The following is a 41810-nucleotide window of genomic DNA, read 5'->3' as shown; positions in this document are numbered from 1 at the left end:
TGCGATCAGCACCGGAAATGAAGCGACCCATATGATCCCCCAAAACGTTGGATCACCATACCACATCTGACGCGTTTTCACACAGTCTGGGTCGCTTTCAGACCAGCCGATCGGCTGCGGCGGTTCAGGCTTGCCAACCTTTCGCCTTCGCCTCATCCTCGGCGCGGGCCTCGACCCATTGGGTCACACCGCTTTCGAAATGTTCCTTCTTCCAGAAGGGCGCGTGCGATTTCAGCCAGTCGATCAGGAAGGCGCAGCTTTCCAGCGCCGCCGTGCGATGACGCGAGGCGGTACCGACGAACACGATCCGAGCGCCCGGCTCCAGCCGTCCGAACCGGTGGATGACGCTGACGCCCAGTAGCGGCCAGCGCGCCGTCGCGTCCCCGACGATCCGTTCGACCTGCGCCTGCGTCATCGCCGGATAATGTTCCAGTTCCAGTGCGACGAGGCCGCCTTCGCCCCGCACTACGCCGGTGAAGCTCGCCACGCCGCCGCCGCCCAGCGCCTCCAGCGCGGCCAGTTCGTCCCCGACGTCGAAATCGTCCGACTGGATCGCGATCCGCTTCATCCGCCCGTCACCGGCGGGAACAGGGCCAGTTCGCGCGCGTCGCCGACCGGGCTGTCGATCGGCACGAAACGCTGGTCGATCGCGGCGCGCAGACGATCCGAATCGCCCAGCGCCTGCGCATAACCGCCGCCCCGCGCCGCGAGGGACGCCACCAGCTGGGCAATGGTGGTGCCGGGATCCGGGCGGTCGATCCGCTCCTCGTCGCGACCGATCGCCTCCCGCACCCAGGCAAAATAGACGATGCTGAGCTGCGCCATCGGTCAGTCCATGTGCCGGATGCCGACGCGCAGATAGTCCCAACCGGTGACGAGGGTCAGGATCGCAGCCGCCCAGAGGGTGAGGATGCCGACCATCTGCACGAAGGCGAATTGCGGCACGGCCCCGGCCAGGATCAGCGCGCCCAGGGCGATGATCTGGAAGGTCGTCTTCCACTTCGCCAGGCGCGACACCGGCACCGACACCTGCAACCCGGCCAGGAATTCCCGCAGTCCCGAGACGGCAATCTCGCGCAGCAGGATGATCATCGCGGCAACGATATGGATGCCGGCGATGTCGCGCGTCGCGGCCAGCATCAGGATGACCGCGCCGACCATGATCTTGTCGGCGATCGGATCAAGGAAGACGCCGAGTTTCGACACCGTTCCCTGCGCCCGCGCCAGATAGCCGTCGAAATAATCGGTCACGCCCATGAGGCAATAAAGGCCGAAGGCCAGCGCATAGCCGGTGGTCCAGCGCGCGCCCTGCCCCACGCCCGCCAATTCTTCGGGCCAGAGCAGGGCGACGAGCAACGGCACGGTCAGGATGCGCGAAAGCGTCAGCAAATTGGGCAGCGTCAGCATGGCCGCGAACTGCCACAGTCCGGCACGCTGCACAAGCGAGGCGATGCAAGCATTGGACAGGAACGCCGCCAGCCGCTAGACCCCGGCCCGGTCGCTAACGGGAAAGAAGACGCCCCATAACATGCAAGCCTCTCTCAGGCTCCTGAACAAGCGCCGTTTTTTGCCGCTGTTCATCACCCAGCTGCTGGGCGCGTTCAACGACAACCTGTTCAAGAACGCGATGGTTCTGTTCGTCGTATACCAAGTCTATAATGACGAACGGTCCGAAACCTGGTTCAGTGCGCTGGCGACCGGCCTGTTCATCCTACCCTTCTTCCTGCTGTCCGCCCTGTCGGGCCAACTCGCCGATCAGCGGGACAAGGCGACCATCATTCGATGGGTGAAGGCGGCGGAAATCCTGATCATGGCGGTCGGCGCGGTCGGCCTGGCCCTGATCTGGAGCGGCATCGGCGTGCATAGCCTGGCGATCCCGCTGCTGCTCGCCGCGCTGTTCGCCATGGGCATCCATTCGACCTTCTTCGGCCCGATCAAATATGCGATCCTGCCCCAGCATCTGCATGACGAGGAAGTGCTGGGCGGCACCGGCCTGGTCGAGGCGGGCACCTATATCGCGATTCTGGCCGGCACCATCCTGGCCGGGATCATCCCGGTGGAGGTGGCCGCCATGGGCATCATCATCACCGCGCTGATCGGCTATGTCGCGGGCCGCGAGGTGCCGTCGGCTCCGTCCCTGCTCGAAAAGCAACCCATCGATTTCCATATCGTCCGTTCGTCGATCGCGCTGGTGCGCGGGACGATGCACATTCGCCGCCTGTTCCTGGCGATCATGTCGATCAGCCTGTTCTGGGCGGTCGGCTCCATCCTTTTCATCCAGTTTCCGCCGCTGGTGAAAAACGTGCTGACAGCCGACAAGCCGGTAGCCAGCCTGTTCCTCGCCATCTTCTCGATCGGCATCGCAATCGGGTCGATCGCGATCAACCGGCTGCTCCAGGGGCATGTGTCGGCCAAATATGCGCCCGCATCGGTGATCGGCATGGGCCTGTGCATCGTCGCCTTCCACATCGTGTGCGACCTGTGGACGCCGGCGCCGGGCGGGCAGATGCTCTCGCTGGCGGGGTTCATGGCGCATCCGCTCGCCATCCCGCTCTCGCTCTGCCTGCTGGGCGTGGCGACCTTCGGCGGCATGTTCGTGGTGCCGCTCTACGCCTTCCTGACCACCACGGTGGAAAAATGCGAGGCGGCGCGGACGGTCGCGGCCAACAATATCGTCAATTCCGGCGCAATGGTGGTGGGATCGCTCTGCGCCATCGGCCTCAGCATCGCAGGCGTGTCGGTCGTGATGCAATTGCTGCTGGTCGCGATCCTGTCACTGCCCTGCGCCTGGATGGCATGGCGGCTGCACAAGGCGTGTGACGACGGGGCTTGCGACGGCCCGCCGTGCCACTGACCGACGGATCAGAAAATGAAGCCGTAAAAGGCCCAGAAGAAGGCGCAGAAGCTCAGTGCAAACAGCTTCCAGTCGCTGTCGTCGTCGACCGGGCGCTTCCTGCGGCCGGCGCCCTCCGGCATCACGCGCAGGACATGGGCTGGGAGCCGCTGGCGGAAGGGATGGCGGGCCGATTCGGTCGTGAGGACAAGAGGACGGTTTCGCATGTGCATTGGTTAACGCGGAATTTACCATTTCTGCCACTACCAAAGATGGTTAATTTTGGGCTGTCCCGGCGCGGGACATACTTGACTGTATGATGTGAACAATACAGCATGACCGAACCGATGAACGAGTCCGTCCCACCCGTCCCTTCCGACGCGTCGCAGCCGCGCGCATTCGGTGCCGGACCGCCCAGCGCCTTCGCCCCGCCCACGCCCTGGCGCCGGCGGATGCAGATTTTCGGCTGGGTGGTCGCGGCGGGCCTGGCGCTGCTGATGGTCCTGATCGCCTGGCTGGCCGTCACCGCACCCTTGTCCCGATCCCTGAAGCCGATCGCGCCGCCCGCCATCAGCCTGATGTCGGCCGACGGCCATCTGATCGCCCGTCGGGGCGCGGTGATCGACAAGCCGGTGACGATGACGGAACTGCCCGCCCATGTGCCCCAGGCCTTCATGGCGATCGAGGATCGCCGGTTCCAGAGCCATTGGGGCGTCGATCCGCGCGGCGTCGCGCGCGCGATGTGGCATAATCTCTGGTCGGACGGATCGTCGCAGGGCGGCAGCACCATCACCCAGCAGCTGGCCAAGGGCATGTTCCTGTCCAGCGACCGGACGTTCGGGCGCAAGGCGCGCGAGGCGCTGATCGCGGTCTGGCTGGAAGCCTGGCTGACCAAGGACCAGATCATGGAGAGATATCTCTCCAACGTCTATTTCGGCGACAATGTCTATGGCCTGCGCGCCGCAGCGCGCCATTATTTCAACCGCTCGCCCGAACGGCTGACCATCCCGCAGGCGGCGATGCTGGCCGGATTGCTCAAGGCGCCGTCGCGGCTGGCCCCGACGTCCAACCTAAAGGGTGCGCGCGCCCGCGCCGCTCTGGTCACGCAGGCGATGGTGGACGCCGGCTATATCAGCCAGGCCGAGCGCAACGCCCTGCCCCCCGCGCGGCTCAACCTGCATGACGATCCCGATCCGACCAGCGGCACCTATTTCGCCGACTGGGTTCTGCCCCATGCCCGTGACCGGGCCGGCGCCGTCTATGGCGAACAGGAAGTGCCGACCACGCTCGACTGGCGCATCCAGCGCCTTGCGGAAGCCGCGATCCGGCGCGCGCCGCTGGGCCAGGCGCAGGCGGCGCTGGTGGCGATGAAGCCGGATGGCAGCGTCGTCGCCATGGTGGGCGGCAAAAATTATGCGAAGAGCAGCTTCAACCGCGCGGTGCAGGCGAAGCGCCAGCCCGGATCGACCTTCAAGCTGTTCGTCTATCTGGCCGCTTTCCGTTCGGGCATGACGCCCGACGACATGGTGGACGATACGCCGATCACCACCGGCACCTATCGCCCGGCCAACCATGGCGGCAAATATCGCGGGCGCATCACCCTGCGCCAGGCCTTTGCCGCGTCGAGCAATGTCGCCGCCGTGCGCCTGACCCAGAAGGTCGGCGTCGATACGGTCATCAAGGTCGCCCGCGACCTGGGCGTCACCGCGCCGCTGACCGAGGATCTCAGCCTCGCGCTCGGCACATCCGAAATCCCGCTCATCGAACTGGCCGAAGCCTATGCCTCGGTCGCCGCCGGCGCCTATCCTGTGGTCGCGCACGGCCTGCCGCCCGAGCAACAGGGGTGGTTCGAGAAACTGATGCAGCGCCAGCGCCGGTTCAGCGACGACCAACTGGAAATGATCCGCGACCTGCTGTCCTCCGCCGCCAATCGCGGCACCGGCAGCGCTGCCGCACTGCGCACCAGCACCTTCGGCAAGACCGGCACGACGCAGGACAGCCGCGACGCCATTTTCGTGGGCTATGCGGGCGGCCTGGTGACGGCGGTCTGGATCGGCAATGACGACAATGCCCCGCTGCCCGGCGGCGCGGCAGGCGGCGGCGTGCCGGCGCGCATCTGGCGCAATTTCATGAGCGGCGCGATCAACGAGCCGGTCGAGCAGGTGTCGGAGGAGGAACAGGATAGCGACCTGGTGAACGCCATCGCCAATGTCACGGTGGAAACGGGAATCGGCAATGTCGGAGTGGGCGTCGACGCGGAGGGCATGACGGTGAACATCGGCGGCAACCAGTTGCGAATCCCGTCCGACCAGCCGCTTCCGCTGCCGCCGCAGGGCACGCCCCCGCCCCGTATCGCCCCTACGCAACCGGAGGGCGAGGACGGCGGACCCTAGAGATTTCCGGGGGTGGAATAGTTAATCGGACGGAAGCCACATTCGGCCTGTCGCATCGTCATAAGTGTTTGACGACGGCCCATTTCCCTCCGGATCATGTTCGATGCTATAAGCCGCCGATGGCCGATTCAGAGGTTGCTCGATGAAGGCGAGAATAGACAGCGAATTCGCGTCCGAACAGAAAGCGCTGGCCGCACGCTGGTCGATGGCGGCCGAGGCCATGGAGGCATTGGCGGGCGCGCGGTCGCTCGACGCGATCACCTCCGTCCTTCGCGCTTTCGCCCGCCGGGCCGTGGGCGCCGACGGCATCGCTATCGTCCTGCGGGACGAGGAAGAATGCCATTATATCGCCGAGGATTCGATGGAGCCGCTGTGGGCGGGACAGCGTTTCCCGATCGAGCGCTGCGTGTCCGGCTGGGCCATGCTCAACCGTCAGACCGCCGTCATTCCGGACGTGCTGGATGATGCGCGCGTCCCCAAGGAGGCCTATCGCCGCACTTTCGTCCGCTCCATGGTCATGGTGCCGATCGGCCGGGTCGAGCCGATCGCAGCCGTTGGCGCCTATTGGTCGGAGGCCGGGGCGCCAACGGACAATCAGGTCGCCCTGCTGGAAGCGTTGGCCCGCGCCGCATCGACCGCATTGGAGAATGGCCGCCTCTTCGCATCGCTGGAAGCGCTGAACCTCCATCTGGACCAGCGCGTTCGCGAAAAGAGCAGCGCGCTGGAACAGTCGCAGGACAAGGTGCGCCATCTGCAGAAGATGGAGATGCTGGGCCAGTTGACCGGCCATGTGGCCCATGATTTCAACAATCTGCTGACGCCCATCATCGGCGGCCTTGACCTCATATTGTCCGGCAGCGGATCATCCGGCGCCGTGGAACGGACCGCCGGCATCGCCATGCAGGCGGCAGAATCGGCGCAGATACTGGTACAACGACTGCTGGCCTTCGCCCGGCGCCAGCCTCTCCAGCCCGTGGCGGTCGACCTGCCCGATCTTCTCGCCGGGATGCAGGCGCTGCTGGCCAGCACGCTCGGCCCGCGCATCACCCTGACCATCGACCTGCCGCAGACGCTGCCGGCGGTCCATGCCGACGCCCATCAGCTGGAACTGGCGATCCTGAACCTGGCGGTGAACAGCTGCGACGCCATGCCCGGCGGCGGCGCGCTCACGATCACGGCGGAGGCGCGGGAAAGAGGACTCCCCGCCGCTCTGGCGCCCGGCCACTATGTCTGCCTGACCATCTCCGACACGGGCGCGGGCATGACGCCGGCGGTCAAGGTGTCGGCCATGGAACCCTTTTTCACGACCAAGCCCGTCGGCCATGGCACCGGACTGGGCCTGTCCATGGCGCATGGGCTGGCGGGCCAGCTGGGCGGCACGCTGGAAATCGACAGCGAGGTCGGCAAGGGAACGGACGTCCAGCTGTGGTTGCCGGTCGAGAAGGCGAAGAAGGCGACCGGCCTGGCCGGGAGCGACCAAACGGTGTCCGGGAAAAACCAGGGCAAGGCGCTGCTGATCGACGATAATGCGATGGTCAGGACCGGTACGCGCGAGATGCTGACCGAGCTCGGCTATGAGGTGGTCGACATCGACAGCGCCGAACTGGCGATCGGCATGATCGACGCCGGCTACAGCCCCGACATCGTGATTACCGATCATGTGATGCCGGGCATGACCGGCGCGGAACTGGCGCTGCGGCTGCGGGTCGATCGGCCGGAGATCGCGGTCCTCATCATCTCGGGCTATGAGGGGATCGACCTGATCGCGCCCGATATCGTCCGCCTGTCCAAACCGTTCCGCCAGAAGCATCTTCAGGCGAGCGTGGCCGCGGCGCGCGCGCAGACGGCCTGAGCGGCCCGTAGCCGCGCGGCGCTACAGCGCCTGTCCGGCGGCCCAGCCGCTCGCCCAGGCCCACTGGAAATTATAGCCGCCCAGCCAGCCGGTGACGTCCACAGCCTCGCCGATGGCGTAGAGGCCGGGCGCCTTGGCGGCTTCCATCGTCCGCGACGACAGCCCGGCGGTGGCGATGCCGCCCACGGTCACTTCCGCCTTGGCATAACCTTCGGTGCCTGAGGGGACGAACGGCCAATCGGACAGGCGTGCGCCCGCCTGGCGCAGCATCTTGTCGGACAGGTTGCCGACCTCGCCCTGCACCCCGATGCGCTCCAGCAGGGCGTCGGCCAGCCGTTCCGACAATGCCTGCGCCAGAATCTTGCGCAGGGTCGCGCGCGGCCGTTCGCGCTTTTCGGCGAGCAGCCAGTCGGCACCGCGATCGGGCAGGAAATTGACGTTGATCGGAGTGCGATGCTGCCAGTAGCTGCTGATCTGGAGCATCGCGGGACCGGACAGGCCGCGATGGGTGAAGAGCGCCGCCTCGCGGAAGCGGGTCTTGCCCCAGCGCACCTCGACATCGGCCGATACGCCCGAGAGCGACTGGAACAGCGCCTCCTCCGGCCCCAGGGTGAAGGGCACCAACGCCGGGCGCGGCTGCACCACCGACAGGCCGAAACGGCGCGCGACGTCATAGCCGAAACCGGTCGCGCCAAGCTTGGGAATGGACGGCCCGCCGGTAGCCAGCACCAGCGCGGGCGCGCGATGCTCCCGGTCGCCCAGCCGCACCCGATACAGGCCGTCGCCATGATCGACGTCCGCGACCGGCTGGCCGAGCGCCATCGTCACCCCGCCCCTGGCGCATTCCGCTTCCAGCATCGCGACGACCTGCTTCGCCGACCCGTCGCAGAAAAGCTGCCCCAGCGTCTTTTCATGCCAGGCGATGCCATGGCGATCGACCAGCGCGATGAAATCCTGCGCGCTGTAGCGGCCCAGCGCGGATTTCGCGAAATGGGGATTGGTCGACAGATAGCGGTCGGGCGCGGTGTGGATATTGGTGAAGTTGCACCGCCCGCCGCCGGAAATCAGGATCTTCTTGCCCGGCGCGTCGGCATGGTCGGCAAGCAGCACCCGCCGGCCCCGTTGCCCCGCGACGCTGGCGCACATCATGCCGGCCGCGCCCGCACCCAGGATGATCGCATCGAAATCGGCCATCAGCGTCCTCGCTTGAGGCGCACCAGCGCCTCGTCCAGCGCGGAGAGGAAGCGCGAGCGATCGACCTTCGAGAAGGGAGCGGGTCCGCCGATGGGGTCGCCCACGGCGCCCGCGCGCAGATCCGCCATGATCGCCCGCGTGGCGATGGCCGCGCCGATCGAACTGAGCGTGAACGGCTTGCCGGTGGGCGCGATCACGACAGCCCCCGCCTTCAGGCAGCGATCGGCGAGCAGGATGTCGGCTGTGATGCAGATGACGTCCGCCCCGGCGCGCTCCGCGATCCAGTCGTCGGCTGCGTCGAAGCCGTCGCTCACCACCACCCGTTCGATCAACGGGTGCGCCGGCACGCGGATCGGGCTGTTGCTGACGATGATGACGGACACGTCATGCCGCCAGGCGACCTTATAGACCTCCTCCTTGACGGGACAGGCGTCTGCATCGACCAATATCTTCATGAAGCGGGGCGATAGGCCGCCGATCCACCCCAAGGCAACTAATTCCTCCCCTTGATGGAGACCCATATTTCCATCGAACACCTCACCGGGGGAGGATTTTGTGACGGCCCGTTCATTCTATTTTTCCGCTGACCCAATCGCCGCCTTCACCCCGCGCCCTTCCTGCCCTACATGGTCGGGCATGAGTGCCCCCCTGTATAACAAGGACATATTGCGGCTCGCCGCCAGCATTCCGCATCATCAGCGTCTGGCCGATCCGCAGGCGACCGTGGAGAAACGATCGCCTACCTGCGGATCGCGGGTGACGGCGGACGTCCGGATGGCGGATGGCCGCCTTGCCGACATGGGGCTGGACGTGAAAGCCTGCGCGCTCGGCCAGGCTTCGGCGGCGCTGATGGCGGCGCAGGCCATCGGCCTGAGCGCGGCGGAACTGGCGGAGGCGCGCGACAAGCTGGCCGCCTATCTGGCGGGGGACAGCGACGATCTCGACTTCTGGCCGGGCCTGGCGGTGCTGGCCCCCGCGCGCGGCTATCCGGCCCGCCATGCCTCCATCCGTCTCGGTTTCGAAGCCATCGCCGAAGCGGCGCGGATGGCGGACGCCTGATGCAGGGTGACGCCCCCATTCCCGCCAACGCAACAGAGATACTGCTGTCGGAAGGCGTCATCCTGCTGGGCGCGGCGGTGTTCTTCGTCCTGCTGTTCCGCCGATTCGGGCTGGGCGCGGTGCTGGGCTATCTCGTCGCGGGCGCGCTGGTCGGTCCGCAGGGGCTGGGCCTGGTCGGCGGCGGCGAATCGAAGCTGGCCATCGCCGAAATCGGCATCGTCCTGCTGCTGTTTCTGGTGGGCCTCGAACTGCATCCGGCCAGGCTGTGGCGGCTGAAGCGCGACATTTTCGCGCTGGGCCTGGCGCAGGTGGTGCTGTGCGGATGCGCGCTGACGGCGATCATCTTCTATTCCACCGGCTTCACATGGGGCGCGGCGATCGCGCTCGGCCTGCCGCTCGCCCTCTCCTCGACCGCTCAGGTGCTTCCCGGCCTCAAGTCCAGCGGCCGGATCAACTCCCCCTTCGGCGAAAAGGTCTTCTCGATCCTGCTGTTCCAGGATCTCTCGATCGTCCCGCTGATCACCATCGTCGCCGCGCTGTCGCGCAACCCCGCCGATGCGGGCGGCCCGCCGGGATGGATGATGGCAGGCTATACCGTCGCCGCCATCGCGGGACTGGTGCTCGCCGGCCGCTTCATCCTGCGGCCGCTGCTGGCGCTGGTTGGACGGATGGGCGAGCGCGAGCTGTTCGTCGCCGTCGGCCTGTTCACCGTGCTCGCCGCCGCCGCGTTGATGCACGCGCTGCACCTGTCGACCGCACTGGGCGCGTTCATCGCCGGCGTGATGCTGGCCGATTCGCCCTATCGCCACGAGATCGAAGCCGACGTCGAACCCTTCCGCTCGATCCTGCTCGGTCTGTTCTTCCTGGCCGTCGGCATGGTGCTCGACCTGCGCGCGGTCGCGGCCAATCCGCTGTTCGTCATCGCCATGGCGGCGATCCTCGTCGCGACCAAGGCCGCGATCGTCACCGGGCTGGCGCGGCTGTTCGGGATGAGCTGGCAGGCGGCGTTCGGCGCCGGCCTGCTGCTCAGCCAGGGTGGCGAATTCGGCTTCGTCCTCTTCGCCCAGGCCCAGAATGCCCTGCTGATCGCGCCGGAGGCGGCCAGCCTGTTCAGCGCCATCGTCACCTTCTCCATGGCGACGACGCCCTTCCTGATGCTGTTCGCGCGCCGATTCGAATTTGCCAAGCCCAAGGATGATGGGAGCCTGTCCGGCCCGGAAGAGGCGCCGCGCGGGTCCGCCATCATCGTGGGCTATGGGCGTTTCGGACAGACCGTCGCGCAGATGCTGATGGGCCATGGCTTCGCCGTCACGCTGATCGACAAGAAGCCGGCGCAGATCGAGACGTCGAGCCGGTTCGACATGAAGGTCTATTATGGCGATGGCACCCGCATCGACCTGCTGCGCCGGTCGGGTGCCGACGAAGCGCGGCTGATCGCCTTCTGCATCGACGATCCCTCGCTCGACGCCCGTGCGCTCCAGCCGATCGCCGAAGCCTTCCCCCAGGCGGCGCTGATGGTCCGCGCCTTCGACCGGCGGCAGGTGCTGGCGTTGCAGGACATGGACCTGGCGGCTGTCGTGCGCGAAGTCTATGAATCGGCGATCTGCATGGGCGTGCAGGCGATGCAGTCGCTGGGGGTGCCGCAGGAGGAAGTGGAGGAGGTCGAACGTCAGTATCGCGCCAATGACGAACAGCGCTTCGCCGCCCAGATCGAGCATGGCAGCCTGCTTGCCGCTAAAGATCTGATGTACCGGCCCGGCAAGGCGATGCACCTGCTCAGCCGGGGGGAAAAGGAGGATATATGATCGCGATACTCGCCTGCCTGTCGGCTGCGCTGGCGATCGGCGCCGGCGCTTTCGGCGCGCATGGCGCCGCCGATCCCAAGGCGGCCGAATGGCTGCGCACCGGCGGCCTCTACCAGTTGATCCACGCCGTCGCTGCAGTGGCGATCATGGGCGCCGCGCGCGGCGCGGCCACGCTGCTGCTGGTCGGCGGGGCGATCTTCGCCGCTTCCCTCTATATCATGGCGCTGGGCGGGCCGCGATGGCTGGGCGCGATCACGCCGGTCGGAGGCACACTGATGATCGCGGGCTGGCTCTGGGCTGCCTGGAGCTTCTCGCGCCCCTGATCCGCGCCACCTTGCCGCAAACCACCGTCCCGCCTAGATAGGGACCATGGCCGACCATGCTCACCATCATCACCAGGAACCGACCGGCGCGAAGCTGGCCGATGCCGCGCGCGCCACGCTGGAGGCGCAGAACGAGCAATGGACGCCCATGCGCGCGGCCATTTTCGACGCGCTGGCAGCCGAGGAAAAGCCCGCGTCGGCCTATGACATCGCCGACAACGTATCGAAGGCGCGCGGCAAGCGGGTCGCGCCCAACAGCGTTTACCGCATCCTCGACCTGTTCGTGGCGAACAACATCGCCATGCGGGTGGAAAGCGCCAATGCCTATATCGCCAACGCCCATCCGGGCTGCCATCATGACTGCATCTTCCTGGTATGCGACACATGCGGCCAGGTGACCCATATCGACAATGATCCGATCACCTCTTCGCTGCGCACGGCTGCGGAAAAGGCCGGCTTCGCGCCCCGGCGCGCCGTGATCGAGATGCGCGGCACCTGCGGCGCGCATTGAGCGCACGCCGCTGTGGACAAGGTCGAATGGCTCGCGGCCGCGCTCGGCCTCGTCAATGTCGTGCTGGTGGCGCGCCGGTCGCTGTGGAACTATCCCTTCGGCATCGCGATGGTGGCGCTCTATTTCTTCGTCTTCGTCGAGGCCAGGCTCTACAGTGACGCGCTGCTCCAGATCTTCTTCCTCGCCATCAATCTCTATGGCTGGTGGAACTGGGCGCGCAGCGAGAAAGTGGGCGATGGCGGCATTGCGGTCGGACGGCTGGGCAATCCGGCCCGGCTCCTGTGGCTGGGCGGCACGGCGATCGCGATCCTCGGCTGGGGCAGCTTGATGGCGCGCTTCACCGACGCCGCCGCGCCTTTCGCCGATGCGATGGTCGCCGGCATGAGCGTCGCGGCGCAAATTCTCCAGTCCCAGCGCAAATATGAAAGCTGGGTCCTGTGGGTCGCGGTCGATGCGCTGGCGGTCGGCCTGTTCTGGAGCCGCGGCCTGATCGCGACGTCGATCCTTTACGCCCTCTTCTTCGTCATCGCGCTCGCAGGCCTCATCGCCTGGCGGCGGACGATGGAGCGCAAGCCGGCATGACCCTCAGCATCGTCCTGCATGGCGTGGAGAGCACGGGGAAATCGGTGCTGGCCGAGCGGCTCGCGCGGCATTTCGGGACACTCTGGGTGCCCGAATATGGCCGCGCCCACGCCGAAACGCATGGCGTCGACATGACGGAAGAGGATCTGCTGCTGATCGGCCGGACACAGGCGGCCATGATCGCGGCCGCCATGCCGGGAGCCACCCGCTTCCTCTTTGCCGACACCGATTCGCTGATGACCGCGGCCTGGGCTGAAATGATGATCGGACATGCCCCAAAGGCCCTGCTGACTTATCCCAAGGCCGACCTCTATCTTCAGCTCGAACCCGATGTCGCCTGGATTGCCGATCCGGTCCGCATCTATGGCGACGCTCAGGTGCGCGCGCGCTTCGCGCAGATCTGCCGGAACATGCTGGAACAGTCCGGCGTTCGCTGGGCGGCGATCGGTGGGGACTGGGACGCGCGCTTTGCCCGGGCGGTGGCGATCGTGGAGGCTCTGGAGCCGCCAAACGCATCGCAAGGGTTCGACTTGGCGCAGGAAAACGAGTAGGCACATCATTATGTCCAGTCCATCCACGCCGTTGCTCGATACCGTTCAGACCCCCGATGACCTGCGCAAGCTGGAACCCGATCAGCTCCGGCAGCTGGCCGACGAGCTGCGCGCCGAAACCATCGCGGCGGTTGGCGTCACCGGCGGCCATCTCGGTTCGGGCCTCGGTGTCGTCGAACTCACGACCGCGATCCACTATGTGTTCGACACCCCCAACGACAAGCTGGTCTGGGATGTCGGCCATCAATGCTATCCGCACAAGATCCTGACGGGGCGGCGCGACCGCATCCGCACCCTGCGTCAGGGCGGCGGCCTCAGCGGCTTCACCAAGCGCGCTGAATCCGAATATGACCCGTTCGGCGCGGCGCACAGCTCGACCTCGATCAGCGCGGCGCTGGGCTTCGCCATCGCCAACAGGATGCAGGATCGGCCCGGCAAGGGGATCGCCGTGATCGGCGACGGCGCCATGTCGGCAGGCATGGCCTATGAGGCGATGAACAATGCGCGGGAAGCCGGCAACCGGCTGATCGTGATCCTGAACGACAATGACATGTCGATCGCGCCGCCGGTGGGTGGCCTGTCGGCCTATCTCGCCCGCCTTGTGTCGAGCCGCGAGTTTCTCGGCCTGCGCGATCTCGCCAAGCGGCTGGTGCGCCGGCTGCCCCGCCCGCTCCACAATGCGGCGCGCAAGACCGACGAGTTCGCGCGCGGCATGGCGATGGGCGGCACCCTGTTCGAGGAACTGGGCTTCTATTATGTCGGCCCGGTCGACGGCCATAATCTGGACCAGCTGATCCCGGTGCTGGAAAATGTCCGCGACGCGGCCGAGGGGCCGTGCCTGATCCATGTCGTGACGCAGAAGGGCAAGGGATATGCCCCGGCCGAAGCGGCGGCGGACAAATATCATGGCGTGCAGAAATTCGACGTCATCACCGGCGCCCAGGCCAAGGCGCCTCCGGGGCCGCCCAGCTACACCAATGTCTTTGCGCAGGCGCTGATCGCCGAGGCGCGGCGCGACGCCAAGGTGTGCGCCATCACCGCCGCCATGCCGTCCGGCACGGGCCTCGACAAATTCCAGTCGGCCTTCCCCGACCGGACGTTCGACGTGGGCATTGCCGAACAACATGCCGTGACCTTCGCGGCGGGCCTGGCGGCGGAGGGGATGCGCCCCTTCTGCGCCATTTATTCCACCTTCCTGCAACGCGCCTATGACCAGGTGGTGCATGACGTCGCGATCCAGAATCTGCCGGTCCGCTTCGCCATCGACCGCGCGGGGCTCGTCGGCGCGGATGGCTCCACCCATGCCGGCAGCTTCGACGTCACCTATCTCGCCAGCCTGCCCAATTTCGTGGTGATGGCCGCCGCCGACGAGGCGGAACTGGTGAACATGGTCCATACCTGCGCCGTCCATGACAGCGGGCCGATCGCGGTGCGCTATCCGCGCGGCAACGGCACCGGCGTCGCCATGCCGGAAATTCCCGAACGGCTGGAAATCGGCAAGGGCCGGATCGTGCGCGAAGGGCGGCAGGTCGCCATCCTTTCGCTCGGCACGCGGCTGGAGGAAGCGATGAAGGCGGCTGAAGCGCTGGAGGCCAAGGGGCTGAGCACCACCGTCGCCGACCTGCGCTTCGCCAAGCCGCTGGACGAGGCGATGATCCGCCGGCTGCTGACCACCCACGAGGTTGCGGTGACGATCGAGGAAGGCGCGATCGGCGGACTTGGCGCGCATGTGTTGACGCTGGCGAGCGACCTTGGCCTGATCGACAATGGCCTGAAACTGCGCACCATGCGCCTGCCCGACATCTTCCAGGACCAGGACAAGCCCGAGAAGCAATATGCCGATGCGCGGCTGGATGCGGACGCCATCGTCGACACGGTGCTGACCGCGCTGCGCCACAACAGCGTCGGCACGGAGGCGCGGGCTTGAAATGCGCCACAAGCGGCCGCTGAAAATTACCAGCCGCACATCGTCTGTCACCAACGGGTTTGTTCAAGCCATATTACCCGATATCCCACCAACCGAACAGGATCGAGCCGCGGCCTTGGCCGCGCTTGGCCTGCCGCCGCATCAATGCGTCTATTGTGGCGATCAGGCGACCGACTGGGACCATTTACGTCCGATCGTCATAAATAAGCGCCCGAGCGGCTATCTGACGGATTATCGCAATCTGGTGCCGGCCTGCGGTCCCTGCAATCAATCCAAGAGCGGCCAAAATTGGAAGAGCTGGATGACAGGAAAGGCAACCCGCTCTCCTGCGTCCAGGAATATTATCGACCTGCAGGCCCGTATAGCTCGGCTGGAAGCCTATGAACGATGGGGCGATGTGGACGAAGTCGATTTTGCCACTCTAGTCGGCAAGGATCGCTGGGAGGCATATTGGGCCAAGCTGGTGATTATCGAGGGACTGATGCGTCAGGCGCAGGCCGAAGCCGACGCCATCCGGGCACTGATCAGCACAAAGCTCCACCGCGAATCTTAGGCGTCCATACGCCACAATATAGTTGCTCATACTTTTGCTGTCGGACATATAAGCAACCAGGAGGTTGCCCATATGTCCGACAGCATCATCAAGAGCATCGAGATCGCCGCCCCGGTCGCCAGGGTCTGGGACGCGCTGATCGATCATGAGAAGTTCGGCGCGTGGTTTCTGGTCGCGCTCGACCAGCCCTTTGTCGTCGGCCGGATCTCGACCGGCCGGATGACCTATCCGGGCTACGAGCATTTCCCGTGGGAATCGCGCACCGTCGCGATCGAGCCGATGGCGCGCTTCGCCTTTGAATGGCCGGCCACGGGCGGCGATGAGGAGGCGATCCGGACGGGCGTGCCCGAATGGATGTTGGTCGAGTTCCGGCTGGAGCCGACCGCCGGCGGCACCAAGCTGACCGTGACCGAAAGCGGGTTCGACAAGGTGCCCGAACCGCGCCGGTCCAATATACTGCGCGACAATGACGGCGGCTGGGCCGAGCAGGTAGAGAATATCAAACGCTATGTCGAGGGCTGAACCGGCGCAGCTTTTTGCCGCTCTGGGGGATGCGACCCGCCTCGGGCTGGTCGGGCGGCTGGCCGATGGCGGCGAAAGGTCGATCGTGCAATTGGGCGAAGGGCTGCCGATGAGCCGGCAGGCGGTGGCCAAGCATCTGGAGGTGCTGCATGGCGCCGGGCTGGTTCATCGCCGCCGGAGCGGGCGCGAGGTGCATTATGCGCTGCGACGCGACGCTATCGAAGCGGCGCGCGGCTGGCTCGCCGAGGTGAGCGCACAGTGGGACGGCACACTCGCCCGGCTCAAGCTGTTTGTCGAGGAAGGGGACGGTTAGCCCCCATTCCTCATGGCATTATTGCTGCGGCACGGCGGCGCGGGCGTCCTGCCCGTCGCCTTCCGGGGCAGCGATGATGTCGCGGGTGGTCGCGCCCTTGTCGACCACCTGCGTGTCCGGATCGCCAGCCGAGGAGCGGATGCCCGCGGCGGCATTGGCGCGACCGGCGGCGCCCAGCGTGGCGCTTTCGCCCGCGCTGCGCGGCGCGGGGCCGCCGAACATGGCCTGCATCGCTTCGCTGCGCGAATCGACCGCGGCGGCGGCCGGCGTGCCTGGCGCGGGCGGGACCAGCGCGAAGTCGGGCGGAATCACCAGCGGCGCCTGACGCGAGACGGCGAATTCATCGGGGCGCTCGCGGTTGAACAGGCCGCCGCCGCCACCGCAGGCCGACAGGGTCGTGATAAGGCCAGCGGCGAGGATCAGTTTACGCTTCACTTCAAAGTCTCCGTCTTTGCGCCCTTGTCGCGCAGCAGCAGCGCCCGCGCAAGCAGGATCAGCACGCCGATCGTGATGGCCGCGTCAGCCAGGTTGAAAATCAGGAAGGGTCGCCATTCGCCGAAGTGCAGGTCCGCATAATCAACGACATAGCCCAGCCGCACCCGATCCACGATGTTGCCGATCGCCCCGCCCAGGACCAGGCCCAGCGCGGCGACATCCTGCCGCGCGCGCTCGCGCCACATCCACACGCCGACAAAGCCGGCGATCAGCATCGTCATGCCGACCAGCGCCCAGCGCATCGCTTCGGTATCGGCATGGAAGAAGCCCATGGAGACGCCGCGATTTTCCAGCCAGCGCAAGCGGAAGATCGGGAGAATGTCGATCCCCACCTCCGCCCGGCTCTTGAGCGCGAGCGGATAGGTGACGGTATATTTGATGAGCTGGTCGAGCGCGAGCGTCACGATCGCGACGGTCAGGCCCAGCGGGCGGTGATTGACGGGCGCGGTCATGCGTCGGCCTTCAGCACATCGTCGCAACGGTTGCAGAGCGATCCGTCCTCCGTCACTTCGGGCAGGAGCCGCCAGCAGCGGCCGCATTTGTGCCAGTCGCTGGGCTTGACGATGATGCCGTCGCCGACGCCCATGTCGATCCGGGCGACGATGGCGATTTCGGCGAAGTTCACACCGTCGCTGGGCAGCAATTCACCCATGGTCACGTCGGCCTCCAGGCTGGAGCGAATGATCTTTTCGCGGCGGAAGGGTTCGATCGCTTCATTGACCTGTTCGCGCTGGTCGCGCAGCAGCGTCCACTTGTCGTCCAGATGCTGGTTGATCCAGTGATGGTCGATCTCCGGCCATTCCAGGAAATGGACGCTATCCTCGTCACTTGGGAATCGGCTTTGCCACACTTCCTCAGCGGTGAAGGGGATGATCGGCGCGACATAGCGGACCAGCGCATGGAACAGCGTATCGAGCAGCGTGCGATAGGCGCGGCGCTTGGGGTCCGACTTCGCATCGCAATAGAGGCAGTCCTTGCGGATGTCGAAGAAGAAGGCGCTGAGGTCGCTGTTCGCGAAGTCGAAGATGGCGCGGGTGTAGCGGCTGAACTCCAGCCACGTCTCGCTGCCCTTGCTCTTGTCCACCACGGCGCGCAGTTCGGCATCGAGCTGGGCCAGGCGGTGGAGCATATAGCGCTCCAGCTCCGGCATCTCGGCATAGGACACCGCTTCCGTCTCTTCATCATAATCGGAAAGAGCGCCAAGCATGTAACGGAAAGTATTGCGCAATTTGCGATAGGCGTCGGACGAACCGGCCAGCACTTCCTTGCCGATGCGGACGTCGTCGAAATAGTCGGTGCTGGCGACCCAGACGCGGAGAATATCCGCGCCGCTTTCGCTCATGATCTTGAGCGGATCGACGACATTGCCGAGGCTCTTGGACATTTTCTTGCCCGACCCGTCGAGCGCGAAGCCATGGGTCAGCACCGCCTTGTAGGGTGCCTGGCCGCGGGTGCCGCAGCTTTCCAGCAGCGACGACTGGAACCAGCCGCGATGCTGGTCCGATCCTTCGATATACAGGTCCGCGCGTGTTCCTTCGCCATAGCGGCCTTCGACCACGAAGCTGTGGGTCGAGCCGCTGTCGAACCAGACGTCGAGAATGTCGTTCACGACCTCATAGTCGGCAAGGTCGTAGTCGGGACCGAGCAGCGCCTGATGATCGGCCCCGAACCAGGCGTCGGCACCCGCGCCCTTGAAGGCTTCGATGATGCGGGCATTGACCGCCGGATCAACCAGATAGTCGCCACTCTTGCGATGGACATAGAGGGCGATCGGCACGCCCCAGGCGCGCTGGCGGCTGATGACCCAGTCGGGGCGCCCCTCGACCATGGAGCGGATGCGGTTGGTCGAACGCTCGGGCACCCAGCGGGTATGCGCGATCGCGTCCAGCGCCACTTCGCGCAGGGTCGGGCCGTTGCCGGTGACGATCGGGGTCGGCAGCACGCCGCCCTCGACATCGACCACGGCGCCTTCCTGTGGCTGATCCATCGGGATGAACCATTGCGGGGTGCAGCGGAAGATGATCTTCGCCTTGGACCGCCAGCTGTGCGGATAGCTGTGGCGGAAGTCGTCCGACGCGGCGAGCAGCCCGCCTGCCTGCGCCAAGTCGGTGCAGATCGGACCGTCCCTGGAGACGAATTTGGGGTTGATGACGCTCCCCTGCCCACCCAGCCAGAGCCAGTCGGCGCGATACTTGCCGTCACCCTCGACCGCGAAGACGGGGTTCAGGCCGTGCGCCTTGCACAGCGCAAAGTCGTCCTCGCCATGATCGGGCGCCATGTGGACGAGGCCCGTGCCCGCATCGGTCGTGACGAAATCGCCCGCGAGGAACGGACGGGGCTTGGCGAAGAAGCCGCCGAGCGCGTGCATCGGGTGGCGGGCAACAGCACCGGCGAGGTCGGAGCCTTTGCCGCGCCACGTCGCCTTGAGGCCAAAATTCTCATCGGCGGCCGATACACGCTGGAAGAAAGCATCCTCCAGTTGTTCCGCAATCAGGTAACGCCGTCCGCGACCGTCTTCGAAAGCAACGTATTCAACCTCCGACCCATAGGCCAAAGCCTGGTTCACAGGGATCGTCCAGGGCGTCGTGGTCCAGATCACCGCATGGGCGCCGACGAGTTCAGGCGCGTTCGGCGCTTCCACGATCTCGAACGCCACGTCGATCTGGGTCGAGACGATGTCCTCATATTCCACTTCCGCCTCGGCCAGCGCGGTCTTTTCGACCGGGGACCACATGACGGGCTTGGCGCCGCGATAGAGCTGGCCGCTTTCCGCGAACTTGAGCAGTTCGCCGACGATGGTCGCCTCGGCATCGAACTTCATGGTGAGGTAGGGATCGGCCCAGTCGCCCATCACGCCCAGGCGCTTGAACTGGTCCTTTTGCACGCCCACCCATTTGTCGGCATAGGCGCGGCACTGGGCGCGAAATTCCTGCGCGGGAACCTCGTCCTTGTTCAGCTTCTTCTTGCGATATTCTTCCTCGATCTTCCATTCGATCGGCAGGCCATGGCAGTCCCAGCCGGGCACATAGGGCGCATCCTTGCCGAGCAGGGATTGCGAGCGGACGATGATGTCCTTGAGCACCTTGTTCATCGCATGGCCCATATGGATGTCGCCATTGGCGTAGGGCGGGCCGTCATGCAGCAGGAAGCGTTCGCGGCCGGCGCGCTTCTCGCGCAGCTTGCCATAAAGGTCCATCGCCTCCCACTTCGCCGCGATGGCCGGTTCCTTCTGGGCGAGGCCGGCCTTCATCGGGAAGTCCGTGACGGGCAGGAAGACGGTGGACTTGTAGTCAGGTGCGTCGGTCATGGGTGTCCGTGCAAATCTCTGTGATCCGTTCGCCCTGAGCCTGTCTAAGGGCAGCGCTTCCCTTCCGGAGAAAGGACAGGGCTTCGACAGGCTCAGCCCGAACGGGTGAGGAAAAACGTGCCCGTCGCCCTACGCGACGTGGGGCGTTCCCGCAAGGATTTGCCGCGCCTGCTCGCAGTCCCGCGCGATCCCGGCCATCAGCGCGTCGAGGCCGTCATATTTCAGCTCGCCATGGAGATAGCGGATCAGCTGCACCCCGATCACCTGGTCGTAGAGGCTTTCGGCGAAGTCGAAGAAATGCGGCTCCAGCAATTCCTTGGGCGGGTCGAAGCTGGGCCGGATGCCGAGATTCGCCGCACCGTCCAGCACCCGGCCATCGGCCAGCAGCCCGCGCACGGCATAGATGCCATAGGCCGGGCGCAGATAGGGGCCCATGTCGATATTGGCGGTGGGAAAGCCGATGGTGCGGCCCAGCTTGTCGCCATGCTGGACGACCCCCTCGATCGCGAAGGGCCGGGTCAACAGGCGGGTGGCGGTGGCGCAATCGCCGGCGCGCAATGCATCGCGGATGCGGCTGGAGGAAATCACCCCCTCCCCGTCCGTCACCGGCGCCATCGCTTCGGCGGGCAGGCCAAGCTGCGCGAAGGTGGCGATCGTGCCGCTGCGCCCCTTGCCGAAGGTGAAATCCTCCCCAGTGACCACCGCCGCGACGCCCAGATTGTCGGCCAGCAGCCGGACATAGGCGGCTGGATCGAGCGCGGCGAGGTCATGGGTGAAATCGAAGACCAGCATCGCGTCGGCGCCCGCGCGGGCGAACAACGCCTGCCGCTGGTCCAGCGTGGTCAGGCGGAAGGGCGGCGTATCGGGCTGGAACAGCCGCATGGGATGGGGATCGAAGGTCGCGACGATCGCCGGGCGGCCTTCGGCGCGGGCGCGCGCGATCGCGCGGCCGACGACCGCCTGATGGCCCGCATGAAAGCCGTCGAAATTGCCGAGCGCCATGACGCTCCCGCGCAGATGAGCGGGGATCGGGGCGCTGCTAGAAAGCCGCTCCATGGCGCGCCTATAGGGGGGCGTGGGAAGCGTGGCAATGGACGGCATGTTTCAGCCGCTCGTAGACATCAGCGCCGCTCGAAGGTCACGAAGCTGTAGGCCGGCCGCCCGTCGAGCACGGGGTGATCGGCGCGCGCCGTTTCGCGCCAGACGGCGGGATCAGGATAGGGAATGGCGGTATCGCCTTCGGCATCCAGATGGACTTCGGTCAGTTCGATCCGGTCGCCCAGCGGAAGGAACAGGCGGTATATTTCCGCGCCGCCGATCACCATCAGGACCGGCGCATCGGCCAAGGCAAGGGCGCTGTCCACATCATGGACGACCTCCGCCCCCTCGCCGGTCCATGCCGTGTCGCGCGTCAGGACGATATGGCGGCGGCCAGGCAGCAGTCCGGGCAGGCTGTCGAAGGTCTTGCGCCCCATCAGCATCGGATGGCCGGCGGTGACGGCCTTGAAATGCTTGAGATCGGCAGGCAGGCGCCAGGGAAGATCGCCGTCCCGGCCGATCACGCCATTGTCGGCGCGGGCGAGGACGAGGGTGATGTGCGTGCGGTTCATCCAACTACCTGTCCGATGAATATTACAGCGACAACCGCGTCACATGCCCCATCTTGCGGCCGGGGCGCGCCTCATGCTTGCCATAGAGGTGGAGGTGATTGGCCGGGTCCGACAGGATCGCCTGCCACTCATGCGCCTCGTCGCCGATCAGGTTGCGCATCTCCACGCGCGATGCGGCCAGCGCGGTGTCGCCCAGCGGGAGGCCGCATATGGCGCGAACATGATTCTCGAACTGGCTCGTCACCGCGCCCTCGATGGTCCAGTGGCCGCTATTGTGGACGCGCGGCGCCATCTCGTTGAAGACCGGACCATCGGCGCTGGCGAAGAATTCGCAGGTCAGCACGCCGACATAGTCGAGCGCGTCGGCAATCTTGCGCGCCATCGCCCGCGCCCGTTCCATCTGCCCCTCGATCAGCGGCCCAGCGGGCGCGGTCGAGGTCGCAAGGATGCCGTTCACATGGACATTGGCGGACGAGTCCCAGAAGCGCACCTCGCCATCCGCGCCGCGCACCAGGATCACCGAAAATTCCTCGGCGAAGGTGACGAAGCCTTCGAGGATCGCGCTCTGGCGACCGATGGCGTTCCAGGCGCCCACGGCATCGCCCGGCTCCGACAGGCGCGCCTGACCCTTGCCGTCATAGCCCATGCGGTTGGTCTTCAGGATCGCGCGGCTGCCGACCTGCTCGATCGCGCTCTCCAGCTCGTCCAGGCTCTCCACCGGCGCGAAGGGGGCGGTCAGGCCGCCCAGGTCGCAGACGAAGCGCTTTTCCGCCAGCCGGTCCTGCGCCACACGCAGCGCCTGCGCGCCGGGGCGGACCAGGCCGTGGGAGGCCAGCACCTCGACCGCCGCCGGATCGATATTCTCGAATTCATAGGTGACGACGTCGACCCGATCCGCAAAGGCAGCGAGCGCAGCGGCATCCTCATAGGCGCCGCGCGTCCAGCAGGGCGAGACGTCGGCGGCGGGGCCGCTGTCCTCCGGCGCGTAGATGCAGGTGCGATAGCCCAGCTGCGCCGCCGCCATGGCGATCATCCGGCCGAGCTGGCCGCCGCCGATAATGCCAATGGTGGAGCCGGGCGCGATGGTCGTCATGTCTCTCTTGTCTATCAGTCTTCGACGGTTTCGGCGACGGCATCGGTTTGGCGCGCGCGCCAGGCGTCGAGCCGCTCGGCCAGCGCCGCGTCATGAGTGGCCAGGATCGCGGCGGCCAGCAGGCCGGCGTTGATCGCGCCGGGCTTGCCGATCGCCAGCGTGGCGACCGGGATGCCACCGGGCATCTGGACGATGGAAAGGAGCGAATCCATGCCCTTCAGCGCCTTGGATTCGACCGGCACGCCCAGCACGGGCAGGCGCGTCATCGACGCGGTCATGCCGGGCAAGTGCGCCGCGCCGCCCGCGCCGGCGATGATGACCTTGAGGCCACGGCCGATCGCTTGGCCAGCATAATCATAGAGACGCTGCGGGGTGCGATGGGCGGACACGACCTTGCATTCATGAGCCACGCCCAGCGCTTCCAGCGTTTCGGCGGCATGGCGCATCGTGTCCCAATCGGACCGCGAGCCCATGATGATGCCGACCTCAACTGCCCCGCTCATATCGCTTCCCCTGACAAGGCGGTTCATCGGGCCGCCCGGAAAGCAAAGCCCCTTAGCGGCCGGGCCGCCAAGGGGCAATGTAGATTCGGCTCAAAACCCGTTCGTTTCGAGCATGTCGGGAAACGAGAAGCGCTGCGCCGGCCGCTTCTCGACTTCGCTCGAAACGAACAGGGGCTTCAGCGTTCCGACAGATAGTAGCGCTCGATCGCGCTCAGATCGTCCGCCAGATCATAGACGATCGGCTGGCCGGTCGGGATTTCCAGTTCGGTGATCTCGTCGTCCGGAATGTTCGACAGATGTTTCACCAGCGCGCGCAGCGAATTGCCGTGGGCGGAGATCAGCACGCGCTTGCCGGCCTTCAGGTCGGGCGCGATCCGGCTTTCCCAATATGGCAACACGCGCGCGATCGTGTCCTTCAGGCTTTCGGTGGAGGGGATGGCGATACCGGCATAGCGGCGATCCTTCGACAGGTCGAACTCGCTGCCCGCTTCCAGCACCGGGGGCGGGATGTCGAAGCTGCGGCGCCAGATCTTGACCTGCGCGTCGCCATGCTTCGCCGCCGTCTCCGCCTTATCCAGGCCGGTGAGGCCGCCATAATGGCGCTCGTTCAGGCGCCAGTCCTTCTCGACCGGCAGCCACAGCCGGCCCATTTCCTCCAGCGCAAGGTTCAGCGTCTTGATCGCGCGGGTCTGGAGCGAGGTATAGCACTGGTCGAAGTCCAGCCCCTTGTCCTTCATCAGGCGACCCGCCGCGCGGGCTTCCTCTGCCCCCTTCTCGGTCACGTCCACGTCCCACCAGCCGGTGAAGCGGTTTTCCAGGTTCCAGGCCGACTGGCCGTGACGGATGAGGACGAGAGTGGGCATGGGGCACGTCTCCTGCGCGTGGGCGTTCGTTGCGCTCCCCATAACGGGCAAAATCGCGGGCGCAACCCTTGCGGGCGCTCGGTTCAGGCCCACATTGCAGTCGGTCGGGCGATGCGATAGCGGTTGCAGGACCGCTCAGGGATAAGGACGCGACGATTTGGCATTTGTGAAGGGCGCCTGGCGCATATTGGTCGCGATCAAGGACGGCCTCGTCCTGCTCTTCCTGCTGCTCTTCTTCGGCGCTCTCTATGCCGCCCTGTCCTTTTCGCCGACGCCGGGCAAGGCCATCGGTTCTGGCGCGCTGCTGCTGGACCTGGACGGCAGCATCGTGGAGCAACCGGCCGAGGTCAGCCCAATGGCTCTGCTGAGCGGCTCCGGCCCGGAGGCGAAGGAATATCGCCTGTCCGACGTCGTCGCCGCGCTCGATGCGGCGAAGAGCGACGGCAAGGTGAAAGCGGTGGTGCTGAACCTCGATGGCTTCCTGGGCGGCGGCCAGGTCGCGATCGCGCGCGTCGGCAAGGCGCTGGACGCGGTGCGCGCCGCGAACAAACCGGTGCTGGCCTACGCCACTCTCTATACCGACGACAGCTATCAGCTCGCCGCCCATGCCAGCGAGATTTGGAGCGACCCGCTGGGCGGAGTCGCCATCATGGGGCGGGGCGGCTCCAATCTCTATTATAAGGGGCTGATCGACAAGCTGGGCGTCAATACCCATGTCTATCGCGTCGGCACGTACAAGAGCTTCGTCGAGCCCTTCACCCGCACCGATCAATCGCCCGAAGCGAAGCAGGCGAACCAGGCGCTTGCCGGCGCGCTGTGGCAGAATTGGCAGGACGAGGTGGCGAAGGCGCGGCCGAAAGCGAAGATCGCCGCCTATGCCCGGGATCCCGCCGCCGCCGCCCGCGCCGCCAATGGCAATATGGCAAGGGCGGCGCTGACGGCGGGACTCGCCGACAGGCTGGGCGACGAGGCCGCATTTGGCGAACGCGTCGCGCAGATCGCGGGCGAAGCCTCCAGCATCAAGGAGGGCAGCTTCGCCAGCATCGACCTCGCCGCCTATGTGAAGGCGCGCAAGCCCGCCAATGACGGCCAGATCGGCGTACTGACCGTCGCGGGCGACATCGTCGATGGCGAAGCCGGCCCAGGCACGGCGGCGGGCGACACCATTTCCGATCTGCTGCTGACTGCGCTGGATGAAAAGCAGCTCAAGGCGCTGGTGGTGCGCGTCGATTCGCCGGGCGGATCGGTCATGGCGTCGGAAAAGATTCGCGGCGCCATACTTCAGGCCAAGAAGGCCGGGCTGCCGGTGGTCGTCTCCATGGCCAATGTCGCGGCGAGCGGCGGCTATTGGGTATCGACGCCGGGCGACATGATCTTCGCGGAGCCGGACACGATCACCGGATCGATCGGCGTGTTCGGCATCATCCCCAGCTTCGAAGGCACGCTGGCGAAGATGGGCATCACCACCGACGGCGTGCGGACCACGCCGCTGTCCGGGCAGCCCGACGTCACCGGCGGCACCACGCCCGAATTCGACCAGATCATGCAACTGGGCGTCGAGGACATCTACCGCCGCTTCGTCGGCCTGGTCGCGCAATCGCGCAAGAAGTCACCGCAAGCCGTCGACGCTATCGCACAGGGCCGCGTCTGGGACGGGGGCACCGCGCGCCAGATCGGGCTGGTGGACCGCTTCGGCGGGCTGGAGGATGCCATCGCCGAAGCGGCGCGACGGGCAAAGCTCGATCCCGCCCAGGCGAAGCCCTATTATATCGAGAAGCAGCCCGACAAGTTCGCCCAGTTCATCCAGTCGATCGCCGACCGCGAGCAGGACGACGCCGACGCCCCCCGCGACATGCTCGCCCGCCAGGCATGGGTGCAGCGCGGCTGGGCCAGCCAGGCGGTGGCCGATGTGAAGGCGCTGGTCACGGGCGCGGGCGTTCGCGCCGACTGCCTTGAATGCCGCGGCTACGGCGCACCCCAGTCGCGCAACGCGGCGGAGGAACGCGGGGTGCTGGCGTTGCTGGCGGGATTGTGGCGATAGGGACTTCGATCGACAGCCTGACCGCCAAACCTGTCCTGGAATTGCGAGAAGGATTGTAAATCCTTTACCTATCACAGCTAAGCCCTGCTGCGGGGGGCGACCACATGACGCAAAAAAACAGTCTCGCGACAATGTCCGTCATAGGCTGGCTGATTGCTGCCGGGCTCGTCATTTGCGGCCTGTTATATCGAACATACTCAATTTCGCTTCCTTCCCCCGGCTTGAATTTCTCCCGACAGCTGGGCGTGGTATTTCTTGCGGCGGAAGTTGCATTCGTGCTGCTCGCCCTCCACAAAGGTGTGAAATTTCGCGAAATCTACGCCGATTTGGATCGAAATATCAGGATCGCGCTGATTGCATTTCTTTGCGTCTTCTGGTGGAGCGCTTTCTTCACATCCCCAAATACCTTTGGTTCAATGGCGCTGACGCTCAGATGGATTGTACATCTGGCGTTCGGCGCTGCCATTTACGGTAGTTTGAGTGTTGTCCCTCGCGAGAGCGTCTCGCGTCTCATCGCTCCGGTTATTGCAGCATTGTTTGCGCTCTCCCTTCTGACGGCCTGGCATTTCCTCTCGGCGTCCGAGGGCATATCGATGGGCGACTCGCCCTTTGGCTGGGGCGTTGCCATACCGGGCTTCATATCGGGCCGTTTGTTCGGCGCCTTCTGTGGGGCCGTTCTGGCTTTCATGCTCGGCGAGACATGGCTGGCCTCCAATGAAAAACGCGCCTCGGCATGGCATTATCTGGCCATCATCCTGCTTGCGGGGATGGCAATCTGGTCGGGCACACGGGCGGCGGTGTTCGGGATCATATGCGCCTTGCCGATCGCGGCCCTGTTTTCCCGCACGCGTCCCAACCTGATCTTCATGATCGGGACGTCGGCCTGCCTTTTCGTCGCCTATATGCTGGCGACGTCATTGCTGCCGTTTGGCGACCCCTATTTTCTGCTGTTCGAAGCGAAGGATGTGTCGAGCGGGAATGCGGCAATGGGGGGCCGCGTGAACCTGTGGTCATCAATGGCGTCGCTGTGGCTTGAGCACCCCCTTTTCGGCGCGGGGGAAGGCGCGTCCATCTGGCTGGCGCCTGCGGGCGTGTTTCCGCATCTCCAGCCTCATAACGCCATTCTTCAGTTCCTGCTGAGTTGGGGGCTGGTCGGCACCATTCCTGCCCTCTATCTTCTCGTCCGAGCCATATGGCACGCCCATCAGGCGGTGTTAGTGCGACCCGACCTCATGCCCGTGCTGGCCATGCTCGACGCGCTGCTGGCGATGGCAATGCTTGACGGAATGCTGTTCTTCCCGAGATTTATCGTTCTGATATTTGCCTGCATCGCGATACTTCTGGCCGCCAGCAGAGCAACCCGGACTGAAGGTGGGACGAATATGTTGGCAAGCCCCACTGGGATCGAGCATAGCGCTGTCGGTAGCGCGGCAGTTCCCGGCCCACTCCGGGACGGTCGCTAGCTTTTGATCCGATTGCATCGGATCAGCCGCTCCGGATTATTGGTTTTACGCGATTTTCGAGTCATCGGATGATTCCATCTGATCAGAAATCGCCCTACCCCTGCTCATCCCGATAGACCGGCAACCCCAGCCCCCGCCGGATCGCCGCCGCCCGCAGCGCGAAGCCCAGCAGCGCGGCGATCATACCGGCGACCGGCATGTCCAGCCCGATCCAGCGCAGCGCCACGAACAGCCCCGACGCAAAGGCAGCCACCGTCACATAGAGTTCGGGTCTGAGCAGGATCGACGGCTCGCCCGCCAGCAGGTCGCGCATGATGCCGCCGACGCAGCCCGTCACCACGCCCATCATGCCCGCGACGAAAGGCGGCACGCCGAAGCTCATCGCCTTGGCCGCGCCGAACACCGCGAAAGCAGCCAGGCCCACCGCGTCTAGCCAGTCGAGCGCCCGCTCCTTCCACCAGCGGCGCGGGGTGAACCAGACGACCAGCGCCGCCGCCATGCAGGCGATCGCCGGCACCGCGTCCACCACCCAGAAGACCGGCGCCCCGATCAGAAGGTCGCGCACCGTGCCGCCGCCCACTCCCGTCACCAGCGCGAAGAAGGCGAAGGTGACGAGTGTCTGCTGCAGCCGCGCGGCGGCCAGCGCGCCCGATGCGGCGAAGACGAATGTGCCGATGATGCTCAATGTTTCAAGCACCGGACCGATCGACGGGGGGAGCAGCGGCGAATGTGGAAGCATGAGACCATCCCTACAGCCGGATGGCGTTCGTGTGAATCGGCATTGCGAACGAAGTCGGGTATCCTGCGCGCAAGCGCCCTCGCCCCCCTCTCCCGAGCAGCCGTGTCAGGCCATCGGTCCCAAGGCCCGGCGCGAACCCGACCCCGTTCGTCGTCAGTCATGACCGTCATCCCCGCCCAGGCGGGGGATGACGGCCGGATATCACTTGCGTCCCGGCTCCGCCGCCAGCCGACTCATCAATATGGCGGCGCGCTTCGCCTGACGCTTCATGCTCGCCAGATCGACCTTCTCCGCCGGGCTATGGTCGCCACTGGAAGCCGGCCCCAGCCCGACCAGTCCGTCCGTATCCTGCGCGACGAAGGCGATGTCGCCCGCGCCGCGCTTGAGCGGATCGAGCGCGGGCATTTCGGCCAGGCCCAGGTCGCGGTTGATGCCGTTCAGCTTGGCCAGCAACGCCCTGTTGCCATCAGTGGGCGCCATCGACGGATAGCCGAGGTCGAAGGTGATGCTGGCCGACGTGCCGTTGAGGTGCCCGCTGTCGACGATCGCCTGCATTTTCGCCTGCACCCGGCTGGTCTGCTCCTCGCTCAGCGTCCGGAAATCACCCTTCGCCACCGCGACCGGCGGGATGATGTTGGTCTTGCCCGTCACCGCGATCCGCACGCCGTCCTTGTCCACCTCCGCGCTCTGGCCGCCGCCGATCAGCCCGACATTGAAGGTCAGGTTCGGTTCGGGCAGTTCCTTGCGGAAGGCCGTGATGATCCGCGCCAGTTCATAGATCGCGCCGTCGCCCGCCTTTTCGGAGAAGATGCCCGAGCTATGGCCCGACTTGCCCGTCGCGCTCAGCGTCCAGCTGTTGGAGGAGCGGCGGGCGATCGAGCCCATGTCCTTGCCGTCTTCCTGGGACAGCCCCTCGAAATCGAGCGCCACATCGGCGCGCTTGCCCGCCGCGACCAGATCAGCGCGCGCGATCGAGACGGGATCGCCCGAATCCTCCTCGTCGCCGGTCAGCACCACTTCGATATTGGCGGTCTTCAGCGTGCCTGCTGCCTGCATGGCCTTCAACGCCAGCAGCATCGTCGCCACCCCGCCCTTGTCGTCGGCTGCGCCGGGGCCACGGGCGAAGTCGCCTTCGCGCACGAAGGTCTGGAACGGCGAATCCGGTTCGAACACGGTGTCGAGATGGCCGATCAACAGCATCTTCGTCGTGCCGGCTCTGCCCTTGTGGACCGCAATCAGATGACCGGCCCGCTTGGCCGCATCCATCGGCTTCCACGTCACGGCAAAGCCCAGCGCCTCGAACTCCGGGCGCAGCATGTCGGCCACCGCCTTCACGCCCGGAAAGTTCATCGATCCGCTATTCTGGTTCACCAGTTTTTCGAGCAGCACGACGGACGGTTCGTAGCCCGCCTCCACGCTTGCTCCGATCTTGCGCTCGGCCGGGCTGAGCGCCGCATGGGCGATCGGCGCGCCGCCCAACAGCAGCGCGCCCGCGATCAGCGACCGAATCACTTGGCCAGTTCCGCCTCGATCGCGGCGACCAGCGCTGGGTCGTCAGGCGCCGTCGTCGGCGCGAAACGGGCGGCGACGCTACCGTCCCTGCCGATCAGGAACTTCTCGAAATTCCACAGGACTTCGGGCTGTTCGGTCGGTGTCATGCCATAACCTTTCAGCTTTTCGCGAAACCCGTCGCCCTCGCCCTGCGCTTCAGGCTGCGCGCTGGTCAATGCGGCGTAGAGGGGATGCTTTTCGGGGCCGGTGACGACGATCTTCTCGAACATCGGGAAATCCACGCCGAAATTGGTGGTGCAGAAGCTGGCGATCTCGTCGTTGCTGCCCGGCTCCTGCGCGCCGAAATCATTGGCGGGAAAACCTGCCACGACCAGCCCCTTGGCCTTATAGTCGGCATAGAGCTTTTCCAGCCCCTCATATTGCGGGGTCAGCCCGCATTTGGAGGCGACATTGACCGCCAGCACCACCTGGCCAGCATAATCCGCCAGGCTGGCGTCCGTCCCCTTGATCGTCTTGAGGGGAATCTGCTGGATATCAGTCATTTATCGTCTCCTGAAAGTAGGTCGGCGCCGACCTTGCCATCATATCGCCGCGCCGAAAAGATGCCCCGCGCCCGCCGTCACCGCCATCGCCAGCGCGCCCCAGAACAGCGTGCGCAGGATCGACCGCAGCGGCTTCGCTCCGCCCAGCCGCGCCCCGGCATGGCCCAGCATGGCCAGGCAGAGCAGGCAAATCCCCACGATCGCGATGATGGCCTCGCTCGCCGGCACGAGCGCGGCGGCCAGCACCGGCGGCGCCGCTCCCGCCGCAAAGCTGGCGGCGGAGGCCAGCGCGGCCTGCACCGGACGCGCGGTCGCGATTTCGGAAATGCCCAGCTCGTCCCGCGCATGGGCCGCCAGCGCATCGGCCGCCATCAACTGCTGCGCCACCTCGCCCGCCAAGTCCGGCGTCAGGCCACGTTCGACATAGATGTCGCGCAATTCCGCCCATTCGGCATCGGGCTGGGTGGCGAGCGCCTTCCTCTCCTTGGCAAGATCGGCCCGCTCCGTGTCCGACTGCGCGCTGACGGAAACATATTCCCCTGCCGCCATCGACATGGCGCCCGCCACCAGCGAAGCGATGCCGGTCAACAGGATGGTCTGCGCGTCCGCGCCCGACGCCGCGATGCCGGTCATCAGGCTGGCGGTGGACACGATCCCGTCATTCGCGCCCAGGACCAACGCCCGCAGCCAGCCGACGCGGTTCACATAATGAACCTCATGATGGGGCTGTGCGGATGCGGTCTGCGTGTCCATCGGATACCTCGTCCCCGTCGCGTCGCCCCTACCCTGCCGTTCGTTCCGAGCGAAGTCGAGCCCCGAACGGACGCAGGCGTTCAGCCGGCCAGACCCTCGGCCTTCTCTGCCAGTTCCAACCAGCGCTCCTCGGCTGCATCCTTTTCGGCCCGCGCCTTCTCGATCGCGCCGGTCAGCGCGGCGAATTTCGCGGGATCGCGGGTGTAGAGCGCCGGATCGGCCAGCGCCTCCTCGTCCCGCGCGATCGCCGCTTCCAGTTCTTCGATCCGCTTGGGGAGCAGGTCCAGGTCGCGCTGGTCCTTGTAGCTGAGCTTGGCCGATAGGGGCTTTGGCGGTGGCGGAGGCGCGGCCTCCTTCTTCTCCGCCCTGGGTGCCTTGCGCGGGTCGCGCTTGGCGATCCAGTCGGCATAGCCCCCCACGATCACGTCCACCACGCCGGTGCCGTCCAGCCCCAGCGTCACCGTGACGGTGCGATCCAGAAAGTCGCGGTCATGGCTGACGATCAGCACCGTGCCGTCATAGTCCGCGATCACTTCCTGCAACAGGTCGAGCGTTTCGAGGTCTAGGTCGTTGGTCGGCTCGTCCAGCACCAGCAGATTGGATTCGCGCGCAAATTCCCGCGCGAACAGCAGCCGCGACCGCTCGCCGCCGGACAATGTGCCGACCTTCGCCTCGGCAAGGCTCGGATCGAACAGGAAATCCTTGAGATAGCCATGGACATGCTTGCGTGACCCCCGCACGTCGATCCAGTCGCCCCCTTCCGCCAGCACGTCGCGCACGCTCTTGTCGCCCTGCATCAGGCTGCGCTGCTGGTCGATGAAGATCATGTCCAGCGTCCTGGCCAGCGTCACCTCGCCGCTGTCGGGCGCCATTTCCCCGGTCAGCAGCTTCAGCAGCGTCGATTTGCCCGCGCCATTGCCGCCGACGATTCCGATCCGGTCGCCGCGCTGCACGCGCAGCGAAAAATCCTTGATGATCGTGCGGTCCCCGAACGCCTTGGTGACATGCTCGGCCTTGATGACGCTCTTGGTCTTGCTGTCGTCGCTCGCCACCGCGATCTTGGCGGTTCCCTGCGGTCCCTGCATCGCCGCGCGCTGGGCGCGCATTTCCCACAGTTTCGCGAGCCGCCCCTGGTTGCGCTTGCGCCGCGCGGTGACGCCGCGTTCCAGCCAGTGCGCCTCGATCTTCAGCTTCGCGTCCAGCTTCTCGGCCGCCCGCGCCTCCTCGGCATAGACCGCTTCCATCCACTGCTCGAACCCGCCGAATCCCACCTCGTTGCGGCGCATCTGCCCGCGGTCGAGCCACAACGTCTGGCGCGTGAGCCGGGTCAGGAAGGCGCGGTCATGGCTGATGACGATGAAGGCTCCGTTGTAGCGCGCCAGCCAGTTTTCCAGCCAGTCGATCGCGGCGATGTCCAGATGGTTGGTCGGCTCGTCGAGCAGCAGCAGGTCCGGCTCGCTCGCCAGCGCGCGGGCAATGGCGGCGCGGCGACGCTCGCCGCCGCTCGCCGTCTTCGCCTCGCGCGACAGGTCGATGCCCAGCTGGTCGGCGATCGCCTCCACCTCATGGGGGGGGGGCGCGAATTCTCCAGCCAGCGCGAAATCGCGCAGCGTGGCAAAGGGTGTCACGTCCGGGTCCTGTTCCAGCGTGATGACCCGCGCGCCCGGCTGGACCGATCGCGTGCCCTCGTCCGGCTCGATTTGGCCGCCGATCAGCTTCAGCAACGTCGTCTTGCCAGCGCCGTTGCGCCCGATCAGCGCCAGCCGGTCGCGCTGCCCGACATGAATGTCGATGCCGCGAAACAGCCAGTGGGTGCCCTGCGAGAGGCCGAGATTTTCGAAGGAGAGGATCGGAGCTGCCATGGCGGTGCAGCTAGAGCATTTTCTTGGGCGGTGGAACCACCTGACGGCTCGGAAAATGCGGAACACACAAACCGGCGGGCGGCCGAGCGCAAGAACGGAACCCGAAAGCTGTCGCACGGCTTTCACCGCATGTCAGCGTCCATTCATCGCACCCGGGCCAAATACGGGTGCAAGGCTTATCGAGGAGAAAATTTCATGAAATCCGCTCTCGCCCTGATGGCGCTCGGCGCCGCCGCACTGCCTGTCGCGGCACTTGCCCAGACCAGCGTCACCATCGCCGAGACCGCGCCGGTGGTGACATTGAACGTCACCGAAAGCGTCGAGGCCGCGCCAGATGTCGCGACCGTCGGCACCGGCGTCCAGACCCGCGCACAGACCGCGCAGGCCGCCATGCAGGACAATGCCGCGCAGACCGAAAGGTTGATCGCAGCGCTGGCCAAGGCCGGCATCGCGAAAAAGGACATCCAGACCAGCGGCATCAATCTCAGCGCCCAATATGACTACAGCAACCGCGACGGCCAGCCGTCCGGCCCACGCTTCATCGGCTATGAAGCGTCGAACCAGCTGACGGTGAAGCTGCGCGACATCAAGCGGGTCGGCGCGTCGCTCGACGCGATGGTCGCGGCAGGGGCGACCAACATCAACGGCCCCAGCTTCTCGATCGAAGATCCCTCGCCGCTCCTCGTCCAGGCGCGCGGCGCCGCGCTGAAAAGCGCCAGGACGCAGGCCGATTTCTATGCACAGGCCGCAGGATTTCGTTCGGCGCGACTGGTGTCGATCAGTGAAAGCAACAGCGGCGGCAATCCGCCGATGCCGATGATGCAAAGCGCGCGCTTCAAGGCCGACGCCGCGCCCGTCACCCCGGTCGAACCCGGTCAGGTGAGCGCCTCGGTGACGCTGACCGTGCAATATGCGCTGGAGAAATAGGGCCGTCGCCAAATCATGATCGTCATCCCCGCTCAGGCGGGTCGAAGAGAGGCGCGTGACTCTCTTCGACCCGCCTGCGCGGGGATGACGAAAAACGGAAACAGCATCCCGCACCGCCATTCACCACCTGTTCAATGCGCTGCGCCTATGCCATGCCCATGATGATGAAGTGGAACAGCCTGACCGCTGCCCTTGGCGCAGCGCTTGCCCTGGCGGTGGCGATCCCCGCCGCCGACGCCGGCAATCGCCGCGACGAACAGGACGCCGCCCGCCGCGCTATGCTGGACGGCCAGGTCATGCCTTTCTCGATGATCAAGCGTCGCGTCGACGCCGCCGTTGGCGGCGCCACCTATGTCGGCAGCGAGTTCAACCCCTCGTCCAACCGCTATCGCCTGAAATATGTGAAGGACGGCAAGGTCATGTGGGTTGATGCGGACGGCAGGACGGGCGATATTATCGGCATGGCGCGCTGACCGGCGCGCCCTTCAACCCTATTCATAACAGAAACGGAACAGCCCCATGCGTCTGCTGATCGTCGAGGATGAACCGAGCCTGGGCCAGCAGCTCAGGAACACGCTGGAGGGCGCGGGCTACGCCGTGGACCTCGCCACCGATGGCGAGGACGGCCATTTCCTGGGCGCGACCGAAAGCTATGACGCGGTTGTGCTGGACCTGGGCCTTCCCACCATCGACGGCCTCACCGTGCTAGACCGCTGGCGCAAGGAAGGCCGCGCTTTCCCCGTGCTGGTGCTGACCGCGCGCGATAGCTGGTCGGACAAGGTGGCCGGTCTCGATGCCGGTGCGGACGACTATCTCGCCAAGCCGTTCCAGAGCGAGGAACTGATCGCGCGCCTGCGCGCGCTCATCCGCCGCGCGTCTGGCAATGCGTCGAGCGAACTGACCGCAGGCGACGTCCGCCTCGATACCCGCTCGGGCAAGGTGACGCTGAAGGGCGATCCGGTGAAGCTCACCGCGCAGGAATATAAGCTGCTCTCCTACCTGCTCCACCACAAGGGCAAGGTGGTCAGCCGTACCGAGCTGATCGAGCATATCTACGATCAGGATTTCGACCGTGATTCCAACACGATCGAGGTGTTCGTCACCCGCATCCGCAAGAAGCTGGGCGCCGACGTCATCACCACCATCCGCGGCCTCGGCTATAGCCTGGACGAGCCGGGGCGGTAATCACGCGTTCCTTTCCCCCCGTTCGGGCTGAGCCAGTCGAAGCCCTCCACTTTTCTTCGAACGGAAGGAAGGCCGTCGGGCTTCGCCCGCCTCCGGCTCGGCAAGCTCAGGCCGAACGGCCGTTCGGGCCAATGTCTAAAGCCGCATGACCGACCTCCAGTCCCCTCCACCCGTCCGCTCCACCGGCTCGATCAGCCGGCGGATGATCGGCATCGCGGCTCTGTGGATCAGCGTGCTGCTGATCGGCGGCGGCGTGGCGCTGGACCGGGTGCTGGCGGATGCGATCACCCGCAATTTCGACGACGGCATGAACTATGTGCTGACCGCGATGATCGCCGCGTCGGAAATCGGTCCGGACGGCGAGGTGCTGTTCAACCGCGAACTCGCCGACCAGCGCTTTCTCGAACCCAATAGCGGCCTCTATTACCAGATCAGCGCCAAGGGGCATGAGGACTGGCGCTCGCGCTCGCTCTGGGACCGCGCGCTCAAGGTGCCGCCGGAACATCATGACCGCCATCTCCATGTCTATGACAGCAAGCAGTTTCCGGGCGAGGATCTGCGCATCATGGAACGCACCGTCATCCTGCCCGGCTCGAACGCGCGCTGGATGTTCATGGTCGCGCAGGCGCGCGAGGGGCTGGACGGGCAGATCAGGACGCTCCGCTCCACCCTCTTCAAGAGCTTCACCCTGCTCGCGCTCGGCCTGTTCGTGCTCGCCACGCTCCAGACCATCTATGGCCTGCGTCCGCTGCGCAAGGTACGGCTGGAAATCATCCGGATGCGAGGGGGCGAGAAGAATCGCGTGACCGAACCCATGCCCGCCGAAGTGCTGCCCATGGTCGAGGAACTCAACGCCCTGCTCGCCCATAATGAACGCCAGGCGGAGGAAGCCCGCACCCATGCGGGCAACCTCGCCCATGCGCTCAAGACCCCGCTCACCGTCATCATGAACGCCGCCACCGCCCGCTCGCCCGACCTGGGCGAAACGGTGATCCGCGAGGCGACGACGATGCGGCGACAGGTCGACCATCATCTCGCCCGCGCCCGCGCGGTGGGGCGGCGCGGCGCGGCACACAGCCGCGCGGAAGTCTGGGCCAGCCTGACCGCCGTGGAGCGCGCGGTGCAGCGCCTCTATCCCGAAGCGCGCGTCGACATGGACGGCGACAAGGAGGCTGCCGTGCGCGTCGAGCGGCAGGATCTCGACGAAATGCTCGGCAACCTGATCGAGAACGCGGCCAAATATGGCGGCGGCAGCGTCTTCGCGACGGTCGGCCGCGCGGCCGGCATGGTCGAAATCCTGGTCGAGGATGACGGCATGGGCATACCGGAGGCCGACCGCGTCCGCATCTTCGACCGCGGCGTGCGCCTCGATTCCGGCAAGCCCGGCACCGGCCTCGGCCTCGCCATCGTCCGCGACGTGGCCGAAATCTATGGCGGCACCGTCGCCCTGGAGGAAAGCGAGGATCTGGGCGGCCTGCTGGTAAGGCTGCGACTGCCGTCGGCTTGATCGGACGGCAGCGCTACCGTGGCATTACCTGTCTGCACGCGGGAAGATCGGTTCATGATGCACGGAACTGGCCAATCCGTCACAAGCTGAAGCCACCATTACACAACGGCTTATACGGTTCCCGCCGGCGCCCGTCATTTCAGGGTGGCATCGCAGGCCCGAATTCGAGGCATAGGGGGGCATTTTGAGATAGGTTGCCAACGCGGAGCCTTGCCAGTCCACAGCCTCATGGAGACTTTAGAGCGGTTTCCCATCCGGCTGCACCGGATCGACCGCTCTAAGTTTTTGGTTTGCCGCATTTTCCGAGTCATCAGGTGATTCCACCTGATTGGAAAATGCTCTAACCAGCCTGTCGAGCGGTGAGGGATGGCGTAAGCGGGCCATTTCGTCCCAGACCGACGGCTTGCATGGCGGAACAGGATAGCGCCGACCGCATCCATGCGGCACCCTTCGCCCACTCGATTCAGGAGAGCCTGCCCATGTCCCTCGATCTCGTCTTCTACACCAATCCCATGTCGCGCGGGCAGATCGCCCGCTGGATGCTGGAAGAGGTCGGCGAAGTCTATGAAACCGTCATCCTCGACTATGGGACTACGATGAAGGCCGCCGACTATCTTACGATCAATCCGATGGGCAAGGTTCCCGCAATCGTCCATCAGGGGCGCGTCGTGACCGAATGCGCCGCCATCTGCGCCTATCTGGCGGACGCCTTCCCCGGCGCCGGTCTGGCCCCGCCCCCTGCCGATCGCCACGCTTATTACCGCTGGCTCTTCTTCGCCGCCGGCCCGGTGGAGGCCGCCGTCACCAACAGGGCGATGGGCTTCGTCCTGCCCGAGGGGCGCGAGCGCGCCGCCGGCTATGGATCGCTCGACGCAGTGCTGGACACACTTGAACAAGCCGTATCGGGCGACGCCTGGATTTGCGGAGACCAATTTACGGCTGCCGACGTCTATGTCGGGTCACAGATCGACTGGGGCCTCGCCTTCGGCACCATGCCTGCTCGCCCCGCCTATACCGCCTATGCCGAAAGGCTCCGCGCCCGCCCAGCCTACCAGCGCCAGAAAGACATTGACGGCGCGCTGATCGCGGAGATGCAGAAGCAGGACTGATGCCGCCGCGTCGCCGTTTCCCGACTATGCTCGAAACGAAGAGCGGTCGGCGCAATGCACATGACAAAAAGGCCCGGTGGATCGCTCCACCGGGCCTTCCCTAATCCGCCTAACCGCGCCGATCAGTCGCGGTTGCCGCCCATGAAGCGCAGCAGGAACAGGAACATGTTGATGAAGTCGAGATAGAGGTTCAGCGCCCCCATCACCACCGACTTGCCCATCATGTCCGTACCCGCGACATGGGCGTAGATGCTCTTGATCTTCTGCGTGTCATAGGCGGTGAGGCCTGCGAACAGCAGCACGCCAAGGCAGCTGATGACCAGGTCCATCGCGCTCGACTTCAGGAACAGGTTGATCAGCATCGCGATGAAAAGGCCGACCAGGCCCATGATCAGGAAGGTGCCGAAACCCGAAAGATCCTTCTTCGTCGTGTAGCCCCAGAGACTGAGGCCCGCGAAGGCGGCGGCGGTCGCGAAGAAGGTCTGCGCGATCGACGTGCCGGTATAGACCAGGAAGATCGACGAGAGCGACAGACCCATCACCGCAGCATAAGCCCAGAACAGCGCCTGCATCGTCACCGTCGACAGGCGGTTGATGCCGAAGCTCATCACCATCACGAACGCCAGCGGCGCGAACATGATGACATATTTCAGTATGCCGGGGCCGGCGAGTATCTGATAGGCAAGCCCGCTCGACGCGAACAGCAGCGCGACGATGCCCGTCAGCAGCACGCCGCTCGCCATATAATTATAGACCGACAGCATGTAGCGGCGCAGCCCGGCGTCGAACGCCTCGCCGCGCGCGGCGGTGGTGCCGCCAAAGCCCGGAATGCCGGCCTCTGTGCCGGGACGGGGGTCGGACCAGTTGGCCATGAAAATCATCTCCTTCACCGGCACTCATCGCCAGCCTTCCTATTATCGGCGCTTCCACGCCCGACTTCAAGTCAAACCGATCAATGCGTGGCACAGCACCGGCTTGTCCCTATATTGGCGCCATGCACCGTCTGTTCGTGGCCATCCGCCCGCCCGCACCGATCCGTTCCCTTCTGCTGTCACTGATGGCGGGCGTGCCCGGCGCGCGCTGGCAGGATGACGACCAGTTGCACCTGACCCTGCGCTTCATCGGGGAAGTCGAGCGGCACCAGGCCAACGACATTGCCGATGCGCTGGCCGCGATCCGTTTCGCGCCCTTCGACATCAGCCTGTCGGGCGTCGGCAGCTTCGACCGCAAGGGCGTGGCGGACACGCTCTGGGCCGGCGTCCAGCCGCGCGATCCGCTGGCGCAACTGCACCGGAAGATCGACCGGGCCTGCGTCTCCGCCGGCCTGGCGCCCGAGGGTCGCGCCTATCTGCCCCATATCACCCTGGCGCGGTTCGGCCGCGCGGGCGGCATGGTGGACGCCTTTCTGGCCGCCCATGCCGCTCTCGCCAGCCCGCCCTTTCCGATCACCGGCTTTAGCCTGTTCGAAAGCCGGATCGGCCATGGCGGCGCCCGATACGAGGCCGTGGCCGACTATGGAGAATTTGAGGACGAATTTGGAGGCGGAGGCCCGGTCGCCCCCGCCTGATCGGCCGCGCGATCAGCCCACCTTGAGCACGCCGCAGGCGACCCGGCCGCCGGCATTACCGGTCGGGTCGGTCTTGTTGTCATCGGCCTGGGCATGGATCACCACAGCCGCGCCATCGGCATCGAGCAGCGGGGTCGCGCCGCCCTGGATGCTGCCATGCGCGACCACATATTCCAGTTCGCCCGCGCCGTCCGACCCGGCGACCATGTTGGGCATGTCGCCCATATGCATACCAGCGGGATTGTCCTTGCCATGCTGCCGCCCGGCCGGGTTCCAGTGACCGCCCGCGCTGGTGAAGTCGGGCCCGGTGCAGGTACCGGTGGTGTGGATATGCACGGCGTGGATGCCCGGCGTCACGCCCTGCGCCTTGACCACGACATGCAGCCCGTCCGCCGCCTCGGTCACCATTGCCTGCCCCCGCGCGCTGCCGTCACCAGCCGCCAGGCTGGCGCGGGCCGTGGGCGCGGCGGGCGCGGCCGCATCCGGGGAAGCGGTGGCGCAAGCCGACATGGCAAAACCAAGCGGCACGGCGAGCAGGATGGGCGTGATCTTCATGGATAATCTCCGGAAAGGGCGCGAGAAAGCTCCGCGCGCAAAATCTTCTGCGCGAACGCGGCAGACAGGCTTTTGTTGCCGATCCGAATCCATTTGTCACGCGGGCGTCCCTTTCGGTTGCCGGTGGTCAGGCATAGTCCCAAACTATGGATGCCCCAGAATTCAATATTTGACGCTTTGAACAGACTGCTGAATGTCCCGACCCGCTTAGGAGATGGACGATGAAATATATCCTTGCGGCCTGCGCCATGCTCGGAGCCACTGCCATGGTCGCGCCTGGAGAGGGCGCGGATGGGCTCGCAATCGGACCGCAGAGGCTTGATCCAGCCCATATGCCGCGCATCGCGTCCGTCGACCCGCGCTTTCAATCCTATAACATCGAAATGCTGGAGGTGATCGGCGGCGCTTTCTGGAAACCTTATGGCAGCAAGGTCGACGCGACAGGCCGGGTTGACGCCGGCCATGCCGGAATCGATCCCTCAGCCTATCAATATCGACCCCCTATCGACCTTTCCAGCCCGCGCCTCATCACCCTCGCCAAAGCGCTGGGGCCGGCCTATCTGCGAGTCAGCGGCACTTGGGCGAACAGCATTTATTTCGCTGGTGACGACAGGCCGCTTGCGCGGACGCCCGACGGTTTCAAAGGGGTGTTGACGCCGACCCAATGGCGCAACGTCATCCGTTTCGCGCAAGCTGTGGATGCAAGGATCGTCACATCCTTCGCCATCAGCGCCGGCGTGCGCGATGCCGATGGCGTCTGGACCGACGCACAGGCGCGCCGCTGGCTGGCCTACACGCGCAGGGCCGGGGGCAGCATCGCCGCCGCGGAGTTCATGAACGAACCGTCCATGGCCGGCATGAGCGGCGCGCCAAAGGGCTATGACGCCGCCGCCTATGGCCGCGATTTCCGCCTGTTCAAACGCCTGGTCGACCGCGAGGCGCCGGACATGATCCTGCTTGGCCCCGGCTCAGCGACGGAAACGCCCGCGCCCTGGGGTATGCCGCCCCACATTCCAGGCTCCATCGCAACCGACGCATTGTTGGCGGCGTCCGGCCCTGGCATCGATGCCTTTTCCTATCATCATTATGGTGCCGCCTCCCAGCGCTGCGCATCGGCCCGCCTGCCACAGACCGGCATCGATCAGGCGTTGTCGGAGGAATGGCTGGCGCGGACCAGCGCGACCCATGCCTATTATGCGGCTCTGCGCGACGTCCATGCACCGGGCAAGCCGATCTGGCTGACCGAGGGCGCCGACGCGGCCTGCGGCGGCAATCCATGGAGCGGGCGCTTCGTCGACAGCTTCCGCTATCTGGACCAACTCGGCCGGCTGGCCAGAGTGGGCGTCCAGGTCGCCATGCATAACACGCTCGCCGCCAGTGATTACGCGTTACTGGAACCTGCGGATCTCACCCCAAAGGCCAATTACTGGGCAGCCCTGCTCTGGCGCCGGTTGATGGGGGCGACGGTCCTGGATTCCGGCGTCCCGCTGCGTGAAGGCGCACATGTCTACGCCCATTGCGCCTCCGGCGGTCGTGGCGCCGTTGCGCTGCTGGTCATCAACAACAGTAGCCGGGAAGAGACGATCCTGGACCTCCCGCTCGCCGGGATGCGCTACACGCTGTCCGAACCCGATCACTCCTCTTCAAGTCTCCGTCTCAACGGAACATTATTGCAACTGGGCGCCGGGGACAAACTGCCTCCGATGAATGGCGCGAGCCACCCTGCGGGACGGTCGATATTCGCCCCGCGCACGATCAG

General features: G+C 65.8%; 43 protein-coding genes (1 of these 43 running past the window's edge). 22 read left to right on the top strand and 21 right to left on the bottom strand.

Annotated elements, in window-relative coordinates; translation table 11 throughout:
• Positions 1 to 124 precede the first annotated feature (124 nt).
• Genes A7Q26_RS06520 through pgsA form a run of 3 tightly spaced genes read right to left on the bottom strand, consistent with a single transcriptional unit; the run spans position 125 to position 1407 of the window.
• A complete protein-coding gene (locus A7Q26_RS06520) occupies positions 125 to 568 on the bottom strand; it encodes a molybdenum cofactor biosynthesis protein MoaE (protein ID WP_066858372.1) in 444 nt (147 codons plus the stop codon).
• A complete protein-coding gene (gene moaD, locus A7Q26_RS06515; protein ID WP_066858370.1) occupies positions 565 to 825 on the bottom strand; it encodes a molybdopterin converting factor subunit 1 in 261 nt (86 codons plus the stop codon). Before moaD ends, A7Q26_RS06520 begins: the two co-directional genes overlap by 4 nt.
• A 3-nt stretch (positions 826 to 828) precedes the next feature.
• The gene (gene pgsA, locus A7Q26_RS06510; protein ID WP_066858404.1) at positions 829 to 1407 is read right to left on the bottom strand and encodes a CDP-diacylglycerol--glycerol-3-phosphate 3-phosphatidyltransferase; all 579 of its coding nucleotides are present in this window, start codon (positions 1405 to 1407) and stop codon (positions 829 to 831) included.
• Between the two features lie 121 nt (positions 1408 to 1528).
• On the opposite strand from pgsA, the gene A7Q26_RS06505 reads away from it, so the two are divergent.
• Positions 1529 to 2854 (top strand): MFS transporter, encoded by a 1326-nt coding sequence (locus tag A7Q26_RS06505; protein ID WP_066858367.1) that lies wholly within the window; start codon positions 1529 to 1531, stop codon positions 2852 to 2854.
• Between the two features lie 8 nt (positions 2855 to 2862).
• Here A7Q26_RS06505 and A7Q26_RS06500 read toward each other — a convergent pair whose 3' ends face one another.
• On the bottom strand, positions 2863 to 3060 hold the full coding sequence (locus A7Q26_RS06500) for a hypothetical protein (protein ID WP_066858365.1): 198 nt from the start codon (positions 3058 to 3060) through the stop codon (positions 2863 to 2865).
• A gap of 108 nt (positions 3061 to 3168) precedes the next feature.
• On the opposite strand from A7Q26_RS06500, the gene A7Q26_RS06495 reads away from it, so the two are divergent.
• Positions 3169 to 5226: a transglycosylase domain-containing protein gene (locus A7Q26_RS06495; RefSeq protein ID WP_066858362.1), complete on the top strand. Its 2058-nt coding sequence runs from the start codon at positions 3169 to 3171 to the stop codon at positions 5224 to 5226.
• A gap of 142 nt (positions 5227 to 5368) precedes the next feature.
• Positions 5369 to 7078 (top strand): ATP-binding protein, encoded by a 1710-nt coding sequence (locus A7Q26_RS06490; protein WP_066858359.1) that lies wholly within the window; start codon positions 5369 to 5371, stop codon positions 7076 to 7078.
• Positions 7079 to 7099: 21 nt separating this feature from the next.
• Here A7Q26_RS06490 and A7Q26_RS06485 read toward each other — a convergent pair whose 3' ends face one another.
• Complete coding sequence (locus A7Q26_RS06485) at positions 7100 to 8272, bottom strand: NAD(P)/FAD-dependent oxidoreductase (RefSeq protein WP_066858356.1); 1173 nt, start codon at positions 8270 to 8272, stop codon at positions 7100 to 7102.
• Complete coding sequence (locus A7Q26_RS06480) at positions 8272 to 8727, bottom strand: YaiI/YqxD family protein (RefSeq protein WP_066858401.1); 456 nt, start codon at positions 8725 to 8727, stop codon at positions 8272 to 8274. The genes A7Q26_RS06485 and A7Q26_RS06480 overlap by 1 nt, the downstream gene beginning before the upstream one ends.
• Positions 8728 to 8908: 181 nt before the next feature.
• On the opposite strand from A7Q26_RS06480, the gene A7Q26_RS06475 reads away from it, so the two are divergent.
• The 10 genes from A7Q26_RS06475 (at position 8909) to A7Q26_RS06430 (ending at position 16418) form a co-directional block, all read left to right on the top strand.
• Positions 8909 to 9331 carry an iron-sulfur cluster assembly scaffold protein gene (locus A7Q26_RS06475; RefSeq protein ID WP_066858353.1) on the top strand — a complete coding sequence of 141 codons (423 nt, stop codon included), beginning with the start codon at positions 8909 to 8911 and terminating at the stop codon, positions 9329 to 9331.
• Positions 9331 to 11136 (top strand): cation:proton antiporter domain-containing protein, encoded by a 1806-nt coding sequence (locus A7Q26_RS06470; RefSeq protein ID WP_066858350.1) that lies wholly within the window; start codon positions 9331 to 9333, stop codon positions 11134 to 11136. Before A7Q26_RS06475 ends, A7Q26_RS06470 begins: the two co-directional genes overlap by 1 nt.
• Positions 11133 to 11459, top strand: a complete 327-nt coding sequence (locus tag A7Q26_RS06465; RefSeq protein WP_066858347.1) for a DUF423 domain-containing protein — start codon at positions 11133 to 11135, stop codon at positions 11457 to 11459. Before A7Q26_RS06470 ends, A7Q26_RS06465 begins: the two co-directional genes overlap by 4 nt.
• Before the next feature lie 46 nt (positions 11460 to 11505).
• Positions 11506 to 11970 (top strand): Fur family transcriptional regulator, encoded by a 465-nt coding sequence (locus A7Q26_RS06460; protein ID WP_066858344.1) that lies wholly within the window; start codon positions 11506 to 11508, stop codon positions 11968 to 11970.
• Between the two features lie 12 nt (positions 11971 to 11982).
• Positions 11983 to 12552 (top strand): nicotinamide riboside transporter PnuC, encoded by a 570-nt coding sequence (gene pnuC, locus A7Q26_RS06455; protein WP_066858340.1) that lies wholly within the window; start codon positions 11983 to 11985, stop codon positions 12550 to 12552.
• On the top strand, positions 12549 to 13103 hold the full coding sequence (locus A7Q26_RS06450) for an AAA family ATPase (RefSeq protein WP_066858337.1): 555 nt from the start codon (positions 12549 to 12551) through the stop codon (positions 13101 to 13103). The genes pnuC and A7Q26_RS06450 overlap by 4 nt, the downstream gene beginning before the upstream one ends.
• A 10-nt stretch (positions 13104 to 13113) precedes the next feature.
• Complete coding sequence (gene dxs, locus A7Q26_RS06445) at positions 13114 to 15030, top strand: 1-deoxy-D-xylulose-5-phosphate synthase (RefSeq protein ID WP_066858334.1); 1917 nt, start codon at positions 13114 to 13116, stop codon at positions 15028 to 15030.
• 1 nt (position 15031) lies between these two features.
• Complete coding sequence (locus A7Q26_RS06440; protein ID WP_157102471.1) at positions 15032 to 15583, top strand: HNH endonuclease; 552 nt, start codon at positions 15032 to 15034, stop codon at positions 15581 to 15583.
• Between the two features lie 72 nt (positions 15584 to 15655).
• Positions 15656 to 16105 (top strand): SRPBCC family protein, encoded by a 450-nt coding sequence (locus tag A7Q26_RS06435; RefSeq protein WP_066858331.1) that lies wholly within the window; start codon positions 15656 to 15658, stop codon positions 16103 to 16105.
• On the top strand, positions 16092 to 16418 hold the full coding sequence (locus A7Q26_RS06430; RefSeq protein WP_066858329.1) for an ArsR/SmtB family transcription factor: 327 nt from the start codon (positions 16092 to 16094) through the stop codon (positions 16416 to 16418). The genes A7Q26_RS06435 and A7Q26_RS06430 overlap by 14 nt, the downstream gene beginning before the upstream one ends.
• Before the next feature lie 18 nt (positions 16419 to 16436).
• On the opposite strand, the gene A7Q26_RS06425 is transcribed toward A7Q26_RS06430, so the two are convergent.
• The 8 genes from A7Q26_RS06425 to gpmA form a co-directional block, all read right to left on the bottom strand.
• Complete coding sequence (locus tag A7Q26_RS06425) at positions 16437 to 16853, bottom strand: DUF3035 domain-containing protein (protein WP_066858326.1); 417 nt, start codon at positions 16851 to 16853, stop codon at positions 16437 to 16439.
• Positions 16850 to 17365, bottom strand: coding sequence for a signal peptidase II (gene lspA / locus A7Q26_RS06420; RefSeq protein WP_066858323.1), 516 nt, complete (start codon positions 17363 to 17365; stop codon positions 16850 to 16852). The genes A7Q26_RS06425 and lspA overlap by 4 nt, the downstream gene beginning before the upstream one ends.
• A complete protein-coding gene (gene ileS, locus A7Q26_RS06415; RefSeq protein WP_066858320.1) occupies positions 17362 to 20220 on the bottom strand; it encodes an isoleucine--tRNA ligase in 2859 nt (952 codons plus the stop codon). Before ileS ends, lspA begins: the two co-directional genes overlap by 4 nt.
• Before the next feature lie 129 nt (positions 20221 to 20349).
• Positions 20350 to 21276: a bifunctional riboflavin kinase/FAD synthetase gene (locus A7Q26_RS06410; RefSeq protein WP_066858317.1), complete on the bottom strand. Its 927-nt coding sequence runs from the start codon at positions 21274 to 21276 to the stop codon at positions 20350 to 20352.
• 65 nt (positions 21277 to 21341) lie between these two features.
• Positions 21342 to 21830: a dihydrofolate reductase gene (locus A7Q26_RS06405; RefSeq protein ID WP_066858314.1), complete on the bottom strand. Its 489-nt coding sequence runs from the start codon at positions 21828 to 21830 to the stop codon at positions 21342 to 21344.
• Between the two features lie 22 nt (positions 21831 to 21852).
• The gene (locus tag A7Q26_RS06400; RefSeq protein ID WP_066858312.1) at positions 21853 to 22923 is read right to left on the bottom strand and encodes a 5-(carboxyamino)imidazole ribonucleotide synthase; all 1071 of its coding nucleotides are present in this window, start codon (positions 22921 to 22923) and stop codon (positions 21853 to 21855) included.
• A gap of 14 nt (positions 22924 to 22937) precedes the next feature.
• Positions 22938 to 23426, bottom strand: a complete 489-nt coding sequence (purE, locus tag A7Q26_RS06395) for a 5-(carboxyamino)imidazole ribonucleotide mutase (RefSeq protein WP_066858309.1) — start codon at positions 23424 to 23426, stop codon at positions 22938 to 22940.
• Positions 23427 to 23602: 176 nt separating this feature from the next.
• Positions 23603 to 24289: a 2,3-diphosphoglycerate-dependent phosphoglycerate mutase gene (gene gpmA / locus A7Q26_RS06390; RefSeq protein ID WP_066858306.1), complete on the bottom strand. Its 687-nt coding sequence runs from the start codon at positions 24287 to 24289 to the stop codon at positions 23603 to 23605.
• Between the two features lie 157 nt (positions 24290 to 24446).
• Between gpmA and sppA the strand changes: the two genes are divergently transcribed.
• Both sppA and A7Q26_RS06380 read left to right on the top strand, forming a co-directional pair.
• Positions 24447 to 26330: a signal peptide peptidase SppA gene (gene sppA, locus A7Q26_RS06385; protein WP_066858302.1), complete on the top strand. Its 1884-nt coding sequence runs from the start codon at positions 24447 to 24449 to the stop codon at positions 26328 to 26330.
• Between the two features lie 104 nt (positions 26331 to 26434).
• Positions 26435 to 27793 carry an O-antigen ligase family protein gene (locus tag A7Q26_RS06380; RefSeq protein WP_084439011.1) on the top strand — a complete coding sequence of 453 codons (1359 nt, stop codon included), beginning with the start codon at positions 26435 to 26437 and terminating at the stop codon, positions 27791 to 27793.
• 94 nt (positions 27794 to 27887) lie between these two features.
• Here A7Q26_RS06380 and A7Q26_RS06375 read toward each other — a convergent pair whose 3' ends face one another.
• The 5 genes from A7Q26_RS06375 to A7Q26_RS06355 all read right to left on the bottom strand — a co-directional run bounded on the left by A7Q26_RS06375 (position 27888) and on the right by A7Q26_RS06355 (position 33201).
• On the bottom strand, positions 27888 to 28532 hold the full coding sequence (locus tag A7Q26_RS06375) for a trimeric intracellular cation channel family protein (RefSeq protein WP_066858296.1): 645 nt from the start codon (positions 28530 to 28532) through the stop codon (positions 27888 to 27890).
• Positions 28533 to 28733: 201 nt separating this feature from the next.
• Complete coding sequence (locus tag A7Q26_RS06370; RefSeq protein WP_066858293.1) at positions 28734 to 30044, bottom strand: M20/M25/M40 family metallo-hydrolase; 1311 nt, start codon at positions 30042 to 30044, stop codon at positions 28734 to 28736.
• Complete coding sequence (locus A7Q26_RS06365) at positions 30041 to 30586, bottom strand: glutathione peroxidase (RefSeq protein ID WP_066858289.1); 546 nt, start codon at positions 30584 to 30586, stop codon at positions 30041 to 30043. Before A7Q26_RS06365 ends, A7Q26_RS06370 begins: the two co-directional genes overlap by 4 nt.
• 39 nt (positions 30587 to 30625) lie before the next feature.
• The gene (locus tag A7Q26_RS06360; protein WP_066858286.1) at positions 30626 to 31339 is read right to left on the bottom strand and encodes a VIT1/CCC1 transporter family protein; all 714 of its coding nucleotides are present in this window, start codon (positions 31337 to 31339) and stop codon (positions 30626 to 30628) included.
• An 80-nt stretch (positions 31340 to 31419) separates the two neighbouring features.
• Positions 31420 to 33201: an ABC-F family ATP-binding cassette domain-containing protein gene (locus tag A7Q26_RS06355; RefSeq protein ID WP_066858283.1), complete on the bottom strand. Its 1782-nt coding sequence runs from the start codon at positions 33199 to 33201 to the stop codon at positions 31420 to 31422.
• A 195-nt stretch (positions 33202 to 33396) separates the two neighbouring features.
• Here A7Q26_RS06355 and A7Q26_RS06350 point away from each other — a divergent pair, with 195 nt between their 5' ends.
• From A7Q26_RS06350 to A7Q26_RS06330, 5 genes are all read left to right on the top strand, one after another.
• A complete protein-coding gene (locus A7Q26_RS06350; protein WP_066858280.1) occupies positions 33397 to 34128 on the top strand; it encodes an SIMPL domain-containing protein in 732 nt (243 codons plus the stop codon).
• Between the two features lie 134 nt (positions 34129 to 34262).
• Positions 34263 to 34601: a hypothetical protein gene (locus tag A7Q26_RS06345; RefSeq protein ID WP_066858277.1), complete on the top strand. Its 339-nt coding sequence runs from the start codon at positions 34263 to 34265 to the stop codon at positions 34599 to 34601.
• Between the two features lie 46 nt (positions 34602 to 34647).
• Complete coding sequence (locus A7Q26_RS06340; protein WP_066858274.1) at positions 34648 to 35313, top strand: response regulator transcription factor; 666 nt, start codon at positions 34648 to 34650, stop codon at positions 35311 to 35313.
• Between the two features lie 202 nt (positions 35314 to 35515).
• Positions 35516 to 36820 carry a sensor histidine kinase gene (locus tag A7Q26_RS06335; RefSeq protein ID WP_066858271.1) on the top strand — a complete coding sequence of 435 codons (1305 nt, stop codon included), beginning with the start codon at positions 35516 to 35518 and terminating at the stop codon, positions 36818 to 36820.
• 479 nt (positions 36821 to 37299) lie between these two features.
• Positions 37300 to 37929: a glutathione S-transferase family protein gene (locus tag A7Q26_RS06330; RefSeq protein ID WP_066858396.1), complete on the top strand. Its 630-nt coding sequence runs from the start codon at positions 37300 to 37302 to the stop codon at positions 37927 to 37929.
• A 122-nt stretch (positions 37930 to 38051) separates the two neighbouring features.
• Here A7Q26_RS06330 and A7Q26_RS06325 read toward each other — a convergent pair whose 3' ends face one another.
• Positions 38052 to 38801, bottom strand: coding sequence for a Bax inhibitor-1/YccA family protein (locus tag A7Q26_RS06325; protein WP_066858393.1), 750 nt, complete (start codon positions 38799 to 38801; stop codon positions 38052 to 38054).
• Positions 38802 to 38923: 122 nt separating this feature from the next.
• On the opposite strand from A7Q26_RS06325, the gene thpR reads away from it, so the two are divergent.
• The gene (gene thpR / locus A7Q26_RS06320) at positions 38924 to 39496 is read left to right on the top strand and encodes an RNA 2',3'-cyclic phosphodiesterase (RefSeq protein ID WP_066858268.1); all 573 of its coding nucleotides are present in this window, start codon (positions 38924 to 38926) and stop codon (positions 39494 to 39496) included.
• Between the two features lie 12 nt (positions 39497 to 39508).
• On the opposite strand, the gene A7Q26_RS06315 is transcribed toward thpR, so the two are convergent.
• Positions 39509 to 40051, bottom strand: coding sequence for a superoxide dismutase family protein (locus tag A7Q26_RS06315; RefSeq protein WP_066858265.1), 543 nt, complete (start codon positions 40049 to 40051; stop codon positions 39509 to 39511).
• A gap of 221 nt (positions 40052 to 40272) precedes the next feature.
• On the opposite strand from A7Q26_RS06315, the gene A7Q26_RS06310 reads away from it, so the two are divergent.
• A protein-coding gene (locus A7Q26_RS06310) for a hypothetical protein (protein WP_157102470.1) crosses the window boundary here: on the top strand, positions 40273 to 41810 show its 5' portion. It continues 43 nt past the right edge of the window; 1538 of the gene's 1581 nt are visible here — the first part of the coding sequence; it begins with the start codon at positions 40273 to 40275; its stop codon lies off the right edge, out of view.

Source organism: Sphingobium sp. TCM1 (assembly GCF_001650725.1).
Taxonomy (GTDB): Bacteria; Pseudomonadota; Alphaproteobacteria; order Sphingomonadales; family Sphingomonadaceae; genus Sphingobium.
This window is presented reverse-complemented; position numbering and strand designations above follow the sequence as displayed.

Bases quoted from the DNA above. Each gene is read 5' to 3' on its own strand.
- A7Q26_RS06500 (WP_066858365.1), bottom strand. From the start codon at position 3,060: ATGCGAAACCGTCCTCTTGTCCTCACGACCGAATCGGCCCGCCATCCC.
- A7Q26_RS06345 (WP_066858277.1), top strand. From the start codon at position 34,263: ATGCGCTGCGCCTATGCCATGCCCATGATGATGAAGTGGAACAGCCTG.
- A7Q26_RS06520 (WP_066858372.1), bottom strand. From the start codon at position 568: ATGAAGCGGATCGCGATCCAGTCGGACGATTTCGACGTCGGGGACGAA.
- A7Q26_RS06435 (WP_066858331.1), top strand. From the start codon at position 15,656: ATGTCCGACAGCATCATCAAGAGCATCGAGATCGCCGCCCCGGTCGCC.
- A7Q26_RS06335 (WP_066858271.1), top strand. From the start codon at position 35,516: ATGATCGGCATCGCGGCTCTGTGGATCAGCGTGCTGCTGATCGGCGGC.
- gpmA (WP_066858306.1), bottom strand. From the start codon at position 24,289: ATGCCCACTCTCGTCCTCATCCGTCACGGCCAGTCGGCCTGGAACCTG.
- A7Q26_RS06365 (WP_066858289.1), bottom strand. From the start codon at position 30,586: ATGACTGATATCCAGCAGATTCCCCTCAAGACGATCAAGGGGACGGAC.
- lspA (WP_066858323.1), bottom strand. From the start codon at position 17,365: ATGACCGCGCCCGTCAATCACCGCCCGCTGGGCCTGACCGTCGCGATC.
- A7Q26_RS06475 (WP_066858353.1), top strand. From the start codon at position 8,909: ATGAGTGCCCCCCTGTATAACAAGGACATATTGCGGCTCGCCGCCAGC.
- A7Q26_RS06315 (WP_066858265.1), bottom strand. From the start codon at position 40,051: ATGAAGATCACGCCCATCCTGCTCGCCGTGCCGCTTGGTTTTGCCATG.
- A7Q26_RS06325 (WP_066858393.1), bottom strand. From the start codon at position 38,801: ATGGCCAACTGGTCCGACCCCCGTCCCGGCACAGAGGCCGGCATTCCG.
- A7Q26_RS06360 (WP_066858286.1), bottom strand. From the start codon at position 31,339: ATGGACACGCAGACCGCATCCGCACAGCCCCATCATGAGGTTCATTAT.
- ileS (WP_066858320.1), bottom strand. From the start codon at position 20,220: ATGACCGACGCACCTGACTACAAGTCCACCGTCTTCCTGCCCGTCACG.
- A7Q26_RS06340 (WP_066858274.1), top strand. From the start codon at position 34,648: ATGCGTCTGCTGATCGTCGAGGATGAACCGAGCCTGGGCCAGCAGCTC.
- dxs (WP_066858334.1), top strand. From the start codon at position 13,114: ATGTCCAGTCCATCCACGCCGTTGCTCGATACCGTTCAGACCCCCGAT.
- A7Q26_RS06375 (WP_066858296.1), bottom strand. From the start codon at position 28,532: ATGCTTCCACATTCGCCGCTGCTCCCCCCGTCGATCGGTCCGGTGCTT.
- A7Q26_RS06490 (WP_066858359.1), top strand. From the start codon at position 5,369: ATGAAGGCGAGAATAGACAGCGAATTCGCGTCCGAACAGAAAGCGCTG.
- A7Q26_RS06405 (WP_066858314.1), bottom strand. From the start codon at position 21,830: ATGAACCGCACGCACATCACCCTCGTCCTCGCCCGCGCCGACAATGGC.
- A7Q26_RS06470 (WP_066858350.1), top strand. From the start codon at position 9,331: ATGCAGGGTGACGCCCCCATTCCCGCCAACGCAACAGAGATACTGCTG.
- A7Q26_RS06485 (WP_066858356.1), bottom strand. From the start codon at position 8,272: ATGGCCGATTTCGATGCGATCATCCTGGGTGCGGGCGCGGCCGGCATG.
- moaD (WP_066858370.1), bottom strand. From the start codon at position 825: ATGGCGCAGCTCAGCATCGTCTATTTTGCCTGGGTGCGGGAGGCGATC.
- A7Q26_RS06505 (WP_066858367.1), top strand. From the start codon at position 1,529: ATGCAAGCCTCTCTCAGGCTCCTGAACAAGCGCCGTTTTTTGCCGCTG.
- purE (WP_066858309.1), bottom strand. From the start codon at position 23,426: ATGAGCGGGGCAGTTGAGGTCGGCATCATCATGGGCTCGCGGTCCGAT.
- A7Q26_RS06480 (WP_066858401.1), bottom strand. From the start codon at position 8,727: ATGAAGATATTGGTCGATGCAGACGCCTGTCCCGTCAAGGAGGAGGTC.
- A7Q26_RS06440 (WP_157102471.1), top strand. From the start codon at position 15,032: ATGCGCCACAAGCGGCCGCTGAAAATTACCAGCCGCACATCGTCTGTC.
- A7Q26_RS06450 (WP_066858337.1), top strand. From the start codon at position 12,549: ATGACCCTCAGCATCGTCCTGCATGGCGTGGAGAGCACGGGGAAATCG.
- A7Q26_RS06410 (WP_066858317.1), bottom strand. From the start codon at position 21,276: ATGGAGCGGCTTTCTAGCAGCGCCCCGATCCCCGCTCATCTGCGCGGG.
- A7Q26_RS06465 (WP_066858347.1), top strand. From the start codon at position 11,133: ATGATCGCGATACTCGCCTGCCTGTCGGCTGCGCTGGCGATCGGCGCC.
- A7Q26_RS06460 (WP_066858344.1), top strand. From the start codon at position 11,506: ATGGCCGACCATGCTCACCATCATCACCAGGAACCGACCGGCGCGAAG.
- A7Q26_RS06495 (WP_066858362.1), top strand. From the start codon at position 3,169: ATGACCGAACCGATGAACGAGTCCGTCCCACCCGTCCCTTCCGACGCG.
- A7Q26_RS06350 (WP_066858280.1), top strand. From the start codon at position 33,397: ATGAAATCCGCTCTCGCCCTGATGGCGCTCGGCGCCGCCGCACTGCCT.
- A7Q26_RS06355 (WP_066858283.1), bottom strand. From the start codon at position 33,201: ATGGCAGCTCCGATCCTCTCCTTCGAAAATCTCGGCCTCTCGCAGGGC.
- A7Q26_RS06400 (WP_066858312.1), bottom strand. From the start codon at position 22,923: ATGACGACCATCGCGCCCGGCTCCACCATTGGCATTATCGGCGGCGGC.
- A7Q26_RS06330 (WP_066858396.1), top strand. From the start codon at position 37,300: ATGTCCCTCGATCTCGTCTTCTACACCAATCCCATGTCGCGCGGGCAG.
- pgsA (WP_066858404.1), bottom strand. From the start codon at position 1,407: ATGCTGACGCTGCCCAATTTGCTGACGCTTTCGCGCATCCTGACCGTG.
- A7Q26_RS06430 (WP_066858329.1), top strand. From the start codon at position 16,092: ATGTCGAGGGCTGAACCGGCGCAGCTTTTTGCCGCTCTGGGGGATGCG.
- thpR (WP_066858268.1), top strand. From the start codon at position 38,924: ATGCACCGTCTGTTCGTGGCCATCCGCCCGCCCGCACCGATCCGTTCC.
- A7Q26_RS06380 (WP_084439011.1), top strand. From the start codon at position 26,435: ATGACGCAAAAAAACAGTCTCGCGACAATGTCCGTCATAGGCTGGCTG.